Origin of the sequence: Micromonospora sp. NBC_01412 (genome assembly GCF_045040215.1) — a bacterium.
Classification (GTDB): Bacteria; Actinomycetota; Actinomycetes; order Mycobacteriales; family Micromonosporaceae; genus Micromonospora; species Micromonospora rubida.
The window spans coordinates 7,562,543-7,620,213 of record NZ_CP109528.1 but is presented as its reverse complement, the minus strand read 5'-3'; the positions used below and the strand labels follow the sequence as shown (position 1 = coordinate 7,620,213).

At 74.3% G+C, this 57,671-nt stretch carries 35 protein-coding genes (1 of these 35 cut by a window edge); 23 read left to right on the top strand and 12 right to left on the bottom strand.

The features are described 5' to 3' along the window. The 3 genes from OG617_RS32990 to OG617_RS32980 form a co-directional block, all read left to right on the top strand. Nucleotides 1–363, top strand: the final stretch of a protein-coding gene (locus OG617_RS32990; RefSeq protein WP_405104041.1) for a LacI family DNA-binding transcriptional regulator. 624 nt of this gene lie to the left of the window's left edge; the window shows 363 of its 987 coding nt (coding positions 625–987); its start codon lies off the left edge, out of view; its stop codon occupies nt 361–363. A gap of 61 nt (nt 364–424) precedes the next feature. Next, the gene (locus tag OG617_RS32985) at nt 425–1,078 is read left to right on the top strand and encodes a M23 family metallopeptidase (RefSeq protein ID WP_405096909.1); all 654 of its coding nucleotides are present in this window, start codon (nt 425–427) and stop codon (nt 1,076–1,078) included. A 121-nt stretch (nt 1,079–1,199) separates the two neighbouring features. Further along, entirely contained in the window at nt 1,200–2,039 is an 840-nt protein-coding gene (locus tag OG617_RS32980) for a peptidoglycan-binding domain-containing protein (protein WP_405096907.1), read from the top strand. Nucleotides 2,040–2,098: 59 nt separating this feature from the next. Here the strand turns inward: OG617_RS32980 and OG617_RS32975 are convergent, their stop codons facing one another. Continuing rightward, entirely contained in the window at nt 2,099–2,842 is a 744-nt protein-coding gene (locus tag OG617_RS32975; RefSeq protein WP_405096905.1) for a YqjF family protein, read from the bottom strand. Between the two features lie 283 nt (nt 2,843–3,125). Between OG617_RS32975 and OG617_RS32970 the strand changes: the two genes are divergently transcribed. From OG617_RS32970 to OG617_RS32955, 4 genes are all read left to right on the top strand, one after another. Then, the gene (locus tag OG617_RS32970) at nt 3,126–4,457 is read left to right on the top strand and encodes a helix-turn-helix domain-containing protein (RefSeq protein WP_405096903.1); all 1,332 of its coding nucleotides are present in this window, start codon (nt 3,126–3,128) and stop codon (nt 4,455–4,457) included. A 135-nt stretch (nt 4,458–4,592) separates the two neighbouring features. After that, the gene (locus OG617_RS32965; protein ID WP_405096901.1) at nt 4,593–5,072 is read left to right on the top strand and encodes a hypothetical protein; all 480 of its coding nucleotides are present in this window, start codon (nt 4,593–4,595) and stop codon (nt 5,070–5,072) included. A 116-nt stretch (nt 5,073–5,188) separates the two neighbouring features. After that, entirely contained in the window at nt 5,189–7,447 is a 2,259-nt protein-coding gene (locus tag OG617_RS32960) for a catalase (protein WP_405096899.1), read from the top strand. A 126-nt stretch (nt 7,448–7,573) separates the two neighbouring features. Then, on the top strand, nt 7,574–8,269 hold the full coding sequence (locus tag OG617_RS32955) for a DUF2238 domain-containing protein (RefSeq protein WP_405096897.1): 696 nt from the start codon (nt 7,574–7,576) through the stop codon (nt 8,267–8,269). On the opposite strand, the gene gmd is transcribed toward OG617_RS32955, so the two are convergent. The 3 genes from gmd to OG617_RS32940 form a co-directional block, all read right to left on the bottom strand. Next, nucleotides 8,248–9,285 (bottom strand): GDP-mannose 4,6-dehydratase, encoded by a 1,038-nt coding sequence (gmd, locus tag OG617_RS32950; RefSeq protein WP_405096895.1) that lies wholly within the window; start codon nt 9,283–9,285, stop codon nt 8,248–8,250. The two genes, OG617_RS32955 and gmd, sit on opposite strands and share 22 nt — an antisense overlap. Before the next feature lie 30 nt (nt 9,286–9,315). After that, nucleotides 9,316–10,536, bottom strand: coding sequence for a class I SAM-dependent methyltransferase (locus OG617_RS32945; protein WP_405096893.1), 1,221 nt, complete (start codon nt 10,534–10,536; stop codon nt 9,316–9,318). Between the two features lie 116 nt (nt 10,537–10,652). Beyond that, nucleotides 10,653–11,204 (bottom strand): NUDIX domain-containing protein, encoded by a 552-nt coding sequence (locus OG617_RS32940; RefSeq protein ID WP_396672368.1) that lies wholly within the window; start codon nt 11,202–11,204, stop codon nt 10,653–10,655. A 618-nt stretch (nt 11,205–11,822) separates the two neighbouring features. On the opposite strand from OG617_RS32940, the gene mmsA reads away from it, so the two are divergent. From mmsA to OG617_RS32920, 4 genes are all read left to right on the top strand, one after another. After that, on the top strand, nt 11,823–13,370 hold the full coding sequence (gene mmsA, locus OG617_RS32935) for a multiple monosaccharide ABC transporter ATP-binding protein (RefSeq protein ID WP_405096891.1): 1,548 nt from the start codon (nt 11,823–11,825) through the stop codon (nt 13,368–13,370). Next, complete coding sequence (mmsB, locus tag OG617_RS32930; protein ID WP_405096889.1) at nt 13,367–14,665, top strand: multiple monosaccharide ABC transporter permease; 1,299 nt, start codon at nt 13,367–13,369, stop codon at nt 14,663–14,665. The genes mmsA and mmsB overlap by 4 nt, the downstream gene beginning before the upstream one ends. Nucleotides 14,666–14,717: 52 nt before the next feature. After that, complete coding sequence (locus OG617_RS32925) at nt 14,718–15,818, top strand: substrate-binding domain-containing protein (protein ID WP_405096887.1); 1,101 nt, start codon at nt 14,718–14,720, stop codon at nt 15,816–15,818. A 110-nt stretch (nt 15,819–15,928) separates the two neighbouring features. After that, nucleotides 15,929–17,251 carry an ROK family protein gene (locus OG617_RS32920; RefSeq protein WP_405096885.1) on the top strand — a complete coding sequence of 441 codons (1,323 nt, stop codon included), beginning with the start codon at nt 15,929–15,931 and terminating at the stop codon, nt 17,249–17,251. A gap of 3 nt (nt 17,252–17,254) precedes the next feature. Here the strand turns inward: OG617_RS32920 and OG617_RS32915 are convergent, their stop codons facing one another. After that, nucleotides 17,255–17,869 (bottom strand): TetR/AcrR family transcriptional regulator, encoded by a 615-nt coding sequence (locus tag OG617_RS32915; protein ID WP_405096883.1) that lies wholly within the window; start codon nt 17,867–17,869, stop codon nt 17,255–17,257. A 169-nt stretch (nt 17,870–18,038) separates the two neighbouring features. Here OG617_RS32915 and OG617_RS32910 point away from each other — a divergent pair, with 169 nt between their 5' ends. The 4 genes from OG617_RS32910 (at nt 18,039) to OG617_RS32895 (ending at nt 22,256) form a co-directional block, all read left to right on the top strand. Further along, the gene (locus OG617_RS32910; protein WP_405096881.1) at nt 18,039–18,446 is read left to right on the top strand and encodes a MarR family winged helix-turn-helix transcriptional regulator; all 408 of its coding nucleotides are present in this window, start codon (nt 18,039–18,041) and stop codon (nt 18,444–18,446) included. After that, on the top strand, nt 18,443–20,089 hold the full coding sequence (locus OG617_RS32905) for an MDR family MFS transporter (protein WP_405096879.1): 1,647 nt from the start codon (nt 18,443–18,445) through the stop codon (nt 20,087–20,089). The genes OG617_RS32910 and OG617_RS32905 overlap by 4 nt, the downstream gene beginning before the upstream one ends. A gap of 136 nt (nt 20,090–20,225) precedes the next feature. Further along, entirely contained in the window at nt 20,226–21,077 is an 852-nt protein-coding gene (locus OG617_RS32900; protein WP_405096877.1) for a phosphatase PAP2 family protein, read from the top strand. A 318-nt stretch (nt 21,078–21,395) separates the two neighbouring features. Then, nucleotides 21,396–22,256, top strand: coding sequence for a hypothetical protein (locus OG617_RS32895; protein WP_405096875.1), 861 nt, complete (start codon nt 21,396–21,398; stop codon nt 22,254–22,256). A gap of 97 nt (nt 22,257–22,353) precedes the next feature. On the opposite strand, the gene OG617_RS32890 is transcribed toward OG617_RS32895, so the two are convergent. The 6 genes from OG617_RS32890 to OG617_RS32865 form a co-directional block, all read right to left on the bottom strand. Beyond that, entirely contained in the window at nt 22,354–23,331 is a 978-nt protein-coding gene (locus OG617_RS32890) for a hypothetical protein (RefSeq protein ID WP_405096873.1), read from the bottom strand. 122 nt (nt 23,332–23,453) lie between these two features. Further along, nucleotides 23,454–24,686, bottom strand: a complete 1,233-nt coding sequence (locus OG617_RS32885; protein WP_405096871.1) for an ATP-grasp domain-containing protein — start codon at nt 24,684–24,686, stop codon at nt 23,454–23,456. Next, complete coding sequence (locus OG617_RS32880; RefSeq protein ID WP_405096869.1) at nt 24,683–26,299, bottom strand: condensation domain-containing protein; 1,617 nt, start codon at nt 26,297–26,299, stop codon at nt 24,683–24,685. The genes OG617_RS32885 and OG617_RS32880 overlap by 4 nt, the downstream gene beginning before the upstream one ends. Further along, the gene (locus OG617_RS32875; protein ID WP_405096867.1) at nt 26,296–40,224 is read right to left on the bottom strand and encodes an amino acid adenylation domain-containing protein; all 13,929 of its coding nucleotides are present in this window, start codon (nt 40,222–40,224) and stop codon (nt 26,296–26,298) included. Before OG617_RS32875 ends, OG617_RS32880 begins: the two co-directional genes overlap by 4 nt. Then, nucleotides 40,221–41,537 (bottom strand): MFS transporter, encoded by a 1,317-nt coding sequence (locus OG617_RS32870; RefSeq protein WP_405104040.1) that lies wholly within the window; start codon nt 41,535–41,537, stop codon nt 40,221–40,223. Before OG617_RS32870 ends, OG617_RS32875 begins: the two co-directional genes overlap by 4 nt. A 197-nt stretch (nt 41,538–41,734) precedes the next feature. Next, nucleotides 41,735–42,700 carry an ABC transporter permease gene (locus OG617_RS32865; RefSeq protein ID WP_405096865.1) on the bottom strand — a complete coding sequence of 322 codons (966 nt, stop codon included), beginning with the start codon at nt 42,698–42,700 and terminating at the stop codon, nt 41,735–41,737. A gap of 257 nt (nt 42,701–42,957) precedes the next feature. Between OG617_RS32865 and OG617_RS32860 the strand changes: the two genes are divergently transcribed. From OG617_RS32860 to OG617_RS32830, 7 genes are all read left to right on the top strand, one after another. Further along, nucleotides 42,958–45,414 (top strand): ATP-binding protein, encoded by a 2,457-nt coding sequence (locus OG617_RS32860; RefSeq protein WP_405096863.1) that lies wholly within the window; start codon nt 42,958–42,960, stop codon nt 45,412–45,414. Nucleotides 45,415–45,819: 405 nt separating this feature from the next. Next, nucleotides 45,820–46,932, top strand: a complete 1,113-nt coding sequence (locus OG617_RS32855; protein WP_405096861.1) for a hypothetical protein — start codon at nt 45,820–45,822, stop codon at nt 46,930–46,932. Nucleotides 46,933–47,104: 172 nt separating this feature from the next. Further along, nucleotides 47,105–48,136: a 3-oxoacyl-ACP synthase III family protein gene (locus OG617_RS32850; protein WP_405096859.1), complete on the top strand. Its 1,032-nt coding sequence runs from the start codon at nt 47,105–47,107 to the stop codon at nt 48,134–48,136. Continuing rightward, on the top strand, nt 48,133–48,870 hold the full coding sequence (locus tag OG617_RS32845; RefSeq protein ID WP_405096857.1) for a glycosyltransferase family 2 protein: 738 nt from the start codon (nt 48,133–48,135) through the stop codon (nt 48,868–48,870). The genes OG617_RS32850 and OG617_RS32845 overlap by 4 nt, the downstream gene beginning before the upstream one ends. 30 nt (nt 48,871–48,900) lie before the next feature. Next, a complete protein-coding gene (locus OG617_RS32840; protein ID WP_405096855.1) occupies nt 48,901–50,391 on the top strand; it encodes a class I adenylate-forming enzyme family protein in 1,491 nt (496 codons plus the stop codon). Next, nucleotides 50,384–51,526 carry a cytochrome P450 gene (locus tag OG617_RS32835; protein WP_405096853.1) on the top strand — a complete coding sequence of 381 codons (1,143 nt, stop codon included), beginning with the start codon at nt 50,384–50,386 and terminating at the stop codon, nt 51,524–51,526. The genes OG617_RS32840 and OG617_RS32835 overlap by 8 nt, the downstream gene beginning before the upstream one ends. Then, on the top strand, nt 51,523–52,440 hold the full coding sequence (locus OG617_RS32830) for an NAD-dependent epimerase/dehydratase family protein (RefSeq protein ID WP_405096851.1): 918 nt from the start codon (nt 51,523–51,525) through the stop codon (nt 52,438–52,440). Before OG617_RS32835 ends, OG617_RS32830 begins: the two co-directional genes overlap by 4 nt. A 494-nt stretch (nt 52,441–52,934) precedes the next feature. Here OG617_RS32830 and OG617_RS32825 read toward each other — a convergent pair whose 3' ends face one another. Next, nucleotides 52,935–55,055: a cellulose binding domain-containing protein gene (locus tag OG617_RS32825; RefSeq protein WP_405096849.1), complete on the bottom strand. Its 2,121-nt coding sequence runs from the start codon at nt 55,053–55,055 to the stop codon at nt 52,935–52,937. A 448-nt stretch (nt 55,056–55,503) separates the two neighbouring features. Between OG617_RS32825 and OG617_RS32820 the strand changes: the two genes are divergently transcribed. After that, nucleotides 55,504–57,492: a putative bifunctional diguanylate cyclase/phosphodiesterase gene (locus OG617_RS32820; protein WP_405096847.1), complete on the top strand. Its 1,989-nt coding sequence runs from the start codon at nt 55,504–55,506 to the stop codon at nt 57,490–57,492. Nucleotides 57,493–57,671: the final 179 nt, after the last annotated feature.

Sequence of the window (57,671 nt, the reverse complement as noted above, 5' to 3'; positions counted from 1 at the left end):
CCCGGCAACTTCTACCACGAGTCCGGCTACGCCGCCGGCACACAGCTGCTGGCGCTGCCCGACCCGCCGACCGCCATCTTCGCCTCCAGCGACCAGATGGCCCTCGGCGTCTACGAGGCGGTCCGCAAGCGTGGCCTTCGGGTGCCCGACGACATCAGCGTGGTCGGCTTCGACGACCTGCCCGAGGTCCGGTGGTGCTCCCCGCCGCTGACCACGGTCCGCCAACCGCTGGCCGAGATGGGCATGCTGGCCGCGCGCACCGTGCTGCGGCTGGCCCAGGGCGAGAAGCTCGAGAGCCCCCGCCTCGAACTCGCCACCGAACTCGTCGTACGCGACAGCGCCGCGCCACCCCGGCCCCGGTGACGGGCCGGCCGGCCCGTATCCGGCCGCCGGTGTCTTGCCGGGGTCTGTCATGCTCGGGGCGGTGACGACCGGCCACCCGATTAGCCCCCGCAGCCCTCGAAGCAGCCGCCGCAAGCGTCTCCTCCGCGCCGGCCTCGCGCTCGTCGCCGTCGGGGCCGTCGTCGCCGTCGCCGTGGTCGTCGTCCCGCGGCTGCTGCCGCCGGGCCCGCGCCCGTCCTTCCAGCTCCCCGTCACTTGCGGCGAGACCTGGCAGCTCGGCACCTACCCGGGCCACGACGACTACGACGTCGACCTGTTCCCCACCGAGGGCGAGGCGTGGGGGCGGCCGGTGCTCGCATCCGACGCCGGCACGGTCACCGAGGCGGGGATCAACGGGTCCCTCGGCGGGCGTACCCCTGACGACCCGGACGGCCCGCGCGGCCGGGGCGGCGGGTACTGGGTGAAGATCGATCACGGCGGCAGGTGGGAGACGCAGTACCTCCACCTGCTCGAACCGCCGCTGGTCCGGGTCGGTCAGCGGGTCGCCCGGGGCGAGCAGGTCGGGCGGGTCGGCAGCACCGGCAACTCCGGGGCGCCGCACCTGCACTACGAGCAGCGCCGGGGCTGGCAGAAGGTGGAGACCCACTTCGACGGCTCACCGTCCGGCATCACCCACGACGACACCGAGTACACGGTCACGCGTACCAGCAACAACTGCGCCCCCGGGGCACCGTAGCCGCTGTCCGTAGCTGGTGGCGGGCCGGTTTCGGGCCTGGCGCGGACGTCGCGATCAGCCGGGGCGAGGGTAAGATCATCGGCACCTCGGTCGGCGGTCACCACACCATATTGGAGAGACAGTGCCCACCAGAAGACACCTGCTCCACAACGCGATCGCCGCGACGGTCGGCCTTGCGGTCGGCGGCCAGGCCCTGCCCGCCCCGGGTTCCGCCGTGCTGCCGCAGGCCGACATGGAAGCACTGATCAAGGCCGCGCAGATCGACCCGCGCCGCGCCGACACCGCCATCACAGCCGGCAGCAAGGACAGCGTGCTGCTCGTGGAGCGGGCTCTTCGGGACCGGGGGCTCCTCGCCGCCACCTATGTGGACGGACACTTCGGCACCAGCACCGTCTCGGCCTACGCCGCGTACCAGCGTTCCCTCGGGTACTCGGGGCTCGACGCCACCGGCCTGCCCGGGCAGACGTCGCTGCGGCTGCTCGGTGAGCAGCGTTTCACGGTGACCCGCGCGGTCACGCCGGGCAGCGCCGTCGCGTTCCGTGGCGCCCAGGTGAACACCCGGACCCGGGCCATGCTGCTCGAAGCCGAGCGGCTGCTCGGCCGCCAGCTGACGATCTCGCAGGGCTCGTACAGCACGAGCGATCCGACCTCGGCCGGCACCCACGACGGCGGCGGAGTCCTGGACCTGTCGGTCGACGGCATGTCCAGCACCCTCCGCACCACCGTGGTCCGGCAGTTGCGTCAGGTCGGCTTCGCCGCCTGGCTGCGCACCCCGAGCCAGGGGAACTGGCCTTACCACGTGCACGCCGTCGCGCTGGGCGACACGGATCAGTCGGCTCCCGCCCAGCACCAGGCCGGCGACTACTACCTCGGGCTGAACGGGCTGGCCAACCGCGGTGCCGACGACGGGCCCGCCGTCACCCCCAAGCTCACCTGGGAGGAGTACCAGCGAACTCTGTGACCACCCGGCGTGGTCCGGCCCGGGTCGGCTCGTGCTGATCGCCGCCCCCCGCGTGACGGTCAGCCGGGCTGGCGTAGGGCGGCCGGTGGGCCGAACGCGACCGGGACGCCGGGGGAGTGGAGCACGCTCACCGGCGGACCGGCCGGCGCCGGCAGCCCGGCGGCGGTGACCAGCTCGTCGTCCAGGTGCAGCAGCTCGGCCCGGTGCAGCGGCCAGCGTGGATGCCAGTTCGGCAGGTGCAGGGTTCGCCCGTACGCCCGGGTGTGCAGCGCCCAGCGGGCGGTGACGAAGTGTTCCAGCGGCGTCGGGTCGGTGACCGGCCCGCCCACCCGGACGACCATCCGGCTCGTCGTGCCGGCCGGGCCGGGCCACCGGCGCCGGCACCGGTAGGTCAGAAGGTCGCCGTCGCGGTCCAGCCGCATCGCCGACCACAGGTACGGCAGCCGCAGGGTCGCCCGGGCGACCAGCACCGGGACGAGCCGAGAGGCGTCGAGCGAGCGGAACACCACGGCCCGCCGGCCGGTGTCGTCGACCGAGTAGAGCCGCACGTTGGTCTCCCAGAAGGTGCCGAGGTACGGCACCCCCGGTCCCCGGCCGAGGCCCAGCCCGACCATCCGGAAGCCGACCAGCCCGACGTGGGCGACCCCGTCGAGGGTGTCCGGGCGGGTGCCGGCGGGCAGCAGCGGCGCGACGAGTTCCGGCTCGACAGCCCAGTGCAGGAAGGTGAGGTCCTCCCAGCGCTGCCGCAGGACCGCCCGACGGAACGCCCGATCAGGTGCGGGGTCGACCCGCTCGATGTCCATGCACCCATCGTGCCCCGCCCGGTGGACCCGCCGGACACCAGCCACCACGAGCGGTCGACGGCGCTGCGGCATTCCACCGCACATCCCGGACGCCCCGGGAGGGTGAGGCGCGGCCTGCCCGCCCCGATCGATCCGAACTGTCCTCCTAGGACGATCTGTGGAGTGTGGCGCCTGCCCGCTATCCGCAGCCGGGCGTCCGTTGCGGTACGGGCAGTTTCGTACGATCCATCCGGCGCCGGTCCGGATCCGCGCGTCATGGCCGGTACACGCGGACGGGGGCGATGTGGCGCGCAAGGAACGACCGATCGACCTCAGGGCTGGTCCGCTGCCGCGCTTCGCCCACGAACTGCGGATGCTCCGGGCGGCGGCCGGCAACCCCACCTACCGCGTGCTGTCCAGGGCCGCCGGCTACAGCCCGACGACCCTCTCCGAGGCCGCGAGCGGGATGCGCCGGCCCAGCCTCGACGTGGTGCTGGCGTACGTGGGCGCCTGCGGCGGGGACGCCGAGCAGTGGCGGCACCGCTGGCACGAACTGGACGCCGCGCTGCGCGCGGCCGTCGGGCCGCCGCCCGATCCCGTGTCACCCGATCCCGTGTCACCCGATCCCGTGCCGGCCGACCTCGCGCCGCCCGAGCCCCTGCCGGACGTCGCCGCCGTCACCGCCGGGTCAGCCGACGCCGAGGCGCTCGCCGTGCCGGCACCATCGTCTGTGCCGGCGCCACCGTCCGGGCCACCGGCGCCGTCCGGTCCCGCCGGGTCGATGGTGCCCGGCGGGCCGGCGGCGGGGCGCCGGCGCGCCCGGCGGGTGCTCGTGGCGGCCACGGTGGTGTCCGTTACGGCGGCCACGACGGTCGGGGTGCTCACCGACCGGGGTCCGGCGGTGTCCCGGGGGACGGGGCCGGCGCCCCACGCGGCGACCTGCCCGTCCGTCGGGCCGGAAGCCCGGTTCACCGGCACGACGTACGGCATCGGGGCACGGGTGCGCAGCGGCGCGCACCTCGACGCCCCGGTGCTGTCGATGGTGCCGGCGGGCTGCCCGGTCGGCTTCACCGGCTTCTGCCTCGGCGACGCGGTGCTGGACGCGACGTCGGGTACGCCGGACGTCCGCTGGTTCACGGTGGCCGGCGGCGGGGTGATGGCCTCGGGGATCGTGCACGGCAACCCGGCGGGCGAAGCCGCCCCGGTCGACTGCCCGGGCGGGCGGACGCCACCCATCGAGATCACCCTGGCCGCCGACCCTGCGCCCGAGGCGGGGGCCGCCGAGCGGGGCCGGCTGCGGCTGCGGGCCGCCGGCCGCCGGGTGGACGTGGTCGGCTTCGCCGCGTACTACGCCGACGACAGCCGGGGATCGCCCCGCTGGCATCAGCTTGCGCTGACCGGCCCCTCTGGGCCCGCCTTCACCGCCGAGTGGCGGCCTGCCCGGCAGCACCCGCCCGTCCAGCCGGCCGGTGCGGTGCTGCTGGCCGCGGTGGCCTGCCTGGGCGGCGATGGCCCCACCGACGTGCTCGACGTCCGACGGGTGGCCGGGGCCCGGCTCGCCGCCCCGTCCCGGCCCCTCGACCCAGGTCAGCGGGTCGCCGCCGGGAGGGCGGCGTGCCGGTACCCCGACCGCTGACGCCGGTTCCCAGCGGGCCGTCCCGGCGGGATTGATCGGCGCACCCCGGTCGGGGACGCGATCAATCAACCGCGCCGGTACGAACGAGTCCGACAGGGCGCCGCGTTCCGGTGCGGCGTCCGGAAGGAGAACAACGTGTCCATTCGCCAGAAGAGACTCGTCGACGTGCTGGGCCGGCGGTTCGCCGCAGCCGTGGTGGCGATCGCCGTGGGTATGGCCGCCCTGTTGACCGGTCCGACCGCGGCCCACGCGGCGGACAAGAACCCGTACTCGGCGTCCGGGCTCTGCGGGGCGGGGTACTACGTCCTCGACGTCAACCCGCAGGACGGCGACTACTACATCTACGTGCTCTACAACCGCAGCACGGGCAAGAACTGCGTCGTCACGCTGAAGCAGAACCACCTGGGCGTGAAGACCCCGGTGGACGCCCGGGTGAAGGTGCAGGGTGGTAGCTGGGTCGTCGACCGGGGCAGCTACAGCTACTACGCGGGCCCGGTCTACGTGAGCGCGGCGGACAAGTGCATCCAGTGGGGCGGGTACGCCTACTACTACCCCAGCGGTGGGTTCGACCCGTACTGGATCGGCTACGAGAGCTTCCCCGAGTTCTGCGGCTGATCGGGGGCGGCCGGTGTCCCGCCCCACAGGCGGGGCACCGGTCTGTTTTGCACGCGCGAACCTGGGTACCGCGCAGGAGCCTGCAAAACAGCCGCTCCACGGAGGTAATAGACCAAATGAGCAGCAATTTCGCCAAGGCGGCCAAGAATGCCGTGGATGCAGCCGCAGAGAAGGTGGCCGACGTCCTGGCCCCGGAGGTGCCCGGTGCTCCGGGCAGCGCCCCACCGACCGTCGCGGAGCCGACGACGCCACACGACCCGCTGCCACCGGGCAAGGAGCAGGGGGCACCGGAGACCCGCACCCCGACCGGCGCGAGGACCGGCGCGCCGTCGACCGCGAACGGCCAGCAGGGCGCCTTCCTCACCACCTCGCAGGGGGCACGGCTGCGCGACACGGACCACTCGCTGAAGGCCGGGCCGCGCGGCCCGGTGCTGCTCCAGGACCACCACCTGCGGGAGAAGATCACCCACTTCGACCACGAGCGCATCCCCGAGCGCGTCGTGCACGCCCGGGGGGCCGGGGCGCACGGCGTGTTCACCGCCTACGGCACCGCCGAAGGGGTCACGAGGGCCGGCTTCCTCAAGAAGGGGCGGGAGACCGACGTCTTCGTCCGGTTCTCCACCGTCCTCGGTTCGCGCGGCTCGGCCGACACGGTCCGCGACACCCGCGGCTTCGCGACGAAGTTCTACACCGACGAGGGCACGTTCGACCTCGTCGGCAACAACATGCCGGTCTTCTTCATCCAGGACGCCATCAAGTTCCCCGACGTCATCCACGCCGGCAAGCCGCATCCCGACCGGGAGATCCCGCAGGCCCAGAGCGCGCACGACACGTTCTGGGACTTCGTCTCCCTGCACACCGAGGCGCAGCACCACACGATGTGGAACATGTCCGACCGGGGCATCCCGCGCTCGTTCCGGACGATGGAGGGGTTCGGCGTGCACTCCTTCCGGCTGGTCAACTCCGCCGGGGAGACCGTGCTGGCCAAGTTCCACTGGAAGCCCAGGCTGGGCGTGCACTCCCTGGTCTGGGAGGAGGCGCAGTTGCTCGGCGGCATCGACCCGGACTTCCACCGCCGGGACCTCTACGACGCGATCGAGGCCGGCGCGTACCCGGAGTGGGAACTCGGCATCCAGGTCTTCCCCGACATCCCGGAGGAGACCTTCGCCGGGATCGACCTGCTCGACCCGACGAAGATCGTGCCGGAGGAGCTCGCCCCGGTGCAGCCGGTCGGGAAGCTGATGCTCAACCGCACGCCGACGAACTTCTTCGCCGAGACCGAGCAGGTCGCCTTCCATGTCGGCCACCTGCCGCCGGGGATCGACGTCACCAACGACCCGCTGCTGCAGGGCCGGCTGTTCTCGTACGTCGACACGCAGCTCACCCGGCTGGGCGGGCCGAACTTCTCGCAGATCCCGATCAACCGCCCGCACGCCGCGGTCAACGACATGCTGCGCGACGGCTTCCACCAGGACGCCGTCCACGCCGGGGTGGCGCCGTACCGGCCGAACTCGCTCGACGGCGGCAACCCCTTCCCGGCGGGCGACGCCGAGCACGCGTTCGTCGACGTGCCGGTGACGGTGGCGGAGGCGCCCAAGGTGCGCGCGAATTCGGCCTCGTTCGACGACCACCACAGCCAGGCCCGCCTGTTCTGGCTGAGCATGTCGCCGGTCGAGAAGGAGCACATCGTCCGCGCCTACACCTTCGAGCTCGGCAAGTGCTACCACCAGGCGATCAAGGAACGCCAGCTCCAGAGCCTCGCCAACATCGACCCGGTGCTCTGCGCGCAGGTCGCCACCGGCCTGGGTCTGCCCGCGCCCGAGCCGACCGTGCCGCTCGCCGACGTCGCGCCGAGCCCCGCGCTGTCGCAGGTGGGCCGGCAGTGGCCGACCGACGGCCGCACGATCGGGATCGTCGTCGGTCCCGACAGCGACCTCGACGGCGTCGGCCAGGTGCGCCGCGAGGTGTTCGCCGTGGGCATGGTGCCGCTGCTGATCGCCCCGCACGGCGGCATGGTCGGGGATCTGCCCGTGCAGCGGACCTTCGCCACCGGCCGATCTGTCGAGTTCGACGCGCTGTTGCTGGCCGCGGCGCCGGCGCCGGCTCCGGACGCGCTACCCGCGAGCGACGCCAAGGCGGGCGCGGCGGACTCCGCGTCCGTGGACCCGCGCGTGCTGCTTCTGGTGCAGGAGTGCTGGCGGCACGCCAAGGCCGTCGGCGCGTGGGGCGCCGGCGTCACGGTGCTGGATCAGGCGGGGGTGACCGGCACACCGGGCGTCGTCACGGGCGACTCCGGAACCGAGGTCCTCACCGCCGTGCGGCAGTTGATGACCGCGCACCGGGTGTGGGAGCGGTTCCCCGCATCCGTCGCCTGACCGGCCCGCCCGTTCGGAGACGAGGGGCCGTCCTCCGCGTCGCCGGAGGGCGGCCTGATCGGGCCGCTGCTATCGTCGTCGTCCCGGGTGGTCGGCCCGGCCACCCACCATGAACAGGCGGTCCCGGTGAGCCGAGTACGTGCCGTCCTTCCGCCGGCCCTGCTGGGCCTCGTCGTGGTCGCGCTGGTCGTCTCCGGCATCCGGCCGTACGACCGGCTGACCTGGCTGCTGGAGACGGTCTGGGTGATCGTGGGGATCCCGGTACTGCTGCTCACCTGGCGGCGCTTCCCGCTGAGCACGCTGCTGTGCTGCCTGCTCGCGGTCCACGCGCTGATCCTCATCGTCGGCGGCCACCACAGCTACGCGCGCACCCCCGTCGGCGACTGGGCGCGGGACGTGTTCGACCTGTCCCGCAACCCGTACGACCGGCTCGGCCACTTCGCTCAGGGGTTCGTGCCGGCCGTGCTGGTCCGCGAGATCCTGGTCCGCCGCTCGCCGCTGCGGGGCAGCCGGTGGCTCGCCCCGCTCGTGGTCTGCGCCTGCCTGGCGTTCAGCGCCTTCTTCGAGATGATCGAGTGGTGGGCGGCGGTGGCCGGGGGATCGGCCGCGGACGACTTCCTCGCCACCCAGGGCGACGTCTGGGACACCCAATGGGACATGTTCCTGGCGCTGGTCGGCGCGGTCACCTCGTTGGCGCTGCTCAGCCGGCTGCACGACCGCGAGCTCCCGCCACCGGCCCCCGCCGACCCGGCTGCCGGGCGCGGCGCCCGGGTCGCCTGGTCGGCGGGTCCGTCGGTGCGTCAGCCGGGACCGCCCGCCTGACGCACCACGCCGTCCGGCGACCGCCCGGCCGAGCCGTGCCTCTCCCGCCTCGCGGCGGCGAGGTCGGCGTCGACCATCGTCTCCACAAGAGATCGGAATTCGCTGCGGGGCTTCCATCCGAGCAGGGACCGGGCCTTCGACGCGTCCCCGACCAGCAGGTCGACCTCGGCGGGGCGGAACAGGCGCGGGTCCTGCGCGACGTGCCGGTCCCAGTCCCCGATCCCGACGCGGTGGAAGGCGACGTCGAGCAGGTCGCGCACGGAGTGGGTGACGCCGGTGGCGATCACGTAGTCGTCCGGCTCAGCCTGCTGGAGCATCAGCCACATGGCCTCGACGTAGTCGCCGGCGAAGCCCCAGTCCCGGCGCGCCTCCAGGTTGCCCAGCGTGATCCTGTCCTGTAGGCCGAGGGCGATGCGGGCCACGCCGCGGGTGATCTTCCGGGTGACGAACTCGTGGCCGCGCCGAGGGCTCTCGTGGTTGAACAGGATCCCCGAGCAGGCGTGGGCGCCGTACGACTCGCGGTAGTTGACGGTCATGAAGTGGCCGAAGACCTTCGCGACCCCGTACGGCGAGCGGGGGTGGAAGGGGGTCGCCTCGGTCTGCGGGACCTCGCGGACCTTGCCGAACATCTCCGAGCTCGACGCCTGGTAGAAGCGGACGCGGCCCATCTCGTTGTGGGTGTGGATCTGGATCGCTTCGAGCATCCGCAGCACCCCGATCCCGGTGATCTCGCTCGTCAGCTCGGCCTGTTGCCAGGACATGCCCACGAAGCTGACCGCGCCCAGGTTGTAGACCTCGTCGGGCTGGGCGGCGTCCAGGGCGCTGATCAGGCTCGGCAGGTCGCGAAGGTCGCCGTCCAGCAGCCGCACCGACGGGACGATCTGCTTCAGCCGGGGGACCCGGGGATTGTTCTGTCCCCGGACCAGGCCGAAGACCTCGTAGCCCTTCGCGATCAGCAGCTCGGCCAGATAGAGGCCGTCCTGACCGGTGACACCCGTGATGAGAGCGCGTGGCACGTGAACTCCTCGTTGGCCCCAGTGGGCCACCTAGGTCCCGTCCTGACCGACGATCTCCAGGTCCGGCAACGGGAATATCAGCTTCCCACCCTTCTCCAGGTATGCGCGTTCGCGCTCGACGAACACCTCCCGGAAGAACCACGGCGCCACCAGCATGTACTCCGGGTGGTCCGAGCGCGCCTGTTCCTCCGAGATGATCGGGACGCCGATGGCGGCGATCCTGCGGCCGATCTTGGCTGCCTGGCGTTCCACGGCGAAGGGCAGGTCCGTCACGTCCAGGTCGGCCGCCTGCCAGATGGTGCCGCCCCGGGTGCTGGCGCCGTAGATGTAGCAGCGCTGCCCGGCGGCGTTGATGTCGTCGACCAGCCGACGCAGGTCCTCGAACGCTTTCCTCGCCCGCGCCGCGAACCCGAGCCAGACCTCGGGCCGGTGCAGCGCGGCCTCCTCCTCGCGGCGCCGCTGCCGCGCCACGGAGTCCTCGACCGGCCGGCTGCCCTGCCGGGAGACCAGGGTGCGGAACGACCCACCGTTCACGGTGGACAGGCGTACGTCGTTGACCTCCAGACCGTGCCGGTGCAGCAGGCTCTCCAGCGCCGTCAGCGACCAGTAGGTGAGGTGCTCGTGGCACACGTTGTCGACCGCGCCGAGCGTGACCATGGTCAGGGCGTAGTTCTGCTGGATCAGCCAGACGCCGTCGTCGGCGAGGACCCTGGCGACGTCGGCCACGAAGTGGTTCGGGTCGTCCAGGTCGTAGAACATGGAGACGCTGGTGACGACGTCGAACCTCTCGTACTCCCCGGCGGGGTGCGCGGTGCGGAAGTGCTGGGAGTCGAAGAAGTCCGTGACGACGCGGTCGGCGTGCCGGCCCGACTCCCGGGCGAAGGCGCGCACCGGGTCCACGCCGACCCGGTGCACCCGTTCGGGCACGAACGACAGCAGCGTGCCGTCGTTGCAGGCGATGTCCAGCCACCGCCGCGCGTCCGGCCGGCTGTCCAGCGCGTGGTCCACCACGGTCCGCAGGTCCTCGCGGATCGCCTCGTTGGTGCCGGACCGGAAGCCGTAGCGGTCGTGGTACATCAGCTCGCGGGGGGTGGTGTCCCGCAGTTGCGCCAGTCCGCACTGCTCGCACAGCACCAGTACCAGCGGCCACCGGGGCGGACGGAGGTCGTCGTCCCGGAAGTCGCTGAGGTACTGGTCGCCGAGGTCGAGGACTTCGGTGAGCCCGGCGGCGTGACAGGATCGGCAGATCACAGATGCCTCCAACGGCCTGGTTCGTCGGGTGCTGGACGCGGGGGCGGCCACCCGCCGGGTCGGCCGCGAACCCGCGGCGGCCGACCGTCGCGGGCCGCCCGCCGCCGGGCCCGGCTTCAGAGCAGGTGCGCGTTGCGCAGCACGACGGGAAGGAACGGGTGTAGCAGGCCGGACCCGGACTCCTCGAGCTGCCGCAGGTCCGCCCGGGAGTGCCAGCGGACCCAGCCGTGGGTCCGGTCGGCGGGGGTCAGCGAGCGGGCCTCCTCGTCGGTGCACTGGTACGTCATCAGGGTCAGGATGGTCTGGAAGCCACGCTCCTCGGGGGGGACGCTCCTGGTGCCCCACCTGACGTTGTAGGTGTGGTTCAGGACCAGCCGGGACCGATCGGCGTCGAGGTGAAGTTCCCGGCGCAGCGCCCGGACCGCGCTGTCGGTGAGCGTCTCGCCCACCTTCATCCGGCCACCGAAGACCCAGAACATGTTGCGCAGCGGCAGGTCCTCCCGGTAACCGAGCAGCACCCGGCCGTCCGCGGTGTGCGGTATGACGTCGACGTTGGCCTGCACCAGGTTGTCCAACGCTCGGGCGTAGTCGTCCTCGGCCAGGCCGAACTCGGGCACCTCTCGGTGCGTGAAATCATCTTCCACGAGCTCGTGGATCACGGGTTTCACAAGGCACGCTCCTGGCCGTGGCGTACGGGTTGGTCCCGCCCGGTGGCGGGTCTCGGCGCGCCCTCGCTCGGAAGGGCCCCGGGAACATCCGGTGCGGGGTGACTGGGCGGCATGAGCCGCCCGGCGAGATCTGTTCGGTGACGTGACCGCGGAAGGCGGTGGCCGGTCGCGGCACCGCAGGGTTTCGGAACTATCGGTGACTGCCCGACAGCAGCGCGTCAACTGTTCCACACGCATAGCCGACTGTCCATACCTTGCCGTGCAACTACCACGGCGCCGGCGGAACTCTCGCCGAGCGGTGGGCGCGTCGGCCGTCTACCGTTGTCCTCCGGTCCGCGGTTCCGCGCGATTCGGCCGCGCGGCCGTGTCGTCGTGCGTCCGCGCTCCATGGGGTGTGCCGGCCGGCGGGCCGGCTCGCCGGCCGCTCGGGTGGTGTTGGCGTGACGAGTGGTGCGGGTGACGCCGAACTACCCCCCGCATTGCGAGATTGTTACATCCTGGGGCCGGTCGAGCCTTGCGATTGGCCCTCCACCAGAATACGTTGCCTCCAACAACAAAACCGAGTGAAGGTCATTCCCTTCCGGAGGCACCCATGACGTTGGCGAGGTGGTGCGAACGATGAGCGACGTGCCCATCCTCCTGGAGATGCGCTCCATCACCAAGGAGTTCCCCGGAGTCAAGGCCCTCGCCGACGTCAACCTGGTGGTGCGCGCCGGCGAGATCCACGCCATCTGCGGGGAGAACGGCGCCGGCAAGTCCACTTTGATGAAGGTGCTCAGCGGGGTCTACCCGTACGGCACCTACGACGGCCAGATCGTCTACCAGGGAGCGGAGACCCGCTTCTCCGACATCCGCGCGAGTGAGAGCGCGGGCATCGTGATCATCCACCAGGAGCTCGCGCTCATCCCGGACATGTCGATCACCGAGAACATCTTCCTCGGCAACGAGCCGCGCAGGCGGGGCGCGATCGACTGGAAGTCCGCGAACCGGATGGCGCTGGACCTGATGGCCCGGGTCGGCCTGGATGAGGACCCGGACACCCTGATCAAGGACATCGGTGTCGGCAAGCAGCAGCTCGTGGAGATCGCCAAGGCGTTCGCCAAGGACGTGAAGCTGCTCATCCTGGACGAGCCGACCGCCGCGCTGAACGAGGCCGACTCCCGGCACCTGCTGGACCTGCTGCGCGGCTTCCGCGCCCGGGGCGTCACCTTGATCATGATCTCGCACAAGCTGAACGAGATCGAGGCGATCGCCGACCAGATCACCATCCTGCGCGACGGTCGGACGGTCGAGACCCTGGACGTCAAGGCCGACGGCGTCGACGAGGACCGGATCGTGCGCGGCATGGTCGGGCGCGAGCTCGGCAGCCGCTTCCCGGACCACACCCCGAAGATCGGCGAGGTCTTCTTCGAGGTCCGCAACTGGAACGTCCGGCACCCGATCTCCGCCGACCGCCAGGTCTGCAAGAACGAGAGCTTCGTCGTACGACGCGGCGAGATCGTCGGCTTCGCCGGGCTGATGGGCGCGGGCCGCACCGAGCTGGCCATGAGCGTCTTCGGCCGCTCCTACGGGGTGTACGAGTCGGGCACGATCATCAAGGACGGCAAGGAGATCGTGCTCAAGTCGGTGGCGGACGCGATCTCCCACGGACTCGCGTACGTCAGCGAGGACCGCAAGGCGATCGGGCTGAACCTGCTCGACGACATCAAGACCTCGACGGTGGCCGCCAAGCTGTCCAAGATCACGCACCACGGCGTGCTCGACGAGGTCGAGCAGTACCAGGCCGCCGAGGCGTACCGCAGGGAACTGCGGACCAAGGCCCCGACGGTCGACGAGGGCGTCTCCAAGCTCTCCGGCGGTAACCAGCAGAAGGTCGTCCTGGCGAAGTGGATGTTCACGGACCCGGACCTGCTGATCCTCGACGAACCGACCCGCGGCATCGACGTGGGCGCCAAGTACGAGATCTACGGCATCATCCAGCGGCTCGCCGACCAGGGGAAGGGCGTCGTCGTCATCTCCTCGGAACTGCCTGAGCTGATCGGGCTCTGCGACCGCACCTACACCGTGTTCGAAGGTGCCATCACGGGCGAGATCGCCCGGGCCGACGCGGACCCGGAGACCCTCATGAAGCAGATGACCTCGACGAAGAAGATGCAGACACGATGAGCCGGATCAAGGACCTTCAGAAGAACCTGTTCGGAGGCACGACCTCCAACGCCCGTCAGTTCGGGATGATCTTCACACTGGTCGCGATCGTCGTCCTTTTCCAGATCCTGACCGACGGCCTGACCCTGCGGTCGGACAACCTGATCGCGCTGTTCCAGCAGAACTCCTACATCCTCATCCTGGCCATCGGCATGCTGATGGTGATCGTCGCCGGGCACATCGACCTGTCGGTCGGCTCGGTCGCCGCGATCGCCGGCATCCTGGTGGCCAAGTCGATGGCCGACTGGTCGCTGCCCTGGCCCGCCGCCATCGCGTTCGGCCTGGTGATCGGCGCGGTGATCGGCGCCTGGCAGGGCTTCTGGGTGGCCTACATCGGAGTGCCGGCGTTCATCGTCACCCTGGCAGGCATGCTGCTCTTCCGGGGCGGCAACCAGTTCATCGGCAACGCGAACACCATCCCGGTGCCCGAGGGCTTCCGGGTGATCGGCTCCGGGTTCCTGCCCGAGGTCGGCCCGAACACCAGCTACAACAACCTGACGCTGCTGCTGGGCCTGGCCGCGTGCGCGGCCGTGGTGTGGCGGGAGCTCCAGTCGCGCCGGACGCGCCGGGAGATGGACGCCGCCGCGGCCCCGATGTGGATCTCGATCCTGCGGATGGCCGTGATGATCGGCGTGATCATCTTCGCCTCGATGCGCTTCGCCAGCGGTCGCGTCGGCACCAGCTTCCCGGTCTCCGGGATCATCCTGGTGGCCCTGGTGCTCGCGTACTCCTTCTACACCCGCAACACCGCGGGCGGCCGGCACATCTACGCGGTGGGCGGCAACTCCCGGGCCGCCGAGCTGTCCGGCGTCAAGCTCAAGCGGGTCAACTTCTTCGTCATGATGAACATGTCCGTGCTGGCAGCCCTGGCCGGCATGATCTTCGTGGCCCGTTCGGCGGCCTCCGGTCCGCAGGACGGCAACGGCTGGGAACTGGACGCGATCGCCGCGGTGTTCATCGGTGGCGCGGCCGTCTCCGGCGGCATCGGGACCATCAGCGGCTCCATCGTCGGTGGTCTGGTCATGGCCGTGCTCAACAACGGCCTGCAACTGCTGGGCGTGGGCACCGACCGCGTCCAGATCATCAAGGGCCTGGTCCTGCTGCTGGCCGTCGCGCTCGACGTCTACAACAAGAGCCAGGGACGGTTCTCCGTCATCGGCAGCCTCACGCGTTCGTTGCGCCGTGACGGATCCGGCACACCCACCGCACCACCCAAGGTGGACCGCGAGCCCGCCCGCACCAAGGTTCTCGGCTGACGCCCACCGACCTTCTCTTCCCGTACCACCTCCGTAGAAGGGCACTACTCCCATGCGCAACTTCCTCGGCAAGTCGGTGGCCATCGGTGCCATCGCGGCGCTGGCTCTGACCGCCTGCGGCTCCGGCCGCGACGAGGAGCCCGGCAGCTCCGGCGGCGACGCCAAGGGCTTCGCGGCCAACTCCCTGATCGGCGTGGCCCTGCCGGCCAAGACCTCGGAGAACTGGGTCCTCGCCGGTGACCTGTTCACCAACGGCCTCAAGGAGGCCGGGTTCTCCAGTGACGTGCAGTACGCGGGCGCGTCGACCACGGTCGCCGACCAGCAGGCGCAGATCACCGCCATGGTCACCAAGGGCGCCAAGGTCATCGTCATCGGCGCGACCGACGCCGCGCAGCTGTCGACCCAGGTCGCCGCGGCGCACCAGGCGGGCGTGAAGGTCATCGCCTACGACCGGCTCATCACCAACACCCCGGACCTCGACTACTACGTCGCGTTCGACAACTTCAAGGTCGGCCAGCTCCAGGGCCAGGCCCTGCTGGACGGCATGAAGGCCAAGAAGCCGAACGGGCCGTACAACATCGAGCTCTTCTCCGGCTCGCCGGACGACAACAACGCCGGTGTCTTCTTCAACGGCGCGATGGACGTGCTCAAGCCGGAGATCGACAAGGGTAACGTCGTCGTCGGCTCGAAGCAGGTCGACGTCAAGCAGACCGCCATCCAGGGCTGGAAGGCCGAGGGTGCGCAGGCCCGCATGGACCAGCTGCTGACCTCGACGTACGGCAACAAGGAGCTGGACGGGGTCCTCTCCCCGAACGACACGCTCGGCCGCGCGATCATCACCTCGATCAAGGGCGCCAACAAGCCGATCCCGGTCGTCACCGGCCAGGACTCCGAGGTCGAGTCGGTCAAGTCCATCATGGCCGGCGAGCAGTACATGACGATCAACAAGGACACCCGGAACCTGGTCAAGCAGACCATCACCATGGTGAAGGCCCTGCAGGCCGGTGAGAAGCCCGAGGTGAACGACACCAAGTCCTACAACAACGGCAGCAAGGTCGTCGACACGTACCTGCTCCCGCCGGTCGCCGTCACCAAGGCCAACGCGGCCGAGGCCTACGCGAACGACCCGAAGCTCGCGCCGCTCACCAAGTGAGCACCGCGAGGTAGCCAGCGGCGAAGGGTCCCGGAGTCCACTTCCGGGGCCCTTCGCCGTGACGGCGTCCACCAGCGACGCCGAGCCGATCCGGGGGAGGAGGCCCGACCGTGGTGACACCCACCCGGCCCGGGCAGGCGCGGGATGGCCGCGACCCGGAGCGTGCCGCGCCGGGCGCGCCCGGCATGACCCAGGAGGAGACCCGCCGGCGGAACCTCGGCGCCGTGCTGCGTCACGTCCACGTGCACGGCCCGACGTCGCGCGCCGAGCTGACCAGCCGGTTCGGCCTCAACCGCAGCACCATCGGGGCGCTCGCGGCTGACCTCACCGCCGCCGGGCTGGTCACCGAGGAGGCGCCGACCAGCGCCCGCCGCGCCGGCCGGCCGTCGCTGGTGGTGCGTCCCCGCTCGGCACAGGTGTACACGCACGCGCTGAGCGTCGAGGCGGACCGGCTACGTGCCGCCCGCATCGGCCTCGGCGGTCGCATCCTCGACCTGCGCGAGGTCGACAGGCCCGGCGGGATGTCAGTCTTCGACGCGATCGGCCCGCTGGCCGGCCTGGTCCGCGACATGCAGCGCGCCGTCACCGGCGAGGCGCTGCTGGTGGGCGGCGCGGTCGCGGTGACCGACACGACCCGTGACCGTGACGGGAGGATCCGGATCGGCGGTCCCGACGAGCCGCTGCGCGCCGCGTTCGAGGCCGAACTCGCCGTGGGCCCGGGTCTCGTCGCCGGAGACCTGGCCGACATCGCCGGCTTGGCCGAACACGTCCGGGGCGTGGCGGTGGGCGTCGACGACCTCGTCTACCTGCACGGTGACCTCGGGGTCAGCGCCGGCATCATCGTCGGCGGCCGGCTGGTTGTCGGCCATCGGGGGCACGGCGGCAAGGTCGGCCACATGGTGGTCAACCCGTACGGCCTGCCCTGCGGCTGCGGCTCACGCGGCTGCTGGGAGACCGAGATCGGTGGGGCCGCGCTGCTGCGGCATGCCGGCCGGGAGCCGGGCGGGCCCCCGGCGGTCGTCGAGGTCCTGCGCGCGGCGGCCGATGGCGACCGCACCGCCCAGGCGGCGGTGCGGCAGGTCGCCGACTGGCTCGGCTTCGGCGTGGCAAACCTCGCGAACGTGGTCAATCCGGGCCTCGTGGTGTTCGGTGGCTCGTTGCGCGACATCTACGTCGCCGGGGCGGATACCGTCCGTCGCCGCCTGGACACCATGGTGCTGCCCGCCTTCCGCGAGCACCTGCGGCTGCGGGCGGCGACGCTCGGCCGCGACGCCGCCCTGATCGGCGCCGCCGAGCTGGCCTTCGCCAAACTGCTGGCGGACCCGCTGAACGTCGGGGCCGCAGGCCGTTCGCGGACCGACCCCACGCTGCTGGCGGACCCGCTGAACGTCGGGGTCGAGGGCCGGTCGGGGGCCGACCCCACCCCGGCCTGACCGTCAGCCGGGGCCGGTTGCCCGGCCCGGGGTGCCCGTTGCGGGCGCCGCCTCGGCGAGCGCGGTCCGGATCATGTCGAGCAGCGGACCGTCCGGGTGCTCGATCCACTGCTGGAGGGCGACGCGCAGGGTGGCCAGGCAGGTCGCCGCCAGGACCCGCGACCGCAGGGCCACCTCCGGCCCGGTCAGCCGGTGCGCCAGCTCGGCGGCCAGCTCCCGTTCGACCGTCGTGTACGCCGCCACCTGGTGGGCGAGCAGGCCCGGGTGCCGGCGCACCCGTCGGCGTTGGGCCAGCCAGGTCGGCGCCAGGTCGCTGTACACCTCGGTGGTGAGGCGCTCCGCCGCGCGGCTGAGCACCGTCCACGGCTGCTCGCCGGCCGGCTGGTCCCGGATCAGTTCCAGCATCCGGCGCAGCCGCACGGTGTCGCCGTAGAAGATCGCCTCCTCCTTGCTGGAGAAGTAGTTGGAGAACGTCCGCCGGGAGACGTCGGCGGCGTCGGCGATCGCCTCGACGGTCACCCGGTCGAGGCCCTCCTCGGCGGCGAGGCGTAGGGCCGCCTCGTGCAGGGCGAGGCGGGTGGCCGCCTTCTTGCGTTCCCGTAGCCCGGCCTCGTGCATGCCGCCAGGCTACGCGGTGGTGACCTAGTTCTCAACGCGCAAATTTGCCCGCTGCGCAAGATTGTTGGATAGTTGCATGCGGCAACCATCAGGAACCGGGAGGGTAAGCGTGGAAACCACCGCCCGTGAACTTGTGATTCGGATGTTCGGCCTGCTCAGGAGCGTGCGGATGGTCAAGCAGCGGCGGGCCGACGACCGGCCGGCCGTGCCGATCGGCCTGGTCGGCATGCTCATCCAGATCGACCAGCACGCCACCGGCTGCCATGCCAGGGAGTTGGCCTCCCACACCGGGCTCGACCCGTCGACCGTCAGCCGTGTCGTCGCCTCGCTCGTCTCGCACGGCCTGGTCGAGCGGCGCACCGACCCGGCCGACCGGCGGGCCAGCTGGCTGGCCATCACCCCGAAGGGCCAGAGCGGCCTGGCCGACGCGCACGGCTGGTACGGCGAACTGCTCGATCGGGCGCTCGCCGACTGGACTCCCGGCGAGGTGGCGGCGCTGTGCGCCGCACTCGGCCGGTTCACCCGCGACCTCGATGTCGCCCTCGGAACCAACGACAACCTGGAGGACGCGCGATGAGCGCACCCACCACCACCACGGCGGCAGACGCGCCGATGACCCATCGGCAGACGCTGGAGGCACTCAGCGGCCTGCTGCTGGTGCTCTTCGTCGCCATGCTGAGCGGCACCGTCGTCTCGACGGCGCTGCCGAAGATCATCGGGGCGTTGGACGGCTCGCAGATCCAGTACACCTGGGTGGTCACGGCCACCCTGCTCACCGCGACGGCCACCACCCCGATCTGGGGCAAGCTGGCCGACCTGTTCAACAAGAAGACCCTGGTGCAGGTAGCCATCGTCGTCTTCCTGGTCGGTTCGGTGGTCGCCGGCTTCTCGCAGAGTGCCGGCCAGCTCATCGCCGCCCGCGCGTTCCAGGGCATCGGCGTCGGCGGCCTGCAGGCCCTCGTCCAGGTCGCCATCGCGGCGATGATCCCGCCCCGCGAGCGCGGCCGGTACAACGGCTACCTCGGTGGCGTGATGGCCGTCGCGACGGTCGGCGGACCGCTGCTCGGCGGGCTCATCGTCGACACGTCCTGGCTCGGCTGGCGCTGGTGCTTCTTCGTCGGCGTGCCCGTCGCCGCGATCGCGCTGGTCCTGCTTCAGATGACCCTGCGGCTGCCCACCGTCCGGCGTGAGAACGTCAAGATCGACTACCTGGGCGCGAGCCTGATCGCCGCCGGCGTCAGCGTGCTGCTGATCTGGATCTCGTTCGTCGACAGCTCGTTCGCGTGGGTGTCCTGGCAGTCCGGCGCGATGGTCGGCGGCAGCATTCTCCTGCTGGGCCTGGCGACCTGGGTCGAGTCGCGGGCGGCCGAGCCGGTCGTCCCGCTCAGCATCGTCCGGCAACGCACCACCGCCCTCGCCATCCTCGGCAGCCTCGCGGTCGGCATGGCCATGTTCGGCGGCGCCGTCTTCCTCGGCCAGTACTTCCAGATCGGGCGCGGCTACAGCCCCACCGAGGCGGGCCTGCTCACCATCCCGATGATGGCCGGCGTCCTCGGCTCCTCCATCATCGCCGGCCGCATGATCACCAACTCCGGCAAGCTCAAGCCGTACATCGTCTTCGGGTCGGTCGTCCTCGTCATCGGGTTCGGCATGCTCGGCACCATCGACCACGAGACGTCGCTCGTCCTGGTCGGCGCGGCCATGCTCATCGTCGGCATCGGCGTCGGCATGACCATGCAGAACCTCGTCCTCGCCGTGCAGAACACCGTGTCGCTCAAGGACATCGGCGCGGCCAGCTCCACCGTCGCGTTCTTCCGGTCCCTCGGCGGCACCATCGGCGTCTCCGTGCTCGGCGCCGTCCTCGCCCGCCGGGTCAGCGACCAGGTCACCCACGACCTAACCGCCGCGGGGATCCCCGCGTCCGGCAGCGGGGGCGGCAGCCTCAACCTCGAGGTCCTGCCCGAGCCCGTGGCGAACATCATCCGCGCGGCGTACGGCGACGCCACCGGGCACATCTTCCTCATCTCGGCCGCCATCGCCGTCGTCGGCATCATCGCGGCGCTCCTGCTCAAGCCGGTCAACCTCCGCACGAGCCTCGACCTGCCCGACCCGGTAAGGTCGGCGGCCGTCGCCGCCGACGCCGTCGACGGCGCGCCCGCCTTCGACCAGGTGAGCGTCGACTCCGCCGGAACGAGGCGTCCGCCCGCCGCCGGAGCCTGACGTACGTGGGCCCGGGGCCGCCACCGTCTAGAGGACGGTGGCGGCCCCGGCACGTGCGGAGCGCCGGGGCGGGCGTGCGTGACCGATCCGTCCAGCGAGGGCCGTCACCCACGGCCGTGACCGAGTCGAGGGACCTGTGGAGACTGCCGAGGCCGCACCTGCCCCACTCGCGGCGCCCGGCCGGTGGCGCGGTCCGCTGCGCCGGGCTACGCGCGAGTTGGCGCTCGTGGCCGTGCTGTTCCTGGCGTACAAGCTGGCTCGCGTCGCCGTGGTCGGCCGGGTGGCGACCGCGGTGGAGAACGGGGAGCTCGTCTGGCGCCTGGAGCGCCTGCTCCGGCTGCCCAGCGAGGCCGCCGTCCAGCTCCCGCTGCTCGCGGGCGACCTGCCGGTGCGCCTGGCCAACAGCTACTACGCCTACGTGCACTTCCCGGCCACGGCGGCGTGCCTGGTGTGGCTGTACGTGCGCCGCCCCGTGTACTACCGCTGGACGCGCCGAGCGCTGGCCGGGCTCACCGCCGCCGCGCTGGCCCTGCACCTGCTCGTGCCGCTGGCCCCGCCCCGGCTGACCCAGCTGACCGGCATGGTCGACACCGGCAGCCGGTACGGGCCCGCCGTCTACGGTGCGCCCGGCGCCGACGAGCTGAGCAACCAGTACGCCGCCATGCCCTCCCTGCATGTCGGCTGGGCCATCGCCGTAGCCGTCGCGCTCGTCGCGGCCACTGCCGGGCGGCTGCGTTGGCTGTGGCTGGCGCACCCGATCGCCACGGTGCTGGTCGTCGTCGGCACGGGCAACCACTACTGGCTGGACGGCGTCGTGGCCGCCGTCCTGCTCGCCCTGGTCCTGTTCCTGCTGCCCGGGCCCGTTCCCGCCCGCCGCTCCTCCGGCGCACCCCGGGGCGCCCCCGCCGCCTCCGGTCGGGCCGCAGGGCCGCCCCGGTGCCGGGCGGCGTCCCGACGCGGCGCGCGGCGGCGGGCACGGGTGCGGTGACAGGCGTCGGCCGGGGCATCCGGGCCCAGTAACTTTCGTCACAGCCTGCACCCAGCCCGCCGGGGGCCCGGGGCGAACGCCCCCCACCGGGCGGATTCCCTTTGCCAGCGGGCATCGCCGGGTCCCCGACACCCCTTCGGTGACAATGTGGCCGGCCACAGAACGGCTCGTCCCGTCTGCACAGAGTGACGGAATGTGGCCAGTTCGGGCCGGCGGTGGCCCGGCGCGGTCACCGGTGGGTTCCGGGGCTTTGCGCGCCTCACTACCCTGTTGATGTTCTTGTGCCTGGGCACCCGTCGACAGCGATAAGGGCTACAGATGACCCACAGTCACCCTCCGTACGGAGGGCAGCCGGACCCGAACGTCACCCCGTGGAGCGGGCCACCGGCCCAGCAGGGCGGATACCCCGGCTACGGCCAGCCGCAGCCGCCGCAGTTCGCCGCTCCCGTGCCGCCGCCGAAGAAGTCGAACCGGGGGCTGATCATCGGACTGTCCGTGGGCGCCGCCGTGGTCGTCCTGCTCGCGCTGTGCGGCACCGGCATCGGGTTCCTGCTCGTCGGCGAAGACGACGAGGACCCCAAGCCGATCGCGTCCGCGCCCGCGAACCCCACCGACGGCCCGCAGCCGGGCACGGACAACTCGGCGGCGCCGCAGCCGTCCGAGTCGCAGGAGCAGCCGAACAACAACAACGCGGTGACCGCCCGCTACTCCAGCGAGTTGTCCGCGGTCTGCGACGGCGGCCCGATCCTGAACGCGGCGCCGTACAACGGCCCGTCCGGCGCCAAGGCGTACACCTTCTCGAACTCCCCCGACCGGCCGTCGTCCTGGTCGTCGAAGTCGGTGAGCTCGGACAAGCCGTACTACGCCAAGTCGGCCGACTTCGAGACGGTCTCCGTGGTCGGCTGCCTGAAGGTCGAAGCCGGCAGCGAGGGCACGCCCAAGGAGTGCAACTACAAGGACAGCGCGGGCAAGACCGTCACCGTCTCCTACATCTCCTCGCGCTACACGCTGACGTTCTACGCGGCGAAGACCGGCGAGAAGATCGGCGACGGCGGCACCGTGAACGCCCCGGCCAACCGTTGCCCGAGCTTCATCTCGTACAACAAGGCCACCATGAAGTCGTACGCCGCGCCGGACAGCGGCACCATGGAGGCGGCGCTGGACAAGTTCCTGTCCTGAGTCGGCCCACGGGAACCGGGGAGGGGCGGGAGACCGACCCTCCCCGGTCCGGGCGACCAGCGTGGCGCCCGCTCATCAGTGGCCCGGCGGGGGTCGACTACCCGCCGACGCGTGCCTGGTAGACCCGGTCTCCCGCGCCCCGGACGAAGAGGTGGAGTTCGCCGCCGTAGACGGTGGTGGCGGGTGCGGACGCGGCGCCGGCCGGGCCGGGTACGGCCGTCCAGCCGGACCAGGTCCTGGCCGCCGTGAGTCGGTTGGTTTTGATCGTGCCGTTGGTGGTGCGGGTGAAGAGGTGCAGTTCGCCGCCGTAGACGGTGGCGGCGGGTGCGCTGGTGGCGCGGGTGGTGTCGGGTACGGCGGTCCAGCCGGTCCAGGTGTTCGTCGACAGCGTGAGTCGGTTGGTTCTGATCGTGCCGTTGGTGGTGCGGGTGAAGAGGTGCAGTTCGCCGCCGTAGACGGTGGCGGCGGGTGCGCTGGTGGCGCGGGTCGTGCCGGGTACGGCCGTCCAGCCGGACCAGGTCCTGGCCGCCGTGAGTCGGTTGGTTTTGATCGTGCCGTTGGTGGTGCGGGTGAAGAGGTGCAGTTCGCCGCCGTAGACGGTGGCGGCGGGTGCGCTGGTGGCGCGGGTGGTGCCGGGTACGGCGGTCCAGCCGGTCCAGGTGTTCGTCGACAGCGTGAGTCGGTTGGTCTTGATCGTGCCGTTGGTGGTGCGGGTGAAGAGGTGCAGTTCGCCGCCGTAGACGGTGGCGGCGGGTGCGCTGGTGGCGCGGGTGGTGCCGGGTACGGCGGTCCAGCCGGTCCAGGTCCCCGCCGACAGCGAGAACCGGTTGACCCGCACCGTCCCGTTGCCAGCCCGGACGAACAGGAACAGTTCACCGCCGTACACCACGGAGGCCGGGCCGGACCGGGCCCCCGCCGCACCCGGCACGGCCGTCCAGTCGGTCGCCGGGGCGGACTGCTGCCGGGCGCCGGCCTGCGCGGGCGCCGCCGCGCCGGCCGGCGCCGCCAGCACGGTCGCGGCGAGGACGAGCACGAGCAGGCGGTTCAGCCACCTCGTCGGATGAGCCAGATGCATGGGCGCGCTCCCTAGTGGATTGCCGGCGCGGTTGGCCGGCTCAGGGAATCATGCCCGCCCCCGGACGCCGCCGATCAGCCGGCCGTCCACAGTGCACCGCCGTCCGGCGGGCGCGGGACGGTTCAGGCGGCGTCCGGCGGCAGGATGCGCAGGCGCTCCTGCACCGCGTCCAGGGCCGCAAGGCACTCCCGGCGGTTGTCGGCCACGACCGTGGCGTAGGCGACCCGGCCCACCATCGTGCCCTTCGGCGGCGGCGACAGCGAGGCGCCCGGCTCGGCCAGCACGACGAACCGGTCGACCGCGGGCGGCAGGCCGCCGTCGACGCGCACCGACCCGACAACCGTGTCGTCGCGCTCCGGGTAGAAGAACCGGATCGCCGCGACCCGGGCCGCCGGCGGCACCGTGCGCGGCTGCCGACCGCAGGCGATCGCCGCCGCAGCCAGCCCCGGGTCGGTCCCGCCGACGAGCAGCCCGAGGTACGGGATCAGGTCGCCGCCGACGCGCGCGTTGACTTCGATCACCCGCGGGCCGGCGGCGGTCAGCCGCAGCTCGGTGTGTGTCATGCCGTCGGTGAAGCCGAGCGCGGCGTGGGTCTCCCGCAGCACGGCGAGCAGCTCCGGATCGGTCAGCAACGGGTCGGCGCCGTCGACGAGGTGGCCGACCTCCTCGCAGTGCGGCGCGAAGCCGAGCTGCTTGTGGCCCACGCAGATCGGCCACACCTCACCCCGGAACACCGCCGCGTCGACGCTGATCTCCGGCCCGTCGGCGTACTCCTCCCACAGGATCCCCCAGTCGTCGGCGGGGACCTCGGGCAGCGCGGCGTGGCCGGTGTCGGCGATCGCGAACCCCGCGGCCACCTCCGCCGGCGAGCGCACCACCGTGACCCCGATGCTGCCGCCCAGCGCGCGGGGCTTCAGCACGGCCGGGTAGCCGGTCGACCGGCCGGCGGCCAGCGCCGCGTCGACGTCGGCGACCGGCAGCGAGCGTGGCTGCGGCACGTTCCGGGCGGCCAGCGCCAGCCGGGTGCGGTGCTTGTCCCGGCAGCGGGCCACCACCTCGGGGTCGCCGCCCGGCAGCCCGAGTGCCTCGGCCACCCGCGAGGCGCCCAGGATCCGGGTCTCGTCCCAGCAGATCACCCCGTCGATGCGGTTCTCGGCCGACACCGCTCGGGCGGCGGCGGTCATGGCGTCCACGTCGAGGGTGTTCAGCACCGTCCAGCCGTGCAGGTACTCCCGTTCCCAGGCCGGTTCCCGGTCGCAGAACAGGTGCATCCGGTAGTCCTGGCTGATGCTGCTCAGCAGGTACTCCCGGAACCACTGTCCGCCGGGGGTCACCACCAGAAGCTGGGGTTTCATGCCGGTTCTCCTTCGTCGTGGTGGCGGGGCAGCGGGGCGTTCGGCGCGGCCAGCAGCCGGGGCAGCAGCCGCAGGTACCGGTCCACCCAGCCGGACACCGTGCCGGGGTCGAACAGGGTGGCGGCGTACTCGACGACCAGCGACATCCCGCCGTCCGGCGTCGGGCGCACGTGCCAGGTCAGGTCGGCACGCGCGCCGGCCAGCAGCACGTCCTGCGCGGGCACCGGGTCGATCCCGACCAGGTGCAGGATCGGCTCGGCCAGGTCCAGCACGGACAGGTAGACCCGGTTCGGACTGCCGGCGAACGCGTTCCCGAGCGCCTCGCTCTGGACCGCCAACGGCACCGACTGCCGGGCCAGGACCTGCCAGGTCGCCCGGGCCGTCCGCCCGACCAGCGCGTCGAACGACTCCGCTCCCCGCACCGGCACGACGAGCCAGGGCGCGTGGGCGAACACCCCGACCACCTCGTCGAACCGCGGATCGCTGCGGTTGGCCACCGGCACGGTCAGCGGCACGCTCGACACCCCGGTCAGCCGGTGCAGAAGCCAGGCGAAGGCCGCCGCCAGCACCACGAAGGGCGTCACGTCCCGGCGTACCGCGTGCGCGGCCACCGCCGAGACCAGCTCGGGTGTGACGACGGCGCTGACGTGACCGCCGGCGTCGGTGGTGGCGGCCCCGCGCGGCCGGTCGGTGGGCAGCCGCAGCGGCGCCGCCTCCCCGCGCACCTCGTCGGCCCACGCCCGGACCGTCCGGCGGGTCGACTCCAGGGCCAGGTACCCGCGTTCCCACCGGCTGAAGTCGACGAAGCCGGCGGCCAGCGGCGGCAGGTCGGCCGGCTGCCCGGTGACCGCCGCCCGGTACAGCTCGCCGAGGTCACGTATCAGCACCTGCGCCGACCACCCGTCGACGATCCCGTGGTGCAGGGCGAGGACCAGTTCGTGCCGGTCCCAGTCCCGGTCGGTCCCGCCGACCGGGGCGGTCGGCTCCGGCCGGAACAGCACCGCGCGGAAGCCGGGCTCCGCCCGCAGGGCGAACGGCACGCCGGCCCACTCCCGCGCCGCGTCGTCGAGCTGGCCGGGGGCGACCGACCGGACCGGCACCGGCACCGGGCGGGCGGCGAGCACCTCCTGCCACACCTCGGCGCCGCGCATCGCGTACCTGGTGCGCAGCACGGCGTGCCGGACCGTGAGGTCGGTCAGCGCCCGCTCCAGCGCCGGGCGGTCCAGCGGGCCGCGCAGCGCGAAGCGCAACGCCACGGTCAGCATCTGCGGGGTTTCGCTGTCCACGGTCATCCGGTACTGCCGGGCCTGCCCGAAGCTGGCCGGCGCCGTCGCCAGGACCTGAACGTCCCCGCCGCCGATGCTGCCATCGGTCGGGCCGCTGCCGCCGTCGTCCGGACCGGGGCCGTTGCCGAGGTCTGGGCCGGGCGGGTCGGTGGCGCGGAGGCGGTCCACCAGGTCCGGCTTGAGCCGCCGCATCGTCGCGATCAGGCCCGCGTCCAGCGCCTCGGCCGGGGCGTCGTAGTCCAGCCGCGACCCGCGTACGGCGAGGCGCACGTCCCGACTGCGCAGCAACCGCAGCAGCTCGTCCACCTCGGACCCGGTGCCGGTCACAGCCACCCCCGGACGCGCTCCGGCCGGTCGGTGCCCGTCTCGGTCGGGTCGCCGTCACCCGCCTGGTCCGTGTCCGCCTGGTCCGGGTCCGCCCGCCCTGCGGCCGGGACGGAGAGCGTCAGCCGGTGCGCCATCGCCCGGATGGTGGGCCGGCGCAGGAAGTCGAGCACCTCGTCCGTGCCGCCGGTCTCGACGGCCACCCGGTTCAGCAACCGCAACGCGGTCAGCGAAGTGCCGCCCAGCTCGAAGAAACTGGTCTCCACCCCGATCGCCTCGGCGCCCAGTTCGGTGCACCAGGCGTCGTGCAACCGTCGCTCCAGGGCGGTCGCGGGCGCTGTGCCGGCGCCGGCCCGGCGCGGGGCGTCCAGGTCCGGCTCCGGCAGCGCGGCCCGGTCGATCTTGCCGCTGTCGGTGGTGGGCAGCGCGGGCAGCACCGTCCACGCCGTCGGCACCAGGTACTCCGGGAGCCGCCCGGCCAGCCGGCGGGCCAGTTCCGACGGATCGACCCCGTCCCGCGCCGGGACCACGTATCCGGCGAGGTAGGCCCGGCCGTCCGCGTCCGGCCAGGCCCGCACGGCGGCGTCGTGGACCCCGTCGAGGCCGCGCAGGTGATGCTCCGCCTCGCCGGGCTCCACCCGGAACCCGCGGATCTGCACCTGGGCGTCGGTGCGGTGCAGGAACTCCAACTGCCCGTCGGCCCGCCACCGGACCACGTCGCCGGTCCGGAACACCGGACCCAGCCCCGGGTGCCGGAGGAACCGGGCGGCCGTCTCCTCCGGGGCGTCCAGGTAGCCCCGGCCGAGCTGGACGCCGCCGAGGTACAACTCGCCGGGGACACCCACCGGCACGGGCCGGCCGTCGTCGTCGAGCACCCGTACCCAGGTGCCGGGCACCGGCCGGCCGATCGGCGGCACGTCCCCGTCGGCGGCGTCCAGGTGCGCCCAGGTGGAGACCACGGTCGCCTCGGTCGGTCCGTACACGTTGGTGACGGTGAACGGCAGGTCCGCCGGCACTCCACGGCGCAGCCGGTCGCCGCCGACGACGAGGTGCCGCAGGGCCGGCCGGGGCCCGGCCGACCAGTCCTGGTCGAGCAGCAGCTCGCCGACCGGCGTGGGCACCATCGACACGGTGACGCCGGTGTCCACCAGCCAGTCCCGCAGGCGGCCGGCGTCGAGCCGGACGTCGTCGGGCACCACGTGCAGCGTCGCGCCGGCCCGCAGCGCCGGCCACACCTCGATGCCGGACGCGTCGAAGCCCGGGCTGCAGAACCAGCTGAGCCGATCGCGGGCGGTGATCCCCAGGTCCCGGGTGTACCAGGCGACGGTGTTGGCGATCGCCCCGTGACCGATCACGCATCCCTTCGGTCGGCCGGTGGAGCCGGAGGTGAAGATGACGTACGCCAGGTCCTCCGGCGAGCCGCCCGCCCGCTGCACGCGGGCCGCGACGCCGTCCGGCGCGGCGGCAGCGGCGGCGCCCGTCGGGTCGGAGCCGGCGACGGCGCCCGGTGCACCGGGGGCGAGCCGGTCCATGTGCAGCGAGGTCACCGTGTCGGTCAGCGGTGGCGTGCTCGACCGGGACACCACCACCCGGATGCCGGCCCGGGCGACTATGCCGGCCAGCCGGGCGGCCGGTTGCTCGGGCGCCAGCGGAACATAGGCGGCACCGGCCCACAGCACGCCGAGCATCGCCGCGACGGCGTCGGCGCTGCGGGGCAGCTGGACACCGACCAGGTCCCCCCGGCCGACGCCCGCCGCGGCGAGCGCCGCCGCCACCGCGTCGGCCCGCCGGTCCAGCTCCGGCCCGGGCAGCTGCTCCCCGTCCGGGTCCACCACGACGGCCCGGCGGACGTCGAGCAGCCCGGGCAGCTCCGCGTCGGCGCCCTCGGCCGGCGGCCCGCCGTCCTGCCACCGGGCGATCGGGTCCGACCCGGTCGCGATGGGGCCGAGCAGCGCGCGTAGCGGCTCGTCCGGTCGCCGGATCCCCGCCCGCAGCACCTCGGCCAGCCGGTCGAGCACCCGTCGGGCGGTGGCCGCGTCGAACAGGTCGGTCGCGTAGTGCAGTTGGCAGCGGACGGTGTCGCCGAGGTCGGTGAGGAACAGCGTCAGGTCGAACGGGGCCCGCTCCACGGCCGCGTCGAGCAGGGTGGCCCGCACCCCGGGCAGGTCGAGCTCGAAGACCGCCTCGTTGTCGTACTCGACCACCACGTCGAACAGCGGGTGCCGGCCGGCCTCCGGTTCGATGCCCAGCGCCCGCACCACCCGGTGCAGCGGCACGTCGCGGTGCTCGTGCGCGTCGAGCAACGCGGTGCGGGCGCAGCGGACGAGGTCCGCGAGGCCCGCGCCGCCGGCCACCGCCAGCCGCAGCGGCAGCATGGTGACGAACAGCCCGACCGCGTCCCGCGCGTCGCGGGGCCGGTGCGCGACGGGGGCGCCGATCACCAGGTCGGGTTGCCGGCCCTGGTCGCCGAGCACCGCCGCGAAACCGGCCAGCAGCACCATGAACGGGGTCGCCCGGCAGCGCCGGCCGAAGTCCCGCACCGCCCTCGTCAACTCCGCGTCCAGGACGCCGCCGGCCACCGCGCCGACGCCGCTGGGGGTCGCCGGGCGCGGCCGGTCGGTCGGCAGGTCGAGCCGGGGCAGCGGCCCCGCGAGTCGACGCGTCCAGTACGCGAGCTGCTCGTCGGCCGTCTCCGCCGGCACGTCGTCCACGGGCACGGGCCACGGCGGCGGCTGGGGCAGCTCCACCGGCCGGCCGGCGATCGCCGCCCGGTAGCCCGCCGCGATCTCCCGGGCCAGCACCCCCGCCGACAGCGTGTCGATCACCAGGTGGTGCATCCGGAGCACGAGCAGGTGCTGCCGGTCGTCGATCCGGACCAGCCGGGGCGCGAACAGCGGTCCGGCGGACAGGTCGAAGCGGTGCGCGGTCTCCTCGCGGGCCGCGCGGGCCGCCGCCGACGCCACATCCTCGCCGGCCGCGTCCCGTACCGGCAGCTCGACCGGGCCGGGTGGGCCTGCCAGTTGGCGTGGCTCACCGTCGACCTCGCGGAAGGTCGACCGCAGCGCCGGGTGCCGCCGCACCACCAGGGCGACGGCGGTACGCAGCGCCGCGACGTCGAGCGGCCCGTCCAGGCGCACCACCTGCGACTCGGTGTAGGTCGGCCGGCGCGGCAGCATCCGCTCGGCGAACCAGATCTCGCGCTGGGCCTCGGTGGCGGGTACCCCGGTTCCCGTCGGGTCGTCCGCCGCCACGGACCCCGCCGTCGGGCCGTCCGCCGTCGGGGCCGGGTCGTCGGTCGGCGCCGTCGGGTCGTCCGCCGGTGGTGGACCCGGGTCGGGGCGTCGCAGCAGGGCGCCGAGCTGGTCGATGCCGGTCAGCCCGGCCAGCATCCGGTCCGGGGGCAGGCCGAAGTCGACGAAGCAGCCGATCTCGTCCACCCCGAGCGCGGCGAGGCGCTCCACCACGGCCCGGGCCTCCTGCGGGCTGCCGATCAGCGCCCGGTCGGTGGTGTAGCGCTGGTAGGCCCGCTCCAACAGGAAGTCGACGTCCTCCGGCGCGGTGCGCTCCAGGTCGATGGTCACGCCGAGGCTGTTGGTCACCTGCCCGAACAGCGCCAGCGACGAGCGCAGGTAGGCACAGAACGGGCCGAACGCCTCGGTGCGCGCCCGGTCGCCGTCCGGGCCGAGGTACGTGTGCAGCAGCAGGACGACCCGCCCGTTGGGCGCCAGGCCGTGCTCGACCCTGGTCCGGCGGTACAGCGCGATGTTGTCGGCCAGCTCCGCCACGCCCTGCGCCATCAGGTTGGTGATGATGCCGAGGTCGGCCGCCGCGGCCCGGCGGTAGCTGTCCGGGTTGCCGACGACCGCGGTGAACAGCGGTGGCAGGTCCTGCACGGGCCGGGGGAACAGCCGCACCTGCACCGGTTCCCCGTTGCCGGCGGTACGGGTGACCGGCAGCCCTCGCCAGAGGTCACGGATCTGGGCGACGGACTCGTACATCACCTCGCGGTGCCGCCCGTACGCCTGCGGCGCGAGCACGAAGTCACGGGCGTGCCAGCCGCTGGCGCAGCCGATCCCCACCCGACCGCCGGAGAGGTTGTCAACCACCGACCACTCCTCGGCCACCCGGATCGGGTCGTGCAGGGGCAGCACCGCACAGCCGGCGTGCACCCGGACCCGCCTCGTCCGGGCCGCCACCGCCGCCGCCAGCACCGACGGGTTGGGGAAGATGCCGCCGAACGAGTCGAAGTGCCGCTCGGGCAGCCATACCGCGTACAGGCCGTGGGTGTCGGCGAACTCCGCCGCGTCGAGCACGGCGGCGTACCGGTCCTGGACGCTCTCCTGGGGGTAGTCGCCGAAGAAGTAGAGGCTCAGGTCCGGCGGATGTCCGGGCCCTGACCGGCTGCCGCCCGCCGCCGCGCCGAATTCGGTGTCACCGCCGGCGGGCAACCGGGGAACTGTGACCGGTGCCGACGCGGACCGGTTCCCTGCGGTCGGTGCGGTCGGTGCCGTCGGCATCGCGGCCGGAGCCGGGGTCGGGGCCGGAGCCGGGGCCGGGGCTGCCCGGGTCGCGGGGGTGCCGAGGCCGCCCGGCAGGAAACCGCCGGCGCGCAGGTCGGACAGCGACTGGCGGACGGCGTCGGCCACCACGTCGACATCGGCGTCGGTGTGCGCGTCGGAGAGGAAGAAGTTGCGCCACTCCCACACGTACACCCCGGCCAGCAGCAGGTGGTGGAACAGCAGGTCCAGGTCGGCGGTGGAGGCGAACCGGAACAGCGACCCGAAGTGGCGCACGCGCAGCGGGAAGTCCTCGGCGGCGCAGAAGTCGTTGATCGTCGCCGCCAGCCGTTCGGTCCGCCGGTTCAGCCCCTGCTGCAACGCCGGGCCCCGGCGGCGCAGCTCGGACAGCACCGCCCTGACGGCCACCATCGACACCGGATGCTGAATGTAGGTGCCGCCGAAGAAAGTAGTGTCCTGCGGCGGGGCGCTGTCGTCGCCGTACCGCCAGAAGCCGCCGTCGACCCAGTCCATGATGTCGGCGCGGCCGGCGACCGCGCCGACTGGGAAGCCGCCACCGATCACCTTGCCGTACGTGGCGAGGTCGGCCTGGACACCGAAGACGCCCTGGGCGCCCCGCACGTGTGGCCGGAAGCCGGTGAGCATCTCGTCGAAGAGCAGCACCATGCCGTGCCGGTCGCAGGACTCGCGCAACGCGCGGAGGAACTCGGCCGGCTGCCGGTCGGGGTACCGGCTGCGTACCGGTTCCACCACCACCGCCGCGATCCGGTCGGCGGCGCGGGCGATTACGTCGAGGCTCTGCGCGTCGTCGTAGGGCAGGACCAGCACGTCCGCGACGGCCGAGTCAGGGATGCCGGCGGAGACCGGCACCGTACGCCAGCCGTCGCCGGACCGGACCCCGCTGCCCAGCACCGGGTCGAAGTGGCCGTGGTACGAACCCGTGAAGGTGACCACGAGCGGGCGGCCGGTGTACGCGCGGGCCAGCCGGAACGCCGCGGAGTTCGCCTCCGTGCCGGTGGTGGCGAACGCGGCGCGGTCCATCCCGGTCAGCTCGCAAAGCAGCTCCGCAGCCTCCCCGGCCTCCGCGCCGCGCGGGCCCAACCGCAGGCCGTCGTCGAGGTGGGCGGCCACTGCCCGGGTCAGGAACTCCGGTTCGTGGCCGAACAGCAGCGCCCCGAACCCCATGGTGATGTCGAGGTAGCTGTTGCCGTCGACGTCCTCCAGCCGGGCGCCCCGAGCCCGCCGGGCTGCCAGCGGGTAGAGCATCTCCTTGGTGGTCCGGCGGAAGCCCACCACCGCCCGGCTGTCCGCGAGCCGCGCCCGGTGCCGCTGGGTGAGCTCCCGGGAGGTGGGGGTCTTCGCGACGTAGCGGCGTACCAGGTCGGCGAGGTGCGCCTGCTGGCGTGCGTCGAGGCGGTTGCCGCCCATGCCGGCGCCCACCGCTACGGGCCTCGGCCCGACCTGCGCCGCCGGTTCCTCCGCCGACGGCACGGCGGCGGCCGGCGGATCGGTCGACGGCGCCAGGGTCTTCCGCGACGCGGCTGGTGGGGCGGCTGGTAGGGCGATGCCGGGGCCCGGTGCGACCGGGCCTGGCGGTGCGACCATGCCCGCCGGTGCCGCCGGTGCCGGCTGATGCGGGAGGGAGTCCGGTCCGCCGGCCGGCGACGGGACGCCTCCGAGCGCCGAGAGCTGCCGGGCCATCAGGTCGGTGAACTGACCCATCAGGGCGAGCTGCGAGTGCACCACCGACAGCGCGCCCGGGTCGTGGGCCGGTGCCGCCCCGACGACGCCCGCACCGTACGCGTGGGCCGCCGGCATCGTCGCCGCCGGCACGGCGGGCGTCGGCAGCGTCGCCGGGGCGGTGGGTGCCGGCAGCGTCGCCGCACTGGTGGACGCCGGCACGGCGGCGGTCTCACCGTCGAGCGGATCGGCACCGGATCCTGCGGCGGTGACGGCGAGCCCAGGCCACCCACCCGTTCCGCCCGGATCCCTCGGACCGCCTGTTCCGCCTGCTCCACCCGTTCCACCCGTTCCACCCGTTCCGCCCGGACCGCTCGGTCCGACGCCGATCGCGGGTGGGGCGGCCGAGGTGGCGGCCGGCCCGGGCGGTGTGCCCGGGACGGGGGCCGCAGCCCCGGCCAGGGTGGCGCGCCGCTGCGGGGGCATCCGCTCGACGATCGCCGCCGTCAGGCGGTGCGGGCTGTCGAGATCCTCGAACAGTTCCCGCATGGCGATCCGGATGCCGAAGGCGGTCTCCAGCTCGCGAAGCAGGTTGATCATCAACAGCGAGTCGGCGCCCAGGTCGAAGAAGGGCGTGTCGGCCGGAACCCGGTCGGGCTCCATGCCGAGCTGCCCGGCGGTTAGCTCGCGCACTTGACGCAGGACGAGGTCGTCGATGGGGTTCGCCGGGTTGGCCGTGGACATGACGGGGGAACCTCCTGCGCCGGGTTCGACGGACGGGACGGCAGGCGTCGCGGGGCGGGTCTCGACCCAGTGCCTGGTCGGCCGGAAGGGGTGGGTGGGCAGCGGCACCCGCCGGCCCCCGGGTGCCAGCGCCGCCCAGTCGACCTCGACGCCTCGGCAGAACAAGGAGGCCAGGGCCGCCACGACGGGTTCGGCGGGTTCGCGCTGGTGGTGGTCCTGGCTGTCGCCGCGCCGGCCTCGCACGGGGATCCAGGTGGTGTCCGGCCACTGCCGGCCCAGCCCGGTGAGCACCGCCCCCGGGCCCAGCTCGACGAAAGTGGTACAGCCGTCGGCGACCAGGGCGTCCACGCCGGCGGCGTAGTCGGCCCGCTCCCGGGTCTGCCGGCGCACGTGCTCGGAGCCGAGCAGGGTGCCGGGCGTGCGGCGGGCGCCGCCGAGCCCGGTGACGAACGACGTGTGCAGAGGCCGCCAGGTGAGGGTCGCAGCGCGGGCGGCTAGGTCGTCCAGCACCGGCTCCAGTAGGGCGGAGTGGAACGCGCGGTCCACCGGCAGGGGCCGGTGCGGCACCTTCGCGTCGTCGAGCAGGCTGCCCAACCGGCGGACCGCCCCTGGGGGACCGGCCACCACGTGCCGGCGCGGCCCGTTGCGTACGGTCCGCTCCACGCCGTCGACCTGCTCCAGCAACCGGTCCAGTACGGATTCGTCGGCCAGCACGGCGAGGGCTGCGCCCGGTGGCGTGCCGCCCTGCATGAGTTGCCCCCGCACGGCGGCCAGGTGCAGGCCGTCCTCGACGGAGAGCGCGCCGGCGAGGCAGAGCGCGGCGTACTCGCCGGCGCTGTGTCCGATCAGGACGTCGGGTCGCACCCCGACCGACTCGAGCAGCCGGGCCTGGGCGACCTGCACCGCGAACAGGGCCGGCTGCACGGTCGCCGTGGTCCACTGGTGCGGCCCGCCCCGCATCGCCGCCAGCAGGTCCACGCCCCACGCCTGCCGGTACTGCGCGGCGCAGCGTTCCAGCACCTCCCGGGCGGGTTCGTGAGCCGACAGGCCGACCGCCGCGGCGCGGCAGTCCACACCCTGCCCGGTCAGCGCGAAGACGACCGGCCCGGGGCCGCCGTCGGGGACGGTCCCGGTCACCGTGCCGGGCAGGACGTCGCCGTCCGGGCCGACCGGGGAGGGTGCGTCCCTCGCCGTAGGTCGCAGCAGGGCCGCCGCCGCGCCGGGGGTGGCCGCCCACGCCACCCGCCGGTGCCGACGCCGTCGCCGGCCGGTGCTCAGGGTGACCAGTACGTCCTGGGCGCGGGGTGGGTCGGCGGCGGCCAGCCGGTCCGCGACCCGGTCGGCGAGCAGGCCCAGCGCCTCGGGCGTGTGCGCGGACAGCGGCACGACCACGGGGCCGGTGTCCGGGTCGGCCGGGGCCGTGACCGGCGGCTCCTCGACGACCACGTGGGCGTTCGTGCCACCGACACCCAGCGACGACACCCCGGCGCGGCGTGGACCGGGCACCGGCCACGGCTGCGCCGACGTGGGCAGCCGGAACGGGCCCTCGGCCAGGCGGAGCTGCGGGTTCGGCCGACGCAGGTTGGCCAGGGGAGGCACCTGCCCGTGCCGGACGGCCAGGGCTGCCTTGATCAGCCCGGCCATGCCGGCGCAGGTGTCCAGGTGGCCGATGTTGGCCTTGACCGCGCCCAGCGGCAGCGGGGCGTGCCGCTGGCCGAACACCGCGTGCAGGGCGGCCACCTCGATCGGGTCGCCGACCGGGGTGCCGGTGCCGTGGGTCTCCAGGTAGCCCACCGACGCCGGGTCGACACCCGCCACGGACAGTGCCTCCCGGATGACCGCGGCGTGACCGCCCACCGTCGGCGCCGTGTAGCCGCTCTTGTCGGCGCCGTCGTTGTTGACCGCCGTACCCAGGATCACCGCGTGCACGGTGTCGCCGTCGGCGAGCGCGTCGCCGAGCCGCTTGAGCAGCACCGCGGCGACGCCGTTGCCGCCCACCGTGCCGTCGGCCTCCGCGTCGAACGCCCGGCACACGCCCGCCCGGGACAGGATGGAGCCGGCCGCGTGGCGGTAGCCGGCAACCCGGGGCACGTGCAGGGCGGCGGCCCCGGCCAGCGCCAGGTCGGTCTCGCCCGCCAGCAGCGACCGGACCGCCAGGTGTACCGCGACCAGCGAGGTGGAGCAGGCCGTCTGCACGCTCAGCGCCGGCCCGGTCAGGCCCAGCCGGTACGCCACCCGGGTCGCCAGGAAGTCCGGCTGGTTGCCGATGGTCACCTGCAACGCCGCGAGCTGGTCCGTCGGGTCCGTGCCGGCCAGCCGATCCAGCAGGTACGAGCGCAGCGAGTACAGGTGCATGCCGGAGCCGGCGTACACCCCGACCCGGCGGTCGGTGCCCGCGTACCCGCCGTCCTCCAACGCCTCGTGGCAGACCTGGAGGAACAGCCGCTGCTGGGGATCGGTCAGCGCGGCCTCGCGCGGGGTGATGCCGAACATCTCGGCGTCGAAGCCCTCGATGTCGTCCAGCGCGCCGCTGACCGGGACGAAGGCGTCGTCGTCGACCACGGCCGCGGGCCAGCCGGCGGCCAGCAGCTCGTCCCGGCCGAACCGCCGTACGTCGACCTGCCCGGCCAGCAGGTTCCGCCAGTACCGTCCGGCGGTGTCGGCGCCCGGGAAGCGCAGCGCCATGCCGACGATCGCGATCCGCCGGTCGTCCGTCGCCCCGGCGTCGGCCGGTCCGTCCCGGCGGGGCCCGGCGCCGCACAGCAGCTCGACCAGGTGCGCCACCAGTGCGGCCGGGGTGCCGTGGGTGAAGAGCGTGACCAACGGGAACTGCGCGCCCAGCGCCTGCTGCAGCCGGATGTGCAGCCGCACCAGGCGGACGGAGTCGAGGCCGGCGTCGTGGAACGCGGTCCGGTCGTCGGCCGTGCCCGGCACAGTCTCTCGCAGCACCTCTCGGACGAGGCGCGCCACCACCAGTGGATCGCGCGCGGGCGCACCGACCTCCGCAGGCCGGGCCCCGGCCAGCGGCGGCGTTCCATTCGCGGCCGGCGGTGGCGTCCCGGCCCCGGCCAGCGGCGGCGTTCCGTTCACGGCCGGCGGTGGCGTCCCGGCAACAGCCGGCGGTGGCCCCGGAGTTGGCGGCGGCGGCGCGCCGGGGGCCGGCGTGGGCTGCCTGCCGGGACCGGCCGCGGGCGCGCCGGTCCCGCCCGACGGGGCGGCGGCCGGTGAAGGGGCGGCCGGGCACGGCACCACCGGTGCGGGGGTTCCGAAGGCGTCCACCGGGTCGGGCGTGCCGGCGGCGACGCCCTCCAACGGCCGGACCGGCCGCAGCAGGTGTCGGACCCGGCCCGCGTCGGGGTTGACCCCGACCAGTAGGTGTCCGGGCGGTCGGTGCAGGGCCAGCCGGGTCAGCGCCCGCCCCTCGGTGGGGGAGAACGCGAGCAGGTGCCGCCGGGTGGCCTGCTCGACGCCGTCCTGGGCGGCGGCGAGCCCGACCCCCCGCCACAGCCCCCAGCTCACGCAGTGCGCCGGAAGTTCGGGGCGCAGATGCTCGCAGAGCGCCTCGACGAACCGGTTGCCGGCCACGTAGCTCCCGGCCCCGACCACGGGCGTCAGGGTCAGCAGCGACGAGAACGCCACCAGGCGGCTGCCCGGCCGCCTGCGCAGCAGCCGGACCACACTCAGGCTCCCGTCGACCTTCGCCGCCGCGTCGGCCCGCCACCGGGTCGCGGCCCCGGCCAGCGGGGCGTGCCGGTAGTCGCCGGCGAGGTGCAGCACCCCGTCGAGCGGGGCCTGCCATCGACGTTCGGCGGCGGCCACGGCCGCCTCCAGGGCGTCGCCGTCAGTGACGTCGACGGCGCTGTAGTGCACCCGGGCGCCGCTGTCGGCCAGCTCGGCCAGCCGCTCGACGGCCTGCGGGGCCGGGGTGCGGCCGACGACGAGGAGATGCAGGTCGAGGTCGGTGGCGAGCCGGCCGAGGACCGTGCGGGCCACCCCGCCGAGCCCGCCGGTGACGAGCCACCGGGTGCCGGGCGGCACCGCAGGCCCCGCCGGGCCACCGCCACCGCCACCGTCAACGCCACCGCCCACGCCCAGGTCGGCGGTGTCGCCCATGCCACGCACGCCGCCGCCCGCGTCGCCGGTGCCGGCCGAGGCGACGCCGACAGCCGGTACGTCGCGGTGCAGGGTGCGCACCAGCGGGCCGTCCCGCCAGGCGACCACCGGCTCGCGGTGCGTCCACCCGAGGGCCATCGCCACGGCGGCGGCGTCCTCGGCCACGTCCCGGCCGGGCAGGTCGAGGTGCCGGGCGGTTACTCCGGGATGCTCGACGGCGAAGGTCTCGGCGAGACCAGCGGTGAGCGCTGCCGGATAACAGCCCGGCTCGTCGCCCCGGATGCGGTACAGCCCGCGACTGAGCGTCAACAGCGTGCCGGTCCAGCCGGCGTCGGCGAGCGTGCGCAGCAGGTCCAGTGCCCCGTTTCCGCAGACCTCGACGGCCGCGTCGACCGCCGACGCGTCGTCCGGGGCCGGGGTCGGCAGGTAGCTGGCGGCGAAGACGACCTGCCCCGGCAGGCTCTGGCGCCCGCCGAACGCGCGGCCGCGTTCCACGCCGTCCGTCCCCGCCTCCAGGGCGGGCGCGACCGGACCGGGCCGCCCCGCGCCGTCGACGACCAGCACGTCGGGCAGTGCGTCGCGCAGGGCGGTGGCGAGCCCGAGCCGGTCGCCGATCACGAGTACCGGCCCCGGAACCGGGCCGGCGGGCAGGGACCGGGGGGCCCACGCCAGCCGGTGCACGCAGTCGGGCACGGTGTCTGGGCCGGCCTCCAGCACCTCGACCCGGCGCTGGGCGGCCTCGTACCCGCCGGAGAGCAGGCGGGCCCGCATGCCGCTGCGCTGGATCTTGCCGCTGGTGGTCTTCCCGAACGCGTCCCGCCCGATCGGCACCAGCCGCACCGCGGACAGTTGGAGCCGCTCCGCCAGCCGGCCCCGGATCCGGGCCAGCAGGTTGGCGTCGAGGCCCCGTTCGTCGACGAACAGGACCACGACCTGCTCGGTGCCGTCGGCCCCCGGCGCGCCGACCGCCGCGACGAAGCTCGCCGCGACGCCGTCCACCCCGCCCACCGCGTCCTCGATCTCGTGGCAGAAGTGGTGGACGCCGTTGACGATGATGACTTCCTTCTCCCGGCCCGTGACGGTGAGCCGGCCGCCGGCGAGGAACGCGAGGTCGCCGGTGTCGAACCAGGCGCCGTCGGGGAAGGCCGCCCGGTTGGCCTCGTCGTTGCCGAGATAGCCGGGGGTCACCCGGTCGGAGGTGACCTGCAACCGGCCGATGTGCCGCTCGGGCCGGGCGGTGCGACCGTCGGGGGCGGCGATCCGGAAGCGGGCGCCGGGCGCCGGGACGCCCATGGTCAGGAAGCTGGTCGCCCCCGGGCCGGGGGAGTCGCGCAGCCGTACCCGGGTGCCGTCGGCGTGCAGCTCGACGTGCTGCACGGAGCTGTCGTCGAACGGCTGGTAGCTGATCGCGGTGCAGGTCTCGGCCATTCCCCAGGCCAGCAGGAGGACGTCGGGCCGCACCCCGAAGCGCCGCACGTCCGCCAGGAACCGTCGGGTCACCGGGGCCGTGCACTGCTCCCCGGCGTTGATCAGGCTGCGTACGCCGCGCAGGTCCCAGTCGCGGTCCGGGTGTCCGCGCAACGCCTCCGAGACCAGCTTGTAGCCGAAGTTCGGCGACCAGCTGTGCCGCACCTCGTGGCGCTGGAGCAGGTCGAGCCAGAGCAGTGGGTCGGCGAGCACCAGACCGGTGGCCACGTGCGTGGTGCCGCAGCCGAGCACGACCGGCCCGAGGTGCATCATGACGATCCCGCCGACGTGGTCGAGCGGCAGCCAGTTGAGCACCTCGTCGCCCGTCCGCATCCGGCCGACCTGCCGGGCGCCGCGCGCGTAGCCGACGATGCCCCGGTGGGTGAGCGGGATGACCTTCGAGCGGCTCGTGCTGCCGGACGACAGCTGGAGCATGGCCACGTCGTCGGGCGCCGGAGGGGGCAGTTCCTCGGCCGGCGGGTGGTCGGCGCACCGGGCGACGTCGAGCACGCGCAGCCCGACGATCCCCTCCCGCTCGGCGTACCCGACGAGGTGTCCCACCGTGGGGCCGCCGGAGAGCACGACGGGGTGGCCGAGGCCGCGCCACGCGTGCTCCAGCTTGTCCAGCGTGGCGTTGCGCGCCCCGTACCCGGGGGCCTGCGCGACCGCCACCGCCCGCAGGCCGCCCAGCAGGCACGCCCACAGCGCGACGAAGTGGTCGGCCAGCGAGGGCACGTGCAGGACCACCGGGTCGCCGGGGGACAGGCCGGCCGCGCGCAGGCCGCCCAGCGTCCGCCGCGCGGCGGCGAGCAGTTCGGGGTACGACAGCAGCCGGGTGCCGTCGGCCTCCACGACCCGTACGCCGCGCTGCGGCCACCGTTCCGCCGCCCGCAGCAGGGCCTCCGGCAGCGTGGCCGGGTCCCCGGGCTCGGCCACGACCGGCGCACCCTGCGCGACGGCCGGCGGGGCGTCCCGGTCGACCGGTGCCGGTCCGGCCGGACCAACGACGGTGTCCGGGGTGACCCGCCGTTCGGTCGCCCAGCGCGGCGGCAGCGCGACCAGCTCGCCCAGGTGCCGCCGGCCCACCTGCGGCGCGGGCGCCGCGAGCACCGGAACGCCGACCGTGTCGGCGACCGGCAGCACGGCCAGGGCCGACTCGTCGGGCACGCCCTCGGCGGTCCGGGGAATGCCGGAGACCACCGCCACCGCGAGCGGCGGGCCGGCCGGCCGGGGCAGGGTCAGCGCGGCGGCCTCCGCGGTGCGGCGCACCCGGTCGACCGGCGTTCCCTCGGCCGGCACCACGTACGCGACCCGCCACCGGCGTCCGTCGCGCGCCGTCCGGGTCAGCACAGCGGCCTCGGCGATCTCGGGGCGGCCGGTCAGCGCTTGGAGTAGTTCGTCGGTCACGGCCGGCTCCCCTCGGCCGGGGCCAGGGCGTCGGCCGGCGGGTCGGGGGCACCCTCGACCGGGGTGGCCGTGTGGCGGTGGAGCAGTCCGAACAGGACGACGCCGAGGGCCAGGACAACCACCGCGCCGTGCATCGCGGCGGCCACGTACAGCGGTCGCCACACCTCCAGCAGCCCGGCGGCGAGCAGCATGCCCAGGCCCAGGCCGCCGTTCTCGGCCATCGCGGTCAGGCCGAAGAACCAGCCGCGCTGCGGGTCCGGTTCCGCCTGCAGCCGGGTGGTGTAGGTGATCTCGGTGAACCCGTCGGCGGCCCCGGCCACGAACGCCACCAGCAGGACCCACTGTCCGGGCAGGTCGGTGAAGGCCACGATGAACGCGGCCGACATCAGACAGGTGCCCACGACGAATCCGGTCTCGCTGCGCCGGGGCCCGTCCAACCCGGATCGTCCGGTCCCGAGCCGGCGCACCACCTGGTGGGCGGCGAACAGGCCGACGGCCCAGACGGCGAAGAAGTGCCCCACGAACGCGGCGGGGTCCTGCGGTTGGACCTGGGTGGCGTACACCGGCAGGCCCACGTTGTGCGAGGCGGAGCCGAGCGCGTCGACCGCCCGGACCAGCACGACGACGAGGATCACGGGTGCCGCCACCAACGCGGCGAGGGTCTCCCGGCGGTGCCGGCGGGTGCCGTCCATCGGCTTCACCGCCGCGGGCTGGGCGGTTCGGGACCGGCGGGACGGGAACGGCAGTGGCAGCGCGGCCAGCAGGGTCGCCGAGACGACGAACGTCCCCGCGTCCACGAGGAACGCCGCTCGGTAGCCCCACCAGCCGACCAGCACCCCGCCGGCGGCGAAGCCGAGGGCCATCGCGATGGCCCGTCCGGTGACCAGCAGGCCGTTGGCCGTCACCCGGTCCGCCGCGCCCACCAGGTCCGGCACGCTGCTGCGCAGCAACACTGTGGACGTGGTGCCGAGCAGGCCGGTGGCCACGGCGACCAGCGGCAGCAGGCCGAGGCGCACCGAGGACGGGGCGAGCACCAGGGCGACGAGCGCGACGGCCTGCGTCAGGTCGCAGGCCACCATCACCGGCCTGCGGGGCAGCCGGGCCGCCACGGTGCCGCCGACCAGGCCGGCGACGAAGCCGGCCCCCAGCCGCAGCGCCATGAACCCGCCGGTCTGCAGGGCGCTGCCGGTCGCCTGGTAGACGAAGAGGTTGAGCGCCACCATGTTGAGGTAGCTGCCGAACGCCGAGATCGAGGTGCCCGCGACGAGCGCCCGGAACAGCACCAGCTGCCGAGGCGGGCCGGCCGGCCGCATCAGTCGCACCGTCCACCCGGCGCCGGCCGGGACGGATCGGGCACGTGGCAGTCAGCTTCCATGTGAGGCACCCCGTTTGACGCAGCGGAACGGCCATGGCTGTCGATGGGTCGCAGCCGGCTACAGTCTGCCCGAACGGCGGGATGGTTGCCATGTGGAATTTGCTGATCGCGTTGGGTGACCGGACCGGGCTGTGGTCAGCGCAGCTTCGGGTCGAGGGCCTCGCGGATCGCCTCGCCGAGCATCACGAAGCTGAGCACGGCGGTGACCAGGAACATGGCGGGGAAGAAGAGCAGGAAGGGCGAGGCCCGGATGTAGTCCTGCGACTCGCTGATCATGATCCCCCATGACACCACCGGGGTCTTCAGCCCGATGCCCAGGAAGGACAGGGTGGCCTCCACGCCGATGAACGACCCGACCAGAATGGTGCCGTAGACCAGCAGCGGGGCCAGGCAGTTCGGCAGCAGGTGCTTGAGGACGATCCGGCCGGTGCTCGCGCCCAGCGCCCGGGCGGCCACGACGTAGTCGGCCTCCCTGGTGGCCAGCACCGAGGAACGCATCAGCCGCATCACGACCGGCCATATCAGGACGACCAGGGACATGATCACCAGGCCCATGATCCGCCACTCGCTGTTGCTCGCCCCCGCGCCGTTGAAGGTGCTCAGGATGACGATCGCGCCGAGGACGAAGGGCAGGCCGAAGAAGACGTCGGCGAAGCGGGAGAGCAGGGCGTCCACCCAGCCGCCGCGGTAACCGGCGATCATGCCCATGGCGCCGCCGATCAGCAGCGTGCCGGCGGTGGAGAGCAGCGCCACCACGATCGAGGCGCGGGCTCCGTAGATCACCCGGGCGTAGACGTCCCGGCCCTGCACGTCGTAGCCGAACCAGGCGTGCGAAGAGGGCGTGCCGAAGTTGCGCGACACCACGCCGTTGACCGGGTCGCCCGAGGTGAACAGCGAGGGGAACGCGGCCATCAGCACGAACCCGGCGATGAGGGTCGCGGAGACCCAGAACAGCGGCCGGCGACGCAGGTCGCACCAGGCGTCGCCGAGCAGGCCGCGCGGCTTCTCTCCCCGCACGGGGCCGAGGAGGGCGGCGTCAGCGGGCGGACCGGCCCCGGTCGGCTTCGCGGCGAAGGGACTGTCGGCATTCTGGTCACTCATCGCGGATCCTCGAGGCCAGGGCGGCTCCGGGCGGGGCCGCCAACAGGTTCGTCAGGAACTGGGGGAGCACCAAACCGCAGGAACACCGTCCACGGTAGCGACTCCGGGGGCCGCGCTGTCCGCTGTCCGGCAGTCACGACCGCCCCCGACGCGGCCGCCCCCGATGCGGCCGCCGTCGGCGGCGGCCGTCCCACCCCCGCTGCCGCTACGCTGACCCCAACTCATCGAAGCTCGTCCGTGCGTCGGGGAGGTGGGGCGTGGCGGAGCCCGGTCGGGACGCGCTCGTGGTGTTCGTCGGCGAGCTCACGCGGCTCCGGATGCTCGCCGGGGGACCGTCGTTGAACACGCTGGTCGCGGTCGCCGCAGGGCTGGGGCGGCCGCTCGCCCGGTCCACCCTCAGCGACAAGCTCAACGCCAAGTCCCTGCCCGAGTGGGACTTCGTCGTCGCGTACGTCGGCGCCTGCCGGGCCCACGCCGAGCAGGTCGGCGCCCGGCTGCCGGCGGAGCTGACGGAACTCGCCCGGTGGGAGGCCGCGCACTGGCGCCTGTTGCGGGCGGCGGACGCCGCGCGGGCCGGCGACCGGCTCTGCGGCGCGGCCCGGGCCGAACTCGGCCGTCGGGCCCGGGCCGCGCCGGCCGCACAGCCGGCCGAGCCTGCCGGCCAGGACCGGCGGACGGCCGGTCAGTGGATGGTGCCCCGGCAGTTGCCCGCGGCGGCGCCGCACTTCGTGGGGCGGACGCCCCAGCTCGCCGCGTTGACCGCGCTGCTGGCCGACCCGGCCGGCGTGCCGGGCACGGTGCTGATCTCCGCGATCGGCGGGACGGCGGGGGTCGGCAAGACCGCCCTCGCCGTGCACTGGGCACACCAGGTGGCCGACCGGTTCCCGGACGGGCAGCTCTACGTCAACCTGCGCGGGTTCGACCCCGACGGGGCGACGACGAGCCCGGCGGAGGCGCTGGGCGGCTTCCTGGAGGCGCTTGCGGTGCCGCCGGAACGGATCCCGACCGGGCTCGCCGCCCAGGCCGGGCTCTTCCGCAGCCTGCTGGCCGGCCGGCGGATGCTCGTGCTGCTGGACAACGCGCGCGACGCCGACCAGGTGCGACCGCTGTTGCCCGGCTCGCCGGGCTGCCTGGTGCTGGTGACCAGCCGGCACCGGCTGCCGGGCCTCGTCGCCGTCCAGGGCGCCCACCCGCTCGCCCTGGACCTGCTGTCCGCCGCCGAGGCCCGCGAGCTGCTGTCCCGACGTCTCGGCGCGGCGCGGGTGGCCGAGGAGCCGGACGCGGTGGACCGGATCGTCGGGGCGTCGGCGGGGCTGCCGCTGGCCCTGGCCGTCGTCGCCGCGCGGGCCGCCACCCAACCGGAGTTCCGGCTCGCCCGGCTCGCCGACGAGTTGGACGACACGCGGGGCAGCCTCGACGGCTTCTGCGGCGGGGAGGCCGCTGCCGACGTGCGGTCGGTGCTGTCCTGGTCGTACCAGAGCCTGGAGCCGCCGGCGGCGGTGCTGTTCCGGCTGCTCGGGCTGCACCCAGGCCCGGACATCTCCGTCGCGGCCGCCGCCAGCCTCGCGGACACCACCGTCGCGCGGGTGCGGGGACCGCTGGCGACCCTGGCCCGGGCGAACCTGCTCGCCGAGCCCATCCCCGGCCGGTACGCCCTGCACGACCTCCTCGCCGTGTACGCCGCCGAGCTGACCCGGACCACCGACCCCGAACCCGTGCGTCGGGCCGCGCTGGGCCGACTGCTCGACCACTACCTGCACGCCGCCCACGCCGCAGACCTGCTGCTGTACCGGCACCGCGACCACATCGACCTGCCGGCGGTGGACCCCGGTGCGGCGCTGCCGGACCTGCGCGACCGCGACGAGGCGTGGGCCTGGCTCACCGCCGAGCACCGGGTGCTGCTCGCCGCCGTCGCCCTCGCCGCCGGCAACGGCTTCGGGGCCCACGCCTGGCAGCTCGCCTGGAGCGTCAACACCTACCTCGACCGGGTGGGGGCCTGGCAGGACCAGTCCACCGCTCAGCAGTTGGCGCTGCGCGCCGCCGCGCAGGCGGGCGACCGCAACGGGCAGGCCAGGGCGCACCGCAACCGCGCCGTGGCTTGTCTGCGGCTGGGCGCCCACGACGAGGCCCGTGCGCATCTGGAGCAGGCCCTCGACCTGCACGGCGCGCTCGGCGACCACGTCGGCAGTGCCCGGACCCAGCTCAACCTCGGCATCCTGGCCGAACGGCAGGGCCACCACCGGCAGGCCCTCGGGCACGCGCAGCGCGCCTTCGACCTGTTCGAGACGGCGGGTCACGCCTACGGTCAGGGCAACGCGCTCAACAACATCGGCTGGTACCACATCCAGCTCGGGGACCACCGGCGCGCGCTCGACTACTGCCGGCAGGCCCTCGCCCAGCAGCAGCGCGCCGGCAACCGGTACTGGGAGGCCCACGCCTGGGACAGCCTCGGCTACGCGCACCACCACCTCGGCCAGGCCGCGGAGGCCGTCGACTGCTACGAACGCGCGCTCGCGCTCTGGCGGGAGGCCGGCGAGCGCTACTTCGAGGCCACCACGCTGACGCACCTCGGCGACACCCGCCACGCCGCCGGGGCTCCCGGGGCAGCCCGCACCGCCTGGCGCCGGGCGGTCGACATTCTCGACCGGCTCGGTCACCCGGACGCCGACCAGGTCCGGGCCAGGCTGGACCCCGACGCCCGGGGCACCCCCTGAACCCGTCCGCACCGCCCGCCGGGACCTCGACGTCGGGCTCCCACCCGCCCCTGGCCGACCCCGGGCGGACCCGGCGTAGCGACCGGTGCCCCAGCCTGAACGATGCCGCAAGCGCGGGCCGTCCGGCGGATTCCCGGACGCCGGACGGCGGGCGGGCCGGCGGCGGCGCGGGTTTCCCCTGCTCATCGGCCCCGTGAACGGGAGGCGGGTGGCCGGGGCGGGGGTGACTCGGGGCGCCGGACGGCGGGCTGTGGAGCTTCGCCGGATAGGTGTTCGCGCAGATGGCTACCCGTTCGGTCGACATCTGGCGATGACCTCGCCCGGGCCGAGAACCTGTCCTCCCAGTACCCGGCGAACGGAGAGGACAACGTGATACCCACCCGCTTCCGACGACCCCGCGTCGCGGTGGCGGTCGCAGCCGCACTGGCTCTGACCGTCACCCCGACCGGGGCGCCACCCGTACGGGCCGCGCAGGCCGCGGCGTCGCAGGTCGTGAGCTTCACCGTCGGCCAGGACGGGCGCCTCTACCTGGCGTCGTCGGCCGGCATCACCCCGTTCGGCAGCACGGCGGTCGCCCCGCCGAACGCGGGCGTCGGTGCCGCCCGGCAGCCGGACGGCAACGTCGCCGCGTTCGTCATCGGCACCCAGGGCGGGCTCGTCGCCGCCGTCACCAGCTCGGCCACCTCCAACATCAGCGTGTACCGGGACGGGGCGGCCGGCCTCGCCCCGCCCGGGGCCAAGGTGAGCGCGGTGACCGACTCGGCCGGTTACCTGCACGTCTTCTTCGCCGGCACCGACGGGGCGATCTACAGCGCCTCCTACAACCGCCTGGTGCGGCCCGGCAGCGGCCCGCAGCGGGTGTCCGCGCCCGGCCTCGCGCCGCCCGGGGCGGTCGTCGCCGCGGCCCGGCAGTCCACCATGCCGGGGGTGGTCTTCGTCGGTGCCGACGGCGCGCTGACCTCGGTCTGGCGTACCTCCGCCGGCACCTGGGCGACGATCCCGGCCGGTCCGGCGGGCCTGGCACCGCCCGGCGGCGGGGTCGCCGTGGCCGCCACGGCGGGGGTGCAGGCGTACGTCGCCGGGCTGGACGGCCGGATCTGGCAGGTGGGCTTCACCTTCACCCCGCTCCCCGACCCCTGGCAGCCGGTGGCGATCACCGGTGCCGGCGCGGCCCCGCCCGGCGCCCGCCTCGCGGCGGCGCAGTTCACCGGCGGCCCGTCGAACGTGTTCTTCGCCGGCTCCGACGGCGCGGTCCGGGTGGTGACCAACATGGCCGGCGGGTGGCAGCAGTCGGTGACGACGGCGACCGGTGCCGCCAAGCCGGGCGGCCCGCTGGCGATCGTGGCCGTCGACGACTACCTCTACTCGGCCTGGTGCGGCAACGACCTCTGGTGGTGGCTGTACTGGTGGTGGCGCCGGCCGCCGCCTCCGCCGCCGTGGTGGGGCGATCCCTTCACGCTGCCGCTCAACCAGCCGATCGAGTACGGCGCCGAGGTCGCGATCACCCTCTACCGGTAGGCCGGCGGAGCCCGCGACCCGGTCGCGGAACAGTCCCCGCCGGACGCCCGCCCGGGCCCGTCCACCGCCACCGTGCGGCCGGGCCCGGGCGGTGGCGTGTCCGGGCGGTCACCCGGTGAACATGAGCACCCCTACTCATCCGCCCGCCGGCGGCGTTGGGCAAGCTCAACGCATGATCGCCCCCACGTCAGCGCCGTCTTCCGCCCGGGAACGAGTGGGCATCACCGCCGTCGGCGCCAGCCTGCCCGACCAGGTCGTGCCCACCGCCGAACTGCACCGCCGCATCGCCGAGGCCAGCGGGTTCGACCTGCCGGCAGGGCTGCTGTCGCGGATGACCGGCATCTCCTCCCGCCGGATGGCCGGCGACGGGGAGTACGCCTCGACCCTGGCGGTCCGCGCCGCCCGGCAGGCGCTCGCCGCCGCCGGCCGCGAACCGGAGGACGTGGACCTGCTGCTGTTCGCCTCCGCCAGCCGGGACGTCGTCGAGCCGGCCACCGCCCACATCGTGCAGGCGGAGCTGGGCGGCCGCGCGCACGCCCTCGACGTGACCAACGCCTGCAACAGCTTCCTCAACGGCATCGACCTGGCCCGGTCGGCCGTCCTCGCCGGCCGCGCCCGGCGCGCCCTGGTGGTGACCGGCGAGACACCGACCCGGGCGATGCGCTGGCAGCTCACGGACCTCGACCAAGCCCGCAGCGCCTTCGCCGGCTACACGTTCGGCGACGCCGGGGCCGCCGTGCTGGTGGAACCGGTCGCCCGGGGCGGGATCGTCGACGTCGACACCGAGACCTGGTCCGAGCACTGGACGGTGGGCGGCATCCCCGGCGGCGGCTCCCGGCACCCCCGGGGCGACGAGCACACCTACTTCACCGGCGACGGGCGGGCGCTGCGCGACGTGTTCGAGAAGATCGGCACGGACATCCTGCACCGGGTCCGGCACCGCACCGGGCTGGACTGGGCCGACTACGCCCGGGTGCTGGTCCACCAGGTCACCCTGCCCTACCTGGACCGGTTCGTCGAGGTGACCGGCGTGCCCCGGGACAAGCTGGAGATCACCGTGGCCGAGCTGGGCAACCTGGCCAGCGCCACGCTCGGCGTGCAGCTCGCCCGCGTCGACGCCGGGCTGCGCCCCGGCGACCGGGTGCTGTTCATCGGCCTCGGCGGCGGCGTCAGCGTGATGACCATGGTCTGGGAGAAGTCGTGACCGCGCTGTGGGTGGTGGTGCCCGCCTACAACGAGGCCGCCCGGATCGGGGCCACCCTGGACGCGCTGTCCCGGCAGACCGACCTCGACTTCACCCTGCTGGTGGTGGACAACGCCTCCACCGACGGCACCGCCGAGGCGGTCCGCCGGTTCGCCGCCCGGTCGCCGGTGCCGACCCGGCTGGTCGAGGAGCGGCAGCGGGGCGTCGGCGCCGCCGTGGACACCGGCTTCCGGCACGCCATCGCGCACGGGGCGACGCTGCTGGCCCGTACCGACGCCGACTGCCTGCCCCGGCCCGGCTGGGTGGCGGCGGCCCGCCGCACGCTCACCGGCGGCGCGGCGATGGCCTGCGGCCGGATCGAGGCCCGCCGCGACGAGCACGGCCCGTTCGGCCGCGCCGTGTTCCGCGGACTGGTCGCCGTCGCCACCGCCTTCGGCCGGCTCCGGCCCGCCCACCGGGGGCCCGGCTACCGGGCCCCGTACCGGATGCACGCCGGCAACAACATGGCGATCACCCCGGCCGCCTACCTCGCCGCCGGCGGCATGCCGCGCCGCCCGTCGCCGACCGACCGGGAGTTTCTCAACCGGGTACGCCGCCACACCGGCGACATCGTCCACGACCGGACGATGGTGGTGGAGAACTCGACCCGCCGGCTGCGGGCGTACGGCCTGCGCCGCACCGCCGCCTGGTACCTGGACCGGGGCAGCGGCCGGCTGTCCCCGGACCCCCGCTGACCGAACCCCAACCAGGAGAGCGAGTCCCCGATGCTCGACGAACTGGCCGCCGCGCTGCGCCGCCACCCGGACCGGCCGGCGGTGCTCACCGCGGCCCGGTCCGGCCGGCCCCGCATCCGGGCCACCCGCGGCGAGCTGGCCGACCTGGCCGACGGGTACGCCGCCGCCCTGCACCACCACGGGCTGACCGCCGGGGACACCCTCGGCGTGGCGGTCCGCCCCGGCCCCCGGGCGCTGTCGATCCTGCTCGCCGCGCACCGGCTCGGGCTGCGGGCGGCGGTGCTCGACCCCAGCGCCGGCCCGGAGGTGCTCACCGCGCGGCTGGCCCTGGCCCGACCCGCTCTCGTCGTCGCCGACGCGGCGGCGCAGGCGGTCGCCGGGTGGGCGCGACCGCTGGCCGGCCGGGCCCAGCTGGCCCTGCCCCGGCTGGCCGAGCTGGGCCCGGTGCGTACCGTGGGCGGCCGGCTGCCCGGCTGCGCCCCGGCGCTGCGTCTCCGGTCGGGGCCGGTGCCCGACCGCACCGGGCAGGACGGCGACGCCGTCGTCATCTTCACCTCGGGCACGACCAGTAGCCCCCGGGCGGTGGTCCACCGGCGGTCCGGGCTGGACGCCGGGATGCGCGCCGTCGCGGACCTGGTCCGGCCGCTGCCCGACGAACCGGTGCTCGGCGGCATGTTCTTCGTCCTGGTGCCCGCCCTGGCCAGCGGCGCCCCCGTGGCCCTGCCGGCCCGGACGCCCCGGGTGCTCGCCCGGCAGGTGGCCCGGCTGCGCCCGCAGGCCAGCTACCTCACCCCGCCCCAGCTGCGGGCGCTGCTGGCCCAACGGCCCCGGCTGTCCGGCCGGTTCTACAGCGGCTCGGCACCGGTGAGCGCCGCCCTGCTCGACCGGGTCCGGCGGGCCGGCGCCGAGCAGGCTTGGGGGGTGTACGCGCTGACCGAACTCTTCCCGGCCGCCGCCGTGGAGGCGGGCGAGAAGGCCGCCTTCACCGGCGAGGGGGACCTCGTCGGGGCGCCGTTGCCGGGCGTGCGGACCCGGGTCGAGCCGGACGGGCGGCTGCTGCTCACCGGCCCCGGCCAGGCGCACCGCTACCTGGGCGAGGCCCCGCACGACTGGGTGGACACCGGCGACGTCGCCCGGCTCGACGGCGGTCGGGTCGTCCTCGGCGGGCGGAGCAAGGACATGATCCTGCGCGGCGCGGAGAACATCTACCCCGGCCTGTACGAGCCGGCCCTGCACGTCCCCGGGGTCAACCTGGCCGTGCTGGTCGGCGTGCCGGCCGAGGACGGCGACGAACGGCTCGTCGCCGTCGTCGAACCCGAGCCGGGCGTCGACCCGCGGCGGTTGCGCCGGGCCCTCGACCAGGTCGTGGCGGGGATGGGTGCCGCCCGGCCCGACTCGCTGGTCTTCGCCCCGGTGCCGACCAAAGGCCGTTCCCGCAAGCCGGACCGGGCTGCCGCGGCCACCCTCGCCGCCGCCGCGACCGGCCGGCGTGCCCCGGCGGGCGGTCGCTCCCGTGGCTGAACAGCCGAGCGGGGCCCGCACCGGGGGCGGCGACGCGGACCGGCGGCGCCCGGCGCCGAGCCGGGGACGACGCCGGGACCGCCGGGTCTACCTGCGGCGGTACCCGGTGCTGTTCGCCCTGCTCGCGGCCACCCGACGCTGGCCGGCGGTGCGGCTGGGGCGGACGCTGGTGGTGCACGACCCGGACGGCTACCTCGACGCGCTCCTCCGGACCCCCCTGGACCGGGCCGCCGCCGGCACCGTGGGCGGCACCGCCCACCGGCTCGGCACCGACGGGCTCCTGTTCGACCAGCAGGGCCCCGAGCACCGGCAGGCCCGCCGCGCCCTCACCGACGGCCTCGGCCCCGCCGGGGTGGCCCGGCTGCGTCCGGTCTGGACGGCGGTGCTGCGGCGGCGGCTGGCCCCGCTGGGCGACGGTGAACCGGTGGACCTGGTGCCGGTGGTCGCCGAGCTGGCCGGCGCCACCACGGCGGCGCTGCTCGGGGTGGACGCCGACCCGGTCGCGCTGGCCGAGGCGGCCCGCCGCGCCGCCGCCGCGACCGCCGCCGAGCAGCTCCCCGGCCCGCGCCCACCCGGCCGGGCCCGCGCCGCCCGCCGGGCCGTCGCCGACCTGGCCGAGCTGCTCGGCCTGCCGCCGGAGGTCGCCGGCCTGGCCGGCATGCTGGCGCTCGCCGCGGTCAACACCACCGTGTCCGGCATCCCGCGCGCGGTCGCCTGGTGCGCCGACGACCGGCTGTGGGACCGGGCGGGCGCGGCCGGCAGCCGGGACGTCCTGGTCGACGAGCTGCTGCGGGTCACCGCGCCGAGCCCGGTGCTGCCCCGGGTCGCCGCCGGGGTCGCGACCGTGGCCGGCTGCCCGGTCCGGTCCGGGGACCGGCTGCTGCTGGTCGCCCGGCACGCCGCCGGGGCGCACCTCGCCGGGCCGGACTGCGCCGCGCCGGCACCGGCCCGGACCGCCCGGCTGGTCTTCGGTGCCGGCCAGCACTCCTGCCCGGGGGCCCGGCTGGCCCGCGCGCAGCTCGCCGACACCCTCGCCGCCCTGGCGCCGCACCGGCCGGTCGTGGTGCGGGCCCGCGCCGACGGGCACGCGGCGCTGCCCGGCTGGGCACGCCTGGTGGTCAGGGCCGGCCGGTGAACCTCACCGGGGCCGAGGTGGTGGTCACCGGCGCGAGCGGCTTCTGCGGGGCCGCCGTGGCGCGGGCCGCCGAGGCCGCCGGGGCCCGGGTGCGCTGCCTCGGCCGGCGCCCCGGCCCGGTCGGCCGGCACGTGCCGTGGGACGCCGGCCGTGGCGTCCCAGACCTCGCCGGGGCCGACCTGGTCATCCACCTCGCCGCTGCCGTCGGCGACCCGGTGCCCGGGCCGGCGGCCGAGCGCGCCTACCGGGCGGTCAACGTGGACGGCACCGCCCGGCTGCTCGACGCCGCCGGGGGTCGGTCGCTGGTCTGGGTGAGCAGCGCCAGCGTCTACCGGCCCGGGGGAGCGACCCTGGTCACCGAGGACCATCCGGTCGACGGGCAGCTCTCCGCGTACGGGCGCACCAAGGCCGCCGGGGAGCGGCTCGCGCTGGCGGCCGGGGCCGTCGTGCTGCGCCCCCGCGCCGTGTACGGGCCCGGCGACCCGCACCTGCTGCCCCGGCTGCTGCGGGCCCGCCGGGGCGGGTGGCTGCCGGTGCCCGGCCCGGACGTCCGGCTCAGCCTCACCGCCGTGCAGAACCTGGTGGACGCCTGCTTGGCGGCGGCCGACTGGCCGGCCGGCCCGTACAACATCGCCGACGATCGGCCGTACTCGCGGGACGCCGTGCTGCGCGCGGCGCTCGCCGCGACGGGCGCCCCGGCCCGGCTCCTGCACCTGCCGGTGGGCCTGGCCGCCGGTGCGGCGGGCGCGGCGACCGCGTTGTCCCGGCTGGCCTGCCGCGCGCCGGTGCTGACCCGGTACGCCGTCGACCAGCTCGCCCGGGCCATGGTGCTGGACATCAGTCGGGCGCGCGCGCAGGGCTACCGGCCAACTCACCGCCTCGGCGACCACCTGGGCCGGCTCTCCGCCTCCTGACGCACGGCACCCGAGTTTCGAGCGGGGAACGGCGCGGGTTACGCATAGTAGCGCGTCATAACGCCTTGCCGATATTCCAATCTGTCGATTCTGCCTCCAGGCTCGCATATCGAAGTCGCGTGCGCGGGTGCCTCCGGTGCGGCGGTCGCCGCGCAACCGGCCACTCTGTCCCGCCGCCGGTCCAGCCCCCCACGGGAGCCCTGTCCCGCCGCGCTGATTGCCGCCTCCCTGCCGAACTCGCCCGAAGTTGTCCACCTCCCAGGAATTCCGTCCCATCCATTAGGATGGCCGGAGATCTTGGAACGAAATGGCCCCTCCAGGGGCCATTTCGTTCCAAGATCTCCCATGCGTCAGTCATGATCCGGCCTGGCGTCGGAAATGGCGCTCCTGGTGGTGGTGTACGGGGTGAGGGCCCGGGGCCCTGGGGCCGCACCCGCCCGGGTGAGACCGTCGGCCCGGGCCCGGCGGGTGCCGGGCCCGGGCCGACGGCGAGGTTACAGCACGGTGCAGACGACGCCGTTGAGGGTGAACGCGGTCGGCAGGACGTTCGGGCCGCCGTACGAGCCGACGAAGCCGGCGCTCGTGCTGCCCCCGCCGCCGGCGATCAGCCGGTTGTCGGCGGTGTTGGTGACCCGGACGGTCCGGCCCACCTGCTCCCAGTTCGCGTTCCAGCCGCCGCTCACCTGCTGCCAGGTGGTGGGCCAGGTCCAGGTGAGCGTCCAGCCGTTGATCGGGGCGGCCCCGTTGTTGACGATGTCGACGGCGCCGACGAATCCGTTGCCCCAGTTCGAGGTGTCGGTCAGACGGACACCGCACGAACTGGTGGCGGGGCTGCCGGTGGTGAAGGTGAGCGGCGGTGAGGACCAGGACACCCGGCCGGCGGTGTCCCGGGTCAGCACGTTGACCGTGTACCTGCTGCCGGGGACGAGATTGCCGACCGTGAGCGAGGTGGCCGAGGTCTCGCCGAGCTGCTCGCTGACCGCCCCGTTCTGCCGGTACACCTCGTACTTGGCGATCGGGCTGCGGCCCGGGGTGGCCGCGGGCCAGGAGATGGTCGCGCCCCGGTCGGTGACGGCGGCGGCGGTGGGCTGGCCCGGTGTGCCGGGCTGCCCGGTGACCGCGCCGGCCGGGCGCAGCACGAGCGTGGTCAGCGAGTACGGCGGCAGGACCCGGCTGGTCGCGTTGCCGGACTGGCCGGTGGCGATGGCGGTGGCGCCGTTGGTGTGGGTGTGCACCGTCGGCGCGGCGTCCGACGGGGTGAACCCGGCGTAGTCGATGGTGACCGGGTGCTCGTTGTCGGGGTCCTTGTTCACCAGCAGCACCGCGAGGTCCCCGTTGCCCCGGCGGGCGGCGTGCGCGGTGACCAGCGGCTGGTCGGTGCCGGCGCGGACGAGCTGGTCGCCGGCCCGGGCGAACAGGTTCATCATGGACAGCCCGTGGTACGGCGCGAACGGCGTGTTCAGCGGCGGCTCGCAGACCGACCCGTCGGCGGTGCAGCCGCTGCTGGAGAGGATGCCGAAGTCGCCGTAGTCGGTGTGCCCCGCCACCTGCGAGACGGTGCCGATGCCGTTGTGCACGTTCCACCACTGCACCGTGAAGACCCCGTTCTCCAGCAGGTCGCTGTAGGCGTCGGCGAGGAACAGCGCGGCCGGCTGGGTGGTCCGGCCCGTGTCGACGTTCAGCTCGGTGAAGCTGATGCCGATACGTCCCGAGTTCGGCCCGGCGTACCGGGCGATCTGCTGGCGCAGCAGGTGGGCCGCGTCGTCGATGTGGCCGGTGCGCTCCAGCGACTCGGCGGCGCTGCCGCCCGGGTACCAGTGCACGTCGACGAAGTCGATCTTCGGCCCGGCGAGGGACAGCACTGTAGCGTTCCACGGCCCCGGGTCGCTGCCGGCGGTGATGCCGTCCGGCCAGTTCCCCGGCATGGTCAGCACCGCGCCGACCTTGATGGTGGGGTCGACCGCCTTCATCGCGTCGGCGTAGTCGACGACCAGCCGGGCGTACTGGGTGGCGCTCTTGTCGGGGTGGTCGTCGGCCTCCCAGGCCGACCCGTAGTGGCCGTTGCCGTAGTTCTCGTTGCCGACCGTCCAGTACTTGGCGCCGTAGCCCTTGGTCACGTTGGCGTACCGCACCCAGTCGGCGGCCTCGGCCGGCGTGCCGGTGCCGTAGTTCGCGATGATCATCGGCTGGGCGCCGGCCCGCCTGGCCCCGGCCATGAAGGTGTCGAAGTCGGTGTTCGGGGCGACGTACCCGCCGGGGGCGGTGTGGTTCTTCCAGTGGTAGATGTCGGCGTACGAGCCGCCCGGGTACCGCAGCATCCTCACGCCGGCGGCGCGCAGCAGGTCCGACGTCTCGTCGGTGCCGAGGTGCTGGTCCCAGATGGCCTGGTTGACGCCCAGCGCGGTGTCCGGCACGGTCGCCAGTCCCGCCCGAGCGTTGACGGTGACGGCGACCGGGGTGGTCGCCGCGCTGACGCTCGGCGGGCTGACCGTGGCCGACGCCGCCGCGACGAGCAGCAGGCTCGCGGCGAGGGCCGGCCAGCGGCGGCGGGCGGACCGGGTCGGGCGCGACGGCGGGGTCCGCGCGGGGCACCCGGGGCTGATCGGGTTCTGCATGGTGGAGTTCCTTCGTGGGGTACGACGGAGACTCGCCCGGGCCGGTGACGGGTGGCTCGCACCTGCGGGTGCGCCGGGGCGGCGGCGGGCGGACTCGTGGACGGACTGCCCGGTGGTCATCGCAGTTGTCGCCGTCCCCCGCAGGCCGTGCTGGCCCCCGGTTGCCCTTCGGACGACTGTCAGCCCCGCGCGGCGACTAATCGACGCATCAGAATCTCACGGCGGTCCCGGATAGCTCAAGGCCACCCGGGACCCGGCCGGGTCAGGTGTCGACCGGGCGGCGATCGTGCGCCCGGCCCGCGTGCGGCGTCGCGTACCCACCGGTCACCTGCGAGCGGGGCGAGCACCGCGGTCGCGCCCGTGGGTAGACTCCGCGTCGCGGCCGGATCACCGTGTGCTGGTGCCATCCGGATGCCGTGACGGGGCAAGGGGATGGGGTGGCCGCCAGGTGAGGACTCTGCCCGCGGTCGCCGCCGCCGCCGCCTCCACCGCCCTGATGGTCCTCCGCCCCGACGGCCGGTGCCTGTGGTCGAACGAGGCCGCGCGCCGGTTGGGGGTCCGGCCGGAGGACCTGCCGGTGACCCAGGTGGAGCCGGGCGGCCCGGCCGTCGAGGCCCCCTGGCCCGACGCCGCCGGCCCCGCCCGCTGGCTCCAGGTGCGCTGCCACAGCATGGACCACGAAGGGCAGTGCCTGCGCCTGTACGAGGTGCGCGACGTCACCGTCGAGCGCCGGGAGCGCGAACAGGGGCGCAACCACCGCTGGCGCCTGGCCCACATCGAGCAGCTCGCCAAGGTGGGCAGCTGGGAGTGGGACGTGTCGACCGGCGCGGTCGTCTGGTCCGACGTGCTGCGGCAGATGGTCGGCCTCCCGCCGGGCACCGCGCTGGACTACCCGTTGTACCGGAAGCTGCTGCATCCCGACGACGTGGCCATGATCGAGCGGACCCTGGAGACCGCGCTGCGCACCGGGACGCCGTTCTCGTTCACCCACCGCATGTACCTCGCGGACCGCGAGACGCTGCGCGTCTTCGAGTGCTACGGCGAGGTCTTCACCGACGGGGACGGCGCCCCGCGCGTCCTGGGCACCGCCCACGACATCACCGAGAGGCGCCGGGCCCAGGACGAGCTGACCCGGCTGGCCGAGCACGACCCGCTGACCGACCTGCCGAACCGCCGCGCCCTGCTCGCCCGCCTCGACGCCCTGCTGGTCCCGGGCGGCGACCCGTCCGGCGCGCTGCTGCTGATCGACATCGACAACTTCAAGGACATCAACGACGTGCACGGGCACGGCGTGGGCGACGACGTGCTGCGGGTGCTGGCCCGGCTGCTCGCCCACCACCTGCCGCCCGGCACGGTGCTGGGCCGGTTGGGTGGCGACGAGTTCGCGGTCGTGCTGCCGGACGCCTCGGCCGGCGACGCCCTCGCCGTCGCCGAGGGCCTGTGCAACGCCGCCGTGGGCACCCCCGTGCCGCTGACCGACGCCGGGCTGCGGGTCACCCTGAGCATCGGGGCCGCCTCACTGCGGCCCGGCGACAGCCGGGACGTGGTGCTCGCCCACGCCGACCTGGCCCTGTACGAGGCGAAGAACGCCGGCCGCAACCGGGCCCGGCTGTACCTCCCGGAGCAGTACCGGCACGCGGTGCAGCGGGTCAACGTGGTGACCCGGGTCCGCACCGCCCTCGACGAGCGCCGGATGCAACTCGACGCCCAGCCGATCGTCGACCTGCTGACCGGCGAGGTGGTCAGCCACGAGCTGCTCATCCGGCTGCGTGACGGCCGGCAGCCGCCGCTGCCCCCGGCCGACTTCCTGCCCACGGTGGAACGCGACGACCTGATCGGTGAGCTCGACCGGTGGGTGGTGGCGACCGCCACGTCGGCGCTGGCCGACCCGTCGGCCGTGGCGGCCGGGATGTGCTTCGACGTCAACATCTCCGCCCGCTCGATGGAGTCGCCGGGCTTCGGCGACTGGGTGGTGGGGCGGCTGCGCGCGGCCGGCGTCGAGGCCGGCCGGCTGGGCCTGGAGGTGACCGAGACGGCGGCGATCACCAACGTGGCGGCGGTCCGCAACCTGGCCCGTACGCTGCGCAACGCCGGCTGCCGGTTGAGCCTGGACGACTTCGGCGCCGGGTTCGGGTCGTTCACCTACCTCAAGCACCTGCCGTTCAGCACCGTGAAGATCGCCGGTGACTTCGTTCGCCAGGCCGACCGGGGCGGGGCCGACCCGGTCCTCATCGACGCGGTCGTCCGCGCCGCGCACGGGCTGGGCATGCAGACGGTCGCCGAGTCGGTAGACCGGGAACCGCTGGTGCCCGCGCTGCGCCGGCTGGGCGTCGACGCCGGCCAGGGCTTCCACCTGGGACGCCCGGTCCCGTTGGACATCCTGCTCGGCTCGGTCCGCGACGACGGGCAGGTCTGCGCCCGACATCCTGACCACTGACCCGCCGCCCCCTCCGGAGACCAGGTCACCAACCGCGCATCGGGCCGGACGTAGGTCGCCCCGCCGGGACCTGACCGGGGCAGCCGGCGAGGGTGGCGTGACGGCGGCGAGCCCAGCACGTGGTGCCGGTTCACGGCGCGTACCCGCTGGTGGGCCGGGTGTCCGGGCGTAGGCTGGCG

Excerpts from the sequence above, each read along its gene's own strand:
- OG617_RS32975 (WP_405096905.1), bottom strand. The coding sequence starts at position 2,842 with ATGGACATCGAGCGGGTCGACCCCGCACCTGATCGGGCGTTCCGTCGG.
- OG617_RS32960 (WP_405096899.1), top strand. The coding sequence starts at position 5,189 with ATGAGCAGCAATTTCGCCAAGGCGGCCAAGAATGCCGTGGATGCAGCC.
- mmsA (WP_405096891.1), top strand. The coding sequence starts at position 11,823 with ATGAGCGACGTGCCCATCCTCCTGGAGATGCGCTCCATCACCAAGGAG.
- mmsB (WP_405096889.1), top strand. The coding sequence starts at position 13,367 with ATGAGCCGGATCAAGGACCTTCAGAAGAACCTGTTCGGAGGCACGACC.
- OG617_RS32925 (WP_405096887.1), top strand. The coding sequence starts at position 14,718 with ATGCGCAACTTCCTCGGCAAGTCGGTGGCCATCGGTGCCATCGCGGCG.
- OG617_RS32915 (WP_405096883.1), bottom strand. The coding sequence starts at position 17,869 with ATGCACGAGGCCGGGCTACGGGAACGCAAGAAGGCGGCCACCCGCCTC.
- OG617_RS32910 (WP_405096881.1), top strand. The coding sequence starts at position 18,039 with ATGGTCAAGCAGCGGCGGGCCGACGACCGGCCGGCCGTGCCGATCGGC.
- OG617_RS32905 (WP_405096879.1), top strand. The coding sequence starts at position 18,443 with ATGAGCGCACCCACCACCACCACGGCGGCAGACGCGCCGATGACCCAT.
- OG617_RS32895 (WP_405096875.1), top strand. The coding sequence starts at position 21,396 with ATGACCCACAGTCACCCTCCGTACGGAGGGCAGCCGGACCCGAACGTC.
- OG617_RS32890 (WP_405096873.1), bottom strand. The coding sequence starts at position 23,331 with ATGCATCTGGCTCATCCGACGAGGTGGCTGAACCGCCTGCTCGTGCTC.
- OG617_RS32885 (WP_405096871.1), bottom strand. The coding sequence starts at position 24,686 with ATGAAACCCCAGCTTCTGGTGGTGACCCCCGGCGGACAGTGGTTCCGG.
- OG617_RS32870 (WP_405104040.1), bottom strand. The coding sequence starts at position 41,537 with ATGCGGCCGGCCGGCCCGCCTCGGCAGCTGGTGCTGTTCCGGGCGCTC.
- OG617_RS32865 (WP_405096865.1), bottom strand. The coding sequence starts at position 42,700 with ATGAGTGACCAGAATGCCGACAGTCCCTTCGCCGCGAAGCCGACCGGG.
- OG617_RS32850 (WP_405096859.1), top strand. The coding sequence starts at position 47,105 with ATGATCGCCCCCACGTCAGCGCCGTCTTCCGCCCGGGAACGAGTGGGC.
- OG617_RS32840 (WP_405096855.1), top strand. The coding sequence starts at position 48,901 with ATGCTCGACGAACTGGCCGCCGCGCTGCGCCGCCACCCGGACCGGCCG.
- OG617_RS32825 (WP_405096849.1), bottom strand. The coding sequence starts at position 55,055 with ATGCAGAACCCGATCAGCCCCGGGTGCCCCGCGCGGACCCCGCCGTCG.